45 protein-coding genes and 7 tRNA genes are annotated in these 46,483 nt (G+C 62.9%); 43 read left to right on the forward strand and 9 right to left on the reverse strand.

All coding sequences use genetic code 11. From position 1 onward, the window contains the following. The coding region (locus APH36_RS32315; RefSeq protein ID WP_218187323.1) for a hypothetical protein at positions 1 to 182 on the reverse strand (182 nt) is incomplete at its 3' end. Between APH36_RS32315 and APH36_RS11670 the strand changes: the two genes are divergently transcribed. From APH36_RS11670 to murB, 7 genes are read left to right on the forward strand one after another with little or no spacing between them, the layout of a single operon-like run. After that, the gene (locus APH36_RS11670; protein WP_016391244.1) at positions 136 to 771 is read left to right on the forward strand and encodes a MotA/TolQ/ExbB proton channel family protein; all 636 of its coding nucleotides are present in this window, start codon (positions 136 to 138) and stop codon (positions 769 to 771) included. The two genes, APH36_RS32315 and APH36_RS11670, sit on opposite strands and share 47 nt — an antisense overlap. Continuing rightward, a complete protein-coding gene (locus APH36_RS11675; RefSeq protein WP_060498745.1) occupies positions 768 to 1,202 on the forward strand; it encodes a biopolymer transporter ExbD in 435 nt (144 codons plus the stop codon). The genes APH36_RS11670 and APH36_RS11675 overlap by 4 nt, the downstream gene beginning before the upstream one ends. After that, positions 1,202 to 2,203 carry a tetraacyldisaccharide 4'-kinase gene (gene lpxK, locus APH36_RS11680; protein ID WP_060498746.1) on the forward strand — a complete coding sequence of 334 codons (1,002 nt, stop codon included), beginning with the start codon at positions 1,202 to 1,204 and terminating at the stop codon, positions 2,201 to 2,203. Before APH36_RS11675 ends, lpxK begins: the two co-directional genes overlap by 1 nt. 44 nt (positions 2,204 to 2,247) lie before the next feature. Continuing rightward, the gene (locus APH36_RS11685) at positions 2,248 to 2,433 is read left to right on the forward strand and encodes a Trm112 family protein (protein WP_003247142.1); all 186 of its coding nucleotides are present in this window, start codon (positions 2,248 to 2,250) and stop codon (positions 2,431 to 2,433) included. Next, on the forward strand, positions 2,430 to 3,194 hold the full coding sequence (gene kdsB, locus APH36_RS11690) for a 3-deoxy-manno-octulosonate cytidylyltransferase (protein WP_060498747.1): 765 nt from the start codon (positions 2,430 to 2,432) through the stop codon (positions 3,192 to 3,194). The genes APH36_RS11685 and kdsB overlap by 4 nt, the downstream gene beginning before the upstream one ends. After that, positions 3,194 to 3,658, forward strand: a complete 465-nt coding sequence (locus APH36_RS11695; protein WP_060498748.1) for a low molecular weight protein-tyrosine-phosphatase — start codon at positions 3,194 to 3,196, stop codon at positions 3,656 to 3,658. The genes kdsB and APH36_RS11695 overlap by 1 nt, the downstream gene beginning before the upstream one ends. Further along, positions 3,655 to 4,674, forward strand: a complete 1,020-nt coding sequence (gene murB / locus APH36_RS11700; RefSeq protein WP_060498749.1) for a UDP-N-acetylmuramate dehydrogenase — start codon at positions 3,655 to 3,657, stop codon at positions 4,672 to 4,674. The genes APH36_RS11695 and murB overlap by 4 nt, the downstream gene beginning before the upstream one ends. A gap of 122 nt (positions 4,675 to 4,796) precedes the next feature. On the opposite strand, the gene rne is transcribed toward murB, so the two are convergent. Beyond that, positions 4,797 to 8,051, reverse strand: coding sequence for a ribonuclease E (gene rne / locus APH36_RS11705; protein WP_082426374.1), 3,255 nt, complete (start codon positions 8,049 to 8,051; stop codon positions 4,797 to 4,799). Positions 8,052 to 8,847: 796 nt separating this feature from the next. On the opposite strand from rne, the gene rluC reads away from it, so the two are divergent. The 3 genes from rluC to APH36_RS11720 are packed head-to-tail and all read left to right on the forward strand — an operon-like array spanning position 8,848 to position 11,478. Beyond that, positions 8,848 to 9,804, forward strand: a complete 957-nt coding sequence (gene rluC / locus APH36_RS11710) for a 23S rRNA pseudouridine(955/2504/2580) synthase RluC (RefSeq protein WP_025754829.1) — start codon at positions 8,848 to 8,850, stop codon at positions 9,802 to 9,804. A gap of 3 nt (positions 9,805 to 9,807) precedes the next feature. Continuing rightward, positions 9,808 to 10,482, forward strand: a complete 675-nt coding sequence (locus tag APH36_RS11715) for an HAD family hydrolase (RefSeq protein WP_060498751.1) — start codon at positions 9,808 to 9,810, stop codon at positions 10,480 to 10,482. Between the two features lie 6 nt (positions 10,483 to 10,488). Beyond that, on the forward strand, positions 10,489 to 11,478 hold the full coding sequence (locus tag APH36_RS11720) for a S49 family peptidase (RefSeq protein WP_060498752.1): 990 nt from the start codon (positions 10,489 to 10,491) through the stop codon (positions 11,476 to 11,478). A gap of 128 nt (positions 11,479 to 11,606) precedes the next feature. Here the strand turns inward: APH36_RS11720 and APH36_RS11725 are convergent, their stop codons facing one another. Further along, positions 11,607 to 12,185: a nucleoside triphosphate pyrophosphatase gene (locus tag APH36_RS11725; protein ID WP_060498753.1), complete on the reverse strand. Its 579-nt coding sequence runs from the start codon at positions 12,183 to 12,185 to the stop codon at positions 11,607 to 11,609. A gap of 96 nt (positions 12,186 to 12,281) precedes the next feature. On the opposite strand from APH36_RS11725, the gene APH36_RS30705 reads away from it, so the two are divergent. The 16 genes from APH36_RS30705 (at position 12,282) to APH36_RS11805 (ending at position 25,476) form a co-directional block, all read left to right on the forward strand. Next, complete coding sequence (locus tag APH36_RS30705; protein ID WP_012313431.1) at positions 12,282 to 12,809, forward strand: YceD family protein; 528 nt, start codon at positions 12,282 to 12,284, stop codon at positions 12,807 to 12,809. Positions 12,810 to 12,822: 13 nt separating this feature from the next. Next, the gene (rpmF, locus tag APH36_RS11735; RefSeq protein WP_003247154.1) at positions 12,823 to 13,005 is read left to right on the forward strand and encodes a 50S ribosomal protein L32; all 183 of its coding nucleotides are present in this window, start codon (positions 12,823 to 12,825) and stop codon (positions 13,003 to 13,005) included. A gap of 3 nt (positions 13,006 to 13,008) precedes the next feature. Continuing rightward, positions 13,009 to 14,019: a phosphate acyltransferase PlsX gene (plsX, locus tag APH36_RS11740; protein WP_082426375.1), complete on the forward strand. Its 1,011-nt coding sequence runs from the start codon at positions 13,009 to 13,011 to the stop codon at positions 14,017 to 14,019. Between the two features lie 127 nt (positions 14,020 to 14,146). Beyond that, on the forward strand, positions 14,147 to 15,085 hold the full coding sequence (fabD, locus tag APH36_RS11745; protein WP_082426376.1) for an ACP S-malonyltransferase: 939 nt from the start codon (positions 14,147 to 14,149) through the stop codon (positions 15,083 to 15,085). 15 nt (positions 15,086 to 15,100) lie between these two features. Continuing rightward, entirely contained in the window at positions 15,101 to 15,841 is a 741-nt protein-coding gene (gene fabG, locus APH36_RS11750) for a 3-oxoacyl-ACP reductase FabG (RefSeq protein WP_016715140.1), read from the forward strand. Between the two features lie 202 nt (positions 15,842 to 16,043). Next, positions 16,044 to 16,280, forward strand: a complete 237-nt coding sequence (gene acpP, locus APH36_RS11755; RefSeq protein WP_016715141.1) for an acyl carrier protein — start codon at positions 16,044 to 16,046, stop codon at positions 16,278 to 16,280. 187 nt (positions 16,281 to 16,467) lie between these two features. Continuing rightward, the gene (fabF, locus tag APH36_RS11760) at positions 16,468 to 17,712 is read left to right on the forward strand and encodes a beta-ketoacyl-ACP synthase II (protein WP_060498756.1); all 1,245 of its coding nucleotides are present in this window, start codon (positions 16,468 to 16,470) and stop codon (positions 17,710 to 17,712) included. Next, the gene (pabC, locus tag APH36_RS11765) at positions 17,712 to 18,527 is read left to right on the forward strand and encodes an aminodeoxychorismate lyase (RefSeq protein WP_060498757.1); all 816 of its coding nucleotides are present in this window, start codon (positions 17,712 to 17,714) and stop codon (positions 18,525 to 18,527) included. The genes fabF and pabC overlap by 1 nt, the downstream gene beginning before the upstream one ends. A 4-nt stretch (positions 18,528 to 18,531) precedes the next feature. Next, positions 18,532 to 19,722, forward strand: coding sequence for an endolytic transglycosylase MltG (gene mltG, locus APH36_RS11770; protein WP_060498758.1), 1,191 nt, complete (start codon positions 18,532 to 18,534; stop codon positions 19,720 to 19,722). Between the two features lie 9 nt (positions 19,723 to 19,731). Next, positions 19,732 to 20,364 carry a dTMP kinase gene (tmk, locus tag APH36_RS11775; RefSeq protein WP_060498759.1) on the forward strand — a complete coding sequence of 211 codons (633 nt, stop codon included), beginning with the start codon at positions 19,732 to 19,734 and terminating at the stop codon, positions 20,362 to 20,364. Further along, complete coding sequence (locus APH36_RS11780) at positions 20,357 to 21,343, forward strand: DNA polymerase III subunit delta' (RefSeq protein ID WP_060498760.1); 987 nt, start codon at positions 20,357 to 20,359, stop codon at positions 21,341 to 21,343. The genes tmk and APH36_RS11780 overlap by 8 nt, the downstream gene beginning before the upstream one ends. Positions 21,344 to 21,373: 30 nt before the next feature. Beyond that, positions 21,374 to 22,156 (forward strand): TatD family hydrolase, encoded by a 783-nt coding sequence (locus tag APH36_RS11785; protein WP_016715147.1) that lies wholly within the window; start codon positions 21,374 to 21,376, stop codon positions 22,154 to 22,156. A 365-nt stretch (positions 22,157 to 22,521) separates the two neighbouring features. Continuing rightward, positions 22,522 to 23,157 (forward strand): TetR/AcrR family transcriptional regulator, encoded by a 636-nt coding sequence (locus tag APH36_RS11790; RefSeq protein ID WP_003260720.1) that lies wholly within the window; start codon positions 22,522 to 22,524, stop codon positions 23,155 to 23,157. A gap of 107 nt (positions 23,158 to 23,264) precedes the next feature. After that, positions 23,265 to 24,233 carry a GTP 3',8-cyclase MoaA gene (locus APH36_RS11795; RefSeq protein ID WP_060498761.1) on the forward strand — a complete coding sequence of 323 codons (969 nt, stop codon included), beginning with the start codon at positions 23,265 to 23,267 and terminating at the stop codon, positions 24,231 to 24,233. Between the two features lie 66 nt (positions 24,234 to 24,299). Further along, positions 24,300 to 24,905, forward strand: coding sequence for a DUF4823 domain-containing protein (locus APH36_RS11800; RefSeq protein WP_019098587.1), 606 nt, complete (start codon positions 24,300 to 24,302; stop codon positions 24,903 to 24,905). 10 nt (positions 24,906 to 24,915) lie between these two features. After that, positions 24,916 to 25,476, forward strand: a complete 561-nt coding sequence (locus tag APH36_RS11805; protein WP_060498762.1) for a DUF1285 domain-containing protein — start codon at positions 24,916 to 24,918, stop codon at positions 25,474 to 25,476. Positions 25,477 to 25,632: 156 nt separating this feature from the next. On the opposite strand, the gene APH36_RS11810 is transcribed toward APH36_RS11805, so the two are convergent. After that, positions 25,633 to 25,708, reverse strand: a tRNA-Asn gene (locus APH36_RS11810). Positions 25,709 to 25,770: 62 nt separating this feature from the next. Further along, positions 25,771 to 26,967 carry an amino acid aminotransferase gene (locus APH36_RS11815; protein WP_060498763.1) on the reverse strand — a complete coding sequence of 399 codons (1,197 nt, stop codon included), beginning with the start codon at positions 26,965 to 26,967 and terminating at the stop codon, positions 25,771 to 25,773. A gap of 287 nt (positions 26,968 to 27,254) precedes the next feature. Between APH36_RS11815 and uvrB the strand changes: the two genes are divergently transcribed. After that, complete coding sequence (gene uvrB, locus APH36_RS11820; RefSeq protein WP_060498764.1) at positions 27,255 to 29,270, forward strand: excinuclease ABC subunit UvrB; 2,016 nt, start codon at positions 27,255 to 27,257, stop codon at positions 29,268 to 29,270. Between the two features lie 69 nt (positions 29,271 to 29,339). On the opposite strand, the gene APH36_RS11825 is transcribed toward uvrB, so the two are convergent. Continuing rightward, on the reverse strand, positions 29,340 to 30,830 hold the full coding sequence (locus APH36_RS11825; protein ID WP_177337100.1) for an MDR family MFS transporter: 1,491 nt from the start codon (positions 30,828 to 30,830) through the stop codon (positions 29,340 to 29,342). 49 nt (positions 30,831 to 30,879) lie between these two features. Next, positions 30,880 to 31,935, reverse strand: coding sequence for an HlyD family secretion protein (locus tag APH36_RS11830; protein ID WP_060498766.1), 1,056 nt, complete (start codon positions 31,933 to 31,935; stop codon positions 30,880 to 30,882). A 143-nt stretch (positions 31,936 to 32,078) separates the two neighbouring features. Between APH36_RS11830 and gltX the strand changes: the two genes are divergently transcribed. The 12 genes from gltX (at position 32,079) to APH36_RS11890 (ending at position 38,331) form a co-directional block, all read left to right on the forward strand. Then, complete coding sequence (gene gltX / locus APH36_RS11835) at positions 32,079 to 33,560, forward strand: glutamate--tRNA ligase (RefSeq protein ID WP_060498767.1); 1,482 nt, start codon at positions 32,079 to 32,081, stop codon at positions 33,558 to 33,560. A gap of 289 nt (positions 33,561 to 33,849) precedes the next feature. Beyond that, positions 33,850 to 33,925: transfer RNA gene (locus APH36_RS11840), tRNA-Ala, on the forward strand. 72 nt (positions 33,926 to 33,997) lie between these two features. Continuing rightward, positions 33,998 to 34,073 (forward strand) — tRNA-Glu (locus tag APH36_RS11845). A gap of 53 nt (positions 34,074 to 34,126) precedes the next feature. Beyond that, a tRNA-Ala gene (locus APH36_RS11850) sits at positions 34,127 to 34,202 on the forward strand. A gap of 42 nt (positions 34,203 to 34,244) precedes the next feature. Then, positions 34,245 to 34,320, forward strand: a tRNA-Glu gene (locus APH36_RS11855). A gap of 62 nt (positions 34,321 to 34,382) precedes the next feature. Next, positions 34,383 to 34,458, forward strand: a tRNA-Ala gene (locus APH36_RS11860). A 42-nt stretch (positions 34,459 to 34,500) separates the two neighbouring features. After that, positions 34,501 to 34,576, forward strand: a tRNA-Glu gene (locus tag APH36_RS11865). Between the two features lie 172 nt (positions 34,577 to 34,748). Beyond that, the gene (locus APH36_RS11870) at positions 34,749 to 35,288 is read left to right on the forward strand and encodes a TetR/AcrR family transcriptional regulator (protein ID WP_016715158.1); all 540 of its coding nucleotides are present in this window, start codon (positions 34,749 to 34,751) and stop codon (positions 35,286 to 35,288) included. Positions 35,289 to 35,303: 15 nt separating this feature from the next. Then, positions 35,304 to 36,137, forward strand: coding sequence for an alpha/beta hydrolase (locus APH36_RS11875; RefSeq protein ID WP_060498768.1), 834 nt, complete (start codon positions 35,304 to 35,306; stop codon positions 36,135 to 36,137). Positions 36,138 to 36,206: 69 nt separating this feature from the next. Continuing rightward, positions 36,207 to 36,641, forward strand: coding sequence for a thioesterase family protein (locus APH36_RS11880; RefSeq protein ID WP_015269427.1), 435 nt, complete (start codon positions 36,207 to 36,209; stop codon positions 36,639 to 36,641). A gap of 51 nt (positions 36,642 to 36,692) precedes the next feature. Next, positions 36,693 to 37,664 carry a tRNA-dihydrouridine synthase gene (locus APH36_RS11885; RefSeq protein ID WP_060498769.1) on the forward strand — a complete coding sequence of 324 codons (972 nt, stop codon included), beginning with the start codon at positions 36,693 to 36,695 and terminating at the stop codon, positions 37,662 to 37,664. A gap of 223 nt (positions 37,665 to 37,887) precedes the next feature. Continuing rightward, positions 37,888 to 38,331, forward strand: coding sequence for an Hsp20 family protein (locus APH36_RS11890; RefSeq protein WP_060498770.1), 444 nt, complete (start codon positions 37,888 to 37,890; stop codon positions 38,329 to 38,331). Between the two features lie 57 nt (positions 38,332 to 38,388). On the opposite strand, the gene APH36_RS11895 is transcribed toward APH36_RS11890, so the two are convergent. After that, complete coding sequence (locus APH36_RS11895; protein ID WP_060498771.1) at positions 38,389 to 41,685, reverse strand: PAS domain S-box protein; 3,297 nt, start codon at positions 41,683 to 41,685, stop codon at positions 38,389 to 38,391. 62 nt (positions 41,686 to 41,747) lie between these two features. Next, positions 41,748 to 42,623 (reverse strand): LysR family transcriptional regulator, encoded by an 876-nt coding sequence (locus tag APH36_RS11900; RefSeq protein WP_060498777.1) that lies wholly within the window; start codon positions 42,621 to 42,623, stop codon positions 41,748 to 41,750. 130 nt (positions 42,624 to 42,753) lie between these two features. On the opposite strand from APH36_RS11900, the gene leuC reads away from it, so the two are divergent. The 4 genes from leuC to leuB all read left to right on the forward strand — a co-directional run. After that, entirely contained in the window at positions 42,754 to 44,187 is a 1,434-nt protein-coding gene (gene leuC / locus APH36_RS11905) for a 3-isopropylmalate dehydratase large subunit (protein ID WP_060498772.1), read from the forward strand. Then, positions 44,184 to 44,828: a 3-isopropylmalate dehydratase small subunit gene (leuD, locus tag APH36_RS11910; RefSeq protein WP_060498773.1), complete on the forward strand. Its 645-nt coding sequence runs from the start codon at positions 44,184 to 44,186 to the stop codon at positions 44,826 to 44,828. The genes leuC and leuD overlap by 4 nt, the downstream gene beginning before the upstream one ends. Before the next feature lie 87 nt (positions 44,829 to 44,915). Continuing rightward, positions 44,916 to 45,680: a class I SAM-dependent methyltransferase gene (locus APH36_RS11915; RefSeq protein WP_060498774.1), complete on the forward strand. Its 765-nt coding sequence runs from the start codon at positions 44,916 to 44,918 to the stop codon at positions 45,678 to 45,680. A gap of 54 nt (positions 45,681 to 45,734) precedes the next feature. Beyond that, positions 45,735 to 46,483 (forward strand): 3-isopropylmalate dehydrogenase (leuB, locus tag APH36_RS11920; protein WP_060498775.1); only part of this gene is annotated, 749 nt, incomplete at its 3' end.

Genomic DNA, 46,483 nt, shown 5'->3' on the forward strand with positions numbered 1-46,483 from the left:
CGCTCGATCTCATAGGCGCTGAACATGCAATGGCAAGCACCTGTCAGCCCCAACCCCAATTCCCTGACCTCCGGCAGATGAGCCCTCGCCGCGCCTATGGTAGAGTGGCGGCCTTTTTCCGAAGGGGCGTTTACTGTGTGGGAATTGGTCAAGTCCGGTGGTTGGATGATGCTGCCGATCATTCTGAGTTCCATCGCTGCCATGGCTATCGTCGTCGAGCGCCTGTGGACCCTGCGGGCCAGTCGCGTCACCCCGCCGCACCTGCTGGGCCAGGTGTGGATGTGGATCAAGGACAAGCAACTGACCAGTGACAAGCTCAAGGCCCTGCGCGCCGATTCGCCGCTGGGCGAAATCCTCGCCGCTGGCCTGGCCAACTCGCGCCATGGCCGCGAAATCATGAAAGAGTGCATCGAGGAAGCCGCCTCGCGCGTCATCCACGAACTGGAGCGCTACATCAGCACCCTCGGCACCATTGCCGCCATGGCCCCGCTGTTGGGCCTGCTGGGCACCGTGCTGGGCATGATCGACATCTTCAGTGCCTTCATGGGCTCGCAGATGACCGCCAACGCGGCCGTACTGGCCGGGGGGATCTCCAAGGCCCTGGTGACCACCGCTGCAGGCCTGATGGTCGGTATCCCGGCCGTGTTCTTCCACCGTTTCCTGCTGCGCCGCATCGATGAACTGGTGGTCGGCATGGAGCAGGAAGCGATCAAACTGGTGGAAGTGATCCAGGGCGACCGTGAAGTGGAAGTGGCCGGAGGCAAGGCGTGAAGTTCCGGCGCAATCGCCAGCGGGAGAACGTCGACATCAACCTGGCGTCGCTGATCGACGTGGTGTTCGTCCTGCTGCTGTTCTTCGTGGTTACTACCACCTTTACCCGCGAGACCCAGCTGCGTGTCGAGCTGCCCGAGGCTGCCAGCGCCGAGCAGGCGCCGGCCGATCAGGGCAAGTTGGTGGAAATCACCATCAGCGCCGAGGGCGTGTATTCAGTGAACAATCATCTGCTGCCTAAGAGCGACCTGGCCACCTTGAGCGAAGCCATCGAGCGTGAATCGGGCGGCGACAACAAGCTGCCGCTGGCCATCAGGGCCGACGGCAGGACCCCGCACCAGGCTGTGGTCACTGCAATGGATGCCGCCGGCAAGCTCGGTTTCAGCCAGTTGCGCATGACCACTGTCGAGGCGGCCCAGGGTACGCCCTGATGGCTTTCGCCGACCGTTTGCTTACTGCCTGGTACGCAGGGCATCCGGCCCTGGCGTTGCTGCGCCCGCTAGAGGCGCTGTATCGCCGCGTGGTCACACGTAAACGGGCGCGTTTTCTCAGCGGTGAAAGTGCCAGCTACCGGGCGCCGGTGCCGGTTATCGTGGTGGGCAACATCACCGTCGGTGGCACCGGCAAGACGCCGATGATTCTCTGGCTGATCGAACACTGCCGCCAGCAGGGGCTGAAGGTGGGTGTGGTCAGCCGTGGCTATGGCGCCAAGCCGCCGCAGTTGCCTTGGCGCGTGCAGGCCGATCAAGCTGCCGAGCAGGCCGGTGATGAGCCGCTGCTGATCGTGCAGCGCACTGGCGTGCCACTGATGATCGACCCCGACCGTTCCCGCGCCGTGCAGGCGTTGTTGGCCAGCGAACCGCTCGACCTGATCCTGTGCGACGATGGCATGCAGCACTACCGCCTTGCCCGTGATCTGGAACTGGTACTGATCGATGCCGCACGGGGCCTGGGCAATCGCCGTTGCCTGCCGGCCGGCCCCTTGCGCGAGCCCGCAGAACGCCTGAACGACGCCGACGCAGTGCTGTTCAATGGTGCCAGCACAGACCGCGCCGAAGGTTTTGGCTTTTGCCTGCAACCGTCCGCGCTGGTCAACCTGCGCAGTGGCGAACGCCGGGCGCTTGATCACTTCCCCGCCGGCCAGCGTCTGCACGCTGTAGCCGGTATCGGTAACCCGCAACGTTTCTTCAATACCCTGCTGGGGCTAAACTGGCAGCCGGTGCCGCACCCCTTCGCCGACCATGCGCAGTTCAGCGCCCAGAGCCTGGCGTTCAGCCCGCCGCTGCCGTTGGTCATGACCGAGAAGGATGCGGTGAAATGCCGGGCCTTCGCCGCTGACGACTGGTGGTACCTGGCCGTCGAAGCGCAGCCCACCTCGGCGTTCAGCGCCTGGTTCGACAGCCAGCTGCAGCGCCTGCTGCGCAAGCCCTGAGCCCGTTTTCAATTTCCGGCCGACTGGCCTAAAGGAAGCCTCCAATGGACACCAAACTGCTCGATATCCTGGCCTGCCCGATCACCAAGGGCCCGCTCAAGCTCAGCGCCGACAAGACCGAGCTGATCAGCAAGGGCGCCGGTCTGGCCTACCCGATCCGCGACGGCATCCCGGTCATGCTGGAAAGCGAGGCGCGCACCCTGACCGACGACGAGCGTCTGGACAAATGAGCCTGGACTTCACGGTAGTGATTCCCGCCCGGCTGCGCTCCACGCGCCTGCCGGGCAAGCCGCTGCTGGCGATCGCCGGCAAGCCGATGGTGCAGCATGTGTGGGAGCAGGCGCGTAAAAGCGCCGCCAGCCGTGTGGTCATCGCCACCGACGACGCCAGCATCCTCGAAGCGTGCCAAGGCTTTGGTGCTGAAGTGCTGATGACCCGCGCCGACCACGAGTCGGGCACTGACCGCCTGGCCGAAGTGGCCGCACAGCTGGGCCTGGCGGCTGACGCCATCGTGGTCAACGTGCAGGGCGACGAGCCGCTGATTCCGCCGGTCATCATCGACCAGGTGGCCGCCAACCTGGCGGCGCATCCAGAGGCTGGCATCGCCACACTGGCCGAGCCGATCCATGAGCCGGAAACCGTGTTCAACCCCAACGCGGTCAAGGTGGTCAGTGACAAGAACGGCCTGGCTCTGACCTTCAGTCGTGCACCGCTGCCCTGGGCTCGCGATGCCTTTTCCAAGGACCGCACTGTGCTGCCGGAGAGCGTGCCGTATCGCCGCCACATCGGCATGTACGCCTACCGCGTTGGCTTCCTGCAGGACTTCGTCGGCTGGGGGCCATGCTGGCTCGAACAGACCGAAGCGCTGGAGCAGCTGCGTGCTCTGTGGCATGGCGTGCGCATTCATGTCGAGGACGCCATCGAGGCGCCCGCCGTGGGTGTGGATACCCCTGAAGACCTGGAGCGCGTACGGCGCTTGCTGGAGGCCTGATGCGCGTTCTGTTCGTGTGCCTGGGCAACATCTGCCGTTCGCCCACTGCCGAAGGCGTGCTGCGCCATCAATTGCAGGCCGCCGGGCTGGCCGACAAGGTGCGGGTGGCGTCAGCCGGCACGGGGGACTGGCATGTGGGCAGGGCGCCTGACAGCCGTACCTGCAAGGCGGCGCTGGCGCGTGGTTACGACCTTTCGCAGCAGCGTGCCCAGCAGGTCAAGGCGGCGCACTTTGCCGAATATGACCTGGTCTTGGCGATGGATGAGAGCAACCTGCGCGACCTGCGCGCCCTGCGCCCGCACAACGCAGTGGGCGAGCTTGACTTGTTCCTGCGCCGCTATGGTGCTGCGCTGGATGAAGTGCCAGACCCGTATTACGGCGGCGCAGACGGCTTCGAACAGGTGCTGGACCTGGTCGAGGCGGCGTGCCAGGCGCTGGTGCTGGAAATCAAGGGGCGGCTATGACAGTGCTGTGGCAGGAGCAGGTATCGCTCAAGCCGTACAACACCTTCGGCATCGATGTGAAGGCCCGCTATTTCAGCCAGGCGCAGGATGACCAGCAGGTACGTCAGGCGCTGAGCCAGGCGCATCAGCAGGGCCTGCCGGTGCTGGTGATCGGCGGCGGCAGCAACCTGCTGCTGACCCGTGACATCGATGCACTGGTGCTGCACATGGCCAGCCGTGGCCGTCGTGTGCTCAGCGACGATGGCGAACGTATCGTGGTCGAGGCCGAGGCGGGTGAGCCTTGGCACCCGTTCGTGCAGTGGACGCTGGCGCAGGGCTATTGCGGGCTTGAAAACCTCAGCCTGATCCCTGGCACCGTGGGCGCCGCGCCGATGCAGAACGTGGGCGCCTATGGGGTAGAGATCAAGGACGTGTTTGCCGGCCTGACGGCGCTGGACCGCGAGACAGGTGAGCTGCGTGAGTTTGGTTTGGCGGACTGTGCTTTCGGTTATCGCGACAGCGTATTCAAGCGCAACCCTGGCCGCTGGTTGATCTTGCGTGTGCGCTTCGCCTTGAGCCATCGCCTGCAGGCCCATCTCGATTACGGCCCGGTGCGCCAGCGGCTGACGGAGCAGGGCGCGACCGAGCCGACTGCCCAGGCGATCAGTGATGCCATTTGCAGCATTCGCCGCGAGAAGCTGCCAGACCCTGCGGAGTTGGGTAATGCCGGGAGCTTCTTCAAGAACCCGGTGGTGTCGGCCGCGCAGGTCGAGCGTATTCGTGCGCATTACCCTGGCGTGGTGGCTTATCCTCAGGCCGAAGGCCAGGTGAAGCTGGCGGCGGGCTGGTTGATCGAGCAGGCGGGCTGGAAGGGGCATCGCGAGGGTGATGCCGGTGTTCATCGCTTGCAGTCGCTGGTGTTGGTCAACTACGGCCAGGCGAGCGGGGCGCAGATGCATGCGCTGGCTCAACGCATCCAGGCCGACATCCTGGAGCGGTTCGGGGTTAAGCTGGAGATGGAGCCTAACCTGTATTGACGCACTGCCAGTGCTGGGCCTTTCGCGGCTAAAGCCGCGAAAGGCCGGTACAGGCAAAACACAAGGCCAAGAAAAAGCCCCGCCAGTTCGCACTGGCGGGGCTTTTTCTTCAGCCTTGGCTATCAACCGTGATGAGGCTTGTGCTCATCGGCGGCTTCCAGGGCTGGCTCTTCGCTTGCGGCAGCCGCTTCCTGTGCAGCTTTGGCGGCAGCCTCGGCCTCACGCTTGCGGCGGCGCACTTCACGCGGGTCGTTCGGCGCACGGCCGTTGGCCAGCATGACAGTGGCAGGCTCTACCGCTACCGGGGCTTCGACCGGTGCCGGCTCGACCACAACTTCCGGCTGGGCCTCAACAACCGCTGCGGGCTGCTCGACAACCGGAACGGCTTCGACCACGGCCGGGGCCTCCACTGGCGCCTCGGCAACCACGACCGGCTCGGCGACAGGGGCTGCCTCAACGGCTGGCTGCGGGGCGACTTCGACCACTGGCGCGGCAGTGACTTCGGCCACGACCACCGGCTCGCTGACAGGCTGCTCGACCACTGGGGCCACGGCAACTTCCTCGGCCTTGGCGACCGCTTTGGCCTGTTCCACTTTTTCAGCCTGTTCAGCCGGCTGGGCGGCTTCGCTGTTGTCGGTCTCTGCAGCGACGGCAACTTCAGCGGTAGCACGCTCGGCCTGCTGGTTGGCCTGGGCCTCGGCGTCGGCGCTGATGTTGCTGCTGGCGACAGCGGCAGTTACCGCCAGGCCAGCGGCCAGTTCGGCACCCAGCTCGGTGGCTTGGTGCTGTTGTGGCTGCTCTTCGCTGCCTTCTTCTTCGCCGTCGATCAGCTCGCCATTGGCGTTGCGCTGACGCTCGCGACGGTTGCTGCGACGACGCTGGCCACGGGAGCGGCGGCGCGGGCGCTCGCCATCGGTGCCTTCCTGCTCGTCTTGCAGCAGTTCTTCGTTTGGCAGTTGCTCTTCGGCCAGTTCGGCAGCCTGCTCAGCTGCTTCTTCGGCTGCCCGTGGCTGACGCTCTTCGCGTGGTGGGCGTGGAGCACGCTCCTCGCGTGGGGCACGCTCTTCACGCGGTGCACGTTCTTCGCGTGGGGCGCGCTCATCACGCGGCGCACGTTCTTCACGCGGTGCACGTTCTTCGCGTGGGGCGCGCTCTTCACGCGGCGCACGTTCTTCACGCGGTGCACGTTCTTCACGTGGCGCGCGCTCTTCACGGGCTACACGTTCTTCGCGTGGCTGACGCTCTTCACGTTCGGCTGGCGGAGTGGCATCCAGCGGCTCGCGCAGTTCGCGCACGCGCTCTTCGCCACGGTTGCTGCGGCGGTCTTCGCGCGGCTGGCGTGGGGCGCGTTCTTCACGCGGTGCACGCTCTTCGCGTGGGGTGCGTTCTTCACGCGGTGCACGCTCTTCGCGTGGGGTGCGTTCTTCACGTGGCGCACGCTCTTCGCGCGGAGCGCGTTCCTCGCGTGGCTGGCGTTCTTCGCGTGGCGCGCGCTCGGCACGCTCTTCGCGCGGCTTGCGCTCTTCGTCGCGACGGCCGTTGCGGTTGCGGCTTTGCTGGCGGCCGTTGCGGCGCTCTTCGTTGCGCGGGCTGCGTTCGGCAGCCGGTTTTTCGGCGGCGGTAGTCACGACCGGTGCGGCAGCAGGCTCGTCTTTGCCGGCGAACAGGCTGACCAGCGACTTCACCAGGCCCTTGAACAGGCTTGGCTCCGGAGCGCTCGGGGCAGGGGCGACCGGTGCGGCAGGCTGCTGCTCTTCAGCGGCGGCGGGTACTGGCGCATTGGCGCGGGCCGGGGCGGTCTTCACTGCAGCTTCCTGGCGTACCAGGGTGCGGGTGGCGGTCGGCTGCGGCGCTTCTTCGGCTTCGGAGGCGGCGATTTCGTAGCTGGACTGGTTGTTCAGCACTTCCGGGTTGTCGTCGCGCAGGCGCTGGACTTCGAAGTGCGGGGTTTCGAGGTGGTCGTTCGGCAGGATGATGATGCGTGCACGGGTGCGCAGTTCGATCTTGGTGATCGAGTTGCGCTTCTCGTTGAGCAGGAACGCGGCTACCGGGATCGGGACCTGGGCGCGGACTTCGGCGGTGCGGTCCTTCAGGGCTTCTTCTTCGATCAGGCGCAGGATCGCCAGCGACAGTGACTCGACGTCACGGATGATGCCGGTGCCGGAGCAGCGCGGGCAGACGATGCCGCTGCTTTCGCCCAGCGACGGGCGCAGGCGCTGACGGGACATTTCCAGCAGGCCGAAGCGCGAAATGCGGCCAACCTGCACGCGGGCGCGGTCGGCTTCCAGGCATTCGCGAACGCGCTCTTCCACGGCGCGCTGGTTCTTCGCCGGGGTCATGTCGATGAAGTCGATGACGATCAGGCCGCCGATGTCACGCAGGCGCAGCTGGCGGGCGATTTCTTCGGCCGCTTCCAGGTTGGTCTGCAGGGCGGTTTCTTCGATGTCGCTGCCTTTGGTGGCGCGCGCCGAGTTGATGTCGATGGACACTAGGGCTTCGGTCGGGTCGATCACGATCGAACCACCGGACGGCAGGTCAACCACGCGCTGGAACGCGGTTTCGATCTGGCTTTCGATCTGGAAGCGGTTGAACAGCGGCACGCTGTCTTCGTACAGCTTCACTTTGCTGGCGTACTGCGGCATCACCTGGCGGATGAAGGTCAGGGCTTCTTCCTGGGCGTCGATGCTGTCGATCAGCACTTCACCGATGTCCTGGCGCAGGTAGTCGCGGATGGCGCGGATGATGACGTTGCTTTCCTGGTAGATCAGGAACGGCGCGGCGCGGTCCAGGGACGCTTCCTTGATGGCGGTCCACAGTTGCAGCAGGTAGTCGAGGTCCCACTGCATCTCTTCGCTGCTGCGGCCGAGGCCGGCAGTGCGCACGATCAGGCCCATGTCGCCCGGCACGGTCAGGCCGTTCAGGGCTTCGCGCAGTTCGTTGCGCTCTTCGCCTTCGATGCGGCGGGAGATGCCTCCGGCACGCGGGTTGTTGGGCATCAGTACCAGATAGCGGCCGGCCAGGCTGATGAAGGTGGTGAGGGCGGCGCCTTTGTTGCCGCGCTCTTCCTTCTCGACCTGGACGATGACTTCCTGGCCTTCGCTGAGCACTTCCTTGATGTTGACGCGGCCTTCGGGGGCCTTCTTGAAGTATTCGCGGGAGATTTCTTTCAGCGGCAGGAAGCCGTGACGTTCGGAGCCGAAGTCGACGAAGGCGGCTTCGAGGCTGGGTTCGATGCGGGTGATCTTGCCTTTGTAGATGTTGGCCTTTTTCTGCTCGCGCGCACCGGACTCGATGTCCAGGTCGTAGAGACGTTGGCCGTCCACCAGGGCTACACGCAACTCTTCGGGTTGAGTCGCGTTAATCAGCATTCTTTTCATGTTGTACCGTCGGTTTCCGGGCTGCCGGAAACGGCGTTCGGCACACACGACGTCTCATGGTCGGTGCCAAGGTGCGCAAAGGGTGGCCGGGCCACCCCCGTGTCGAGCGACGTTCGGCACCAGCCGGTTACCCAGCCTGCCGTTGTCGCGACGACGCGTCCTGTTTGCTGCGGTGCCAACAAGGCCCCGGTGGCTTCGAATAGGAATCCGAATCAACCAAGCGGGCCTTGTGCACTCAGTCAGGAGGAGGAATCAACCGTCAGCCGTGGACGCCCGGGGGCATCTGTTCAGGACCTTATCCGCTCGCCAGCCGTCAGTGGGCTGGTGGCCGGACGCGGTGCTACACGGTCCGAGGGCTGTGCATCTCCACCCTGCACGTATCCCTGATAATTCGGGTGCTGCCGCGCGCTGAATCCGCAACGGGTTGCATTTTTCGCCACTGCAGGTACTGCACTGGCGCCATTCATGTCCAAGGCAGGTATTTCCGAAGCATTCGCCGTGCGTTGCGTGGAAGCGACGGGGCGGGCAGAGGTGCAGCGAAAAGAATCGGGTAAGCAGGTGAAACACCGCACTTGTCGTTTTTTTTCGGTCTTCTCTACACAGCGCTGGTGGCGATTCCAGGCAATTCGGTAAACTGGCGAAAACCCCGTAGGACGGCCTCGCGTCCTGGAGAATTGCGTTGGTCAGGGCCGGCAAAGAGCCTGGTGCCGCTGGCCTGCCGCTTTTGGCGGCGTTCGCGACTATAGCAGCAATGATTAAGTGCTTCAATTCCATAAAAAATTGTTATGATCCCGCCATGACGACCAATACCCCTCCGACTTCCGGCGTTCAGCTGATCGAAGTCGCGCCGGAGCTTGCCGGCCAACGCATCGACAACTTCCTCATCACGGCCCTTAAGGGCGTGCCCAAAACCTTGGTCTACCGCATCCTGCGCAAGGGTGAAGTGCGGGTGAACAAGGGGCGTGTCAAGCCGGAGTACAAGATCCAGGCTGGCGACATCGTGCGGGTGCCGCCCGTCCGCCTGCCGGAGCGCGACGAGCCGGCGCCGGTGGCCCAGGGCCTGCTGCAGCGCCTGGAGGCCGCCATTGTCTACGAAGACAAGGCGCTGATCGTGATGAACAAACCGGCTGGCATTGCCGTGCACGGCGGCAGCGGCCTGAGCTTTGGCGTGATCGAGGCGCTGCGCCAACTGCGCCCGGACGCCAAGGAGCTGGAGCTGGTGCATCGCCTGGACCGCGACACCTCCGGCCTGCTGATGATCGCCAAAAAACGCAGCATGCTGCGCCACCTGCATGCCGCACTGCGCGGTGACGGTGTCGACAAACGCTACATGGCGCTGGTGCGCGGCCACTGGCCCACCTCGAAGAAACAGGTCAATGCGCCCTTGCTCAAGAGCAACCTGCGCTCCGGCGAGCGCATGGTCGAAGTGAACGAAGAGGGCAAGGAGGCGCTGACCCTGTTCCGCGTGCTGCGCCGCTTTGGCGAGTTCGCCACCATTGTCGAGGCGCGCCCGATCACCGGCCGCACCCACCAGATCCGCGTGCACACCTTGCATGCCGGGCACATGATTGCCGGCGACAGCAAGTACGGTGACGAAGACTTCAGTCGCGAAATCCGCGAGCTGGGTGGCAAGCGCCTGTTCCTGCACGCCTACGCGCTGACCGTGCCCCTGCCGGACGGTGGTGAGCTCAAGCTTGAAGCGCCCGTGGATGAAGTGTGGGCGAAAACCGTTGAGCGTCTGAGTGCGTCCTGATCTATGAAAAAAGGCTATGAGCTACTGATCTTCGACTGGGACGGCACGTTGGCCGATTCCATCGGGCGCATCGTTGAGGCCATGAACGCCGCTGCCGATCGTGCCGGCGAGGCGCAAAGCAGTGACGAGGCGGTCAAGGGGATCATCGGCCTGGCCTTGGGCGAGGCGATTCATACCCTGTACCCGCACCTGGCACCTGAGCAGGTCGAAACCTTCCGTCAGCACTATGCCGATATCTACATGGCGCTGGACCAGCAGCCTTCGCCGTTGTTCGACGGCGTTGTCGAGTCGCTGGACGCCTTCCGTGCCGAGGGTTACCGCCTGGCGGTGGCTACCGGCAAGGCGCGTCGCGGCCTGGACCGGGTGCTCAAGGCCAACGGTTGGGAGGCGTTCTTCGATATCACTCGCGCCGCCGACGAAACCCGTGGCAAGCCGCATCCTTTGATGCTTGAGGAAATCCTCGGTCATTGCGGCGTCGAACCCGAGCGTGCGCTGATGGTCGGAGATTCGGCGTTCGACCTGCAGATGGCCAGCAATGCCGGTATGCATTCGGTGGCGGTGGGCTATGGTGCCATGTCGCTGCAGGCGCTGGCCGAATTCGGCCCGCAGGTGTGCATCGACCACTTTTCCCAGCTGCGCGAGTGGCTGGCTGGTTCCGCAATTCCACTTCCAAGGTAGGTAAACATGGCAGACGAATGGAAAGCCCCCGAGGCCGAGCCCGAGGCGCGTGAAGAGCGCAAAAGCTGGAAGCTGCTGGAGAAGACCCTGCTGGCCAGCGTGCAGGAGCAGCGTCGGTCGCGGCGCTGGGGTATCTTCTTCAAGCTGCTGACCTTCGTCTACCTGTTCGGCATCCTGGCGTTGTTCACACCGCTTATGGACATGGACAAGGCCGCGTCTCGCAGTGTCAGTCATACCGCGCTGGTCGAGGTGCGCGGGGTGATTGCCGACCAGGAAGCCGCCAGTGCCGATAATATCGTCAAGAGCCTGCGCGAGGCGTTCAAGGACAGCAAGACCAAGGCTGTGGTAATGCGCATCAACAGCCCGGGTGGCAGCCCGGTGCAGGCTGGTTACGTGTATGACGAAATCCGCCGCTTGCGTGCTGATTACCCGGCTATCAAGCTGTATGCGGTCATTGCGGATCTTGGTGCTTCCGGTGCCTATTACATCGCCAGTGCGGCGGATGAAATCTATGCCGATAAAGCCAGCCTAGTCGGTTCCATTGGTGTGACGGCGGCCGGCTATGGGTTTGTCGGTACCATGGAGAAGCTGGGCGTGGAGCGGCGTTCTTACACGTCGGGTGAGCATAAGGCGTTTCTTGACCCGTTCTCACCGGAAAAGCCTGATGAAACCCGGTTCTGGCAGGGCGTGCTGGACACCACGCACAACCAGTTCATTGCTATGGTCAGGCAGGGCCGTGGCGAGCGTCTGAAGGACAAAGAGCATCCGGAGCTGTTCAGCGGCCTGATCTGGTCGGGTGAGCAGGCCAAGGCGCTGGGGTTGGTGGACGGGCTGGGCAGTGCCAGCTATGTGGCGCGTGAGGTCGTTGGTGAGAAAGAGTTGGTGGACTTCACTGTTCAGGAGTCGCCGTTCGACCGCTTCTCCAAGCGCGTAGGGGCTAGCGTGGCTGAGCACCTGGCGATGTGGATGGGGTTCCAGGGGCCGCAGTTGCGCTGAGTGCCTGTTCCGGCCCTATCGCCATCGCGGCAAGCCAGCTCCCACCTCGATCGTGTTGCTTTCAGGGGTTGTGCGGTACCTGTGGGAGCTGGCTTGGCTGCGATGGGCCGCAGAGCGGCCCTAAAATCTCAAGGGATAACTACCCCTTCTTTGGTCAGCATATCCACCAGCCGAATCAGTGGCAGCCCGATCAGGCTCGTTGCATCGCACCCGTGGGTGCTCTGGAACAGGCTCACCCCCAATCCTTCTGCTTTGAAGCTCCCTGCGCAATCCAGCGGCTGTTCCGCCGCAACATAGCGCTCCACGCGCTCACGGCTCAATTCGCGCATCGTTACGGTAAACGGCACGCAATCCACCTGGCATTGCCCGGTGGCGCTGTTCAGTAGTGCCAGTCCGGTCAAAAAGCTCACCTGCTGCCCGCTGCATTCCAGCAATTGCTCGCAGGCCCGCTCGAAGGTGTGTGGCTTGCCCAGCACTTGTTCGCCCAGCACGGCCACCTGGTCCGAGCCGATAATCAGGTGCCCCGGGTGGCTGCCCGCCAGGGCCTCGGCCTTTTGCCTGGCCAGGCGGCGAACCAGTTCTACCGCCGGCTCATCAGTCAGGCGCTGCTCGTCTATATCGGGGCTTGCCCAGGTGAAGGGCAGGCGCAGGCGTGCGAGCAGTTCGCGGCGATAGGCAGAGCTGGAAGCCAGTAGCAAAGGAAGCATGGTAGACTCCTGAATCAGTTGAACAAATTCTATCACGCACGATGCCGCCTAATTTCCTTTGACAGGGGCGGGGGGCATCCCTATTATGCTGCGCCTATGTTGAATGACCCGATTCCACCTCACGTTGACCCGCGCAAATTAGCCGATCGTGGCGTAACCCTTAACGGTTCGCTGCAACTCGCTGATTTGGAAAGACTCTGCGACCCGCTTTCCGACAATGTCGGTACGGTGCAGGCGAAGTTCGATTTTGAACGAGATGAACAGCACGTGGTGGTTATCCACAGCGAGCTGGACGTCGAGGTCAAGATGGTTTGCCAGCGTTGTCTTGAGCTGGTCACCCTGCCGATCCACAGCGAATGTACTTACGCCGTGGTGAAGGAGGGTGCGAATACCCAGTCGTTGCCGAAAGGCTATGACGTGCTGGAACTGGGCGAAGATCCTTTGGATCTGCAGGCATTGATCGAGGAGGAGCTTCTGCTCGCCTTGCCAATCGTGCCTGCTCATCATCCGGAAGAATGCCAGCAGCCGGCGGGCGCAGACGAGCCCGAATCGAGCAAGGACGAGGTATCGCGGTCCAACCCGTTCAGTGTTTTGGCGCAGTTAAAGCGTGACCCAAACGTTTAGGAGTTAATCAATTATGGCTGTTCAGCAGAACAAAAAATCCCGCTCTGCCCGTGACATGCGCCGTTCGCACGACGCCCTGTCGGAAAACGCGCTGTCGGTAGAGAAAACCACCGGTGAAGTTCACCTGCGCCACCACGTTTCGCCAGAAGGCGTATACCGTGGTCGCAAAGTGGTCGACAAGGGCGCTGACGAGTAATCCTTGTCCGCTCAGATCATCGCGATCGACGCAATGGGCGGGGACTTCGGTCCCCGCAGCATTGTCCAGGCTAGCATTGCCTGCCTTTCTGCTACCCCCTCGCTGCACCTGACCCTCGTCGGTCAACCCTCCCTTCTGGAAGATCTTGTCAGCGGCCTTGCGGCTGCGGATCGCGCGCGCCTGCAGATTGTCGCCGCCAGTGAGGTGGTCGGCATGGATGAGCGGCCCTCCCAGGCATTGCGGGGCAAGCCGGATTCGTCGATGCGTATCGCCCTCGAACTGGTGCGTGACGGCAAGGCCCAGGCCTGCGTCAGTGCCGGCAATACCGGCGCGCTGATGGCGCTGTCCCGTTTCGTGCTCAAGACCTTGCCAGGTATCGACCGGCCCGCCATGGTGGCGGCGATTCCGACTCAGGCGGGTTACTGCCAGTTGCTCGACCTGGGTGCCAATGTCGATTGCAGTGCCGAAAACCTCTACCAGTTTGCCGTGATGGGCTCGGTGGCTGCTCAGGCCCTGGGTGTGCATCGCCCACGGGTGGCGCTGCTGAACATCGGCACCGAGGACATCAAGGGCAATCAGCAGGTCAAGCTGGCTGCCAGCCTGTTGCAGAATGCCCGTGGGCTTAACTACGTGGGCTTTGTCGAAGGTGACGGGCTGTATCGTGGTGAGGCCGATGTGGTGGTGTGCGATGGGTTTGTCGGCAATATCCTGCTCAAGTCCAGCGAGGGGTTGGCGACGATGATTGCAGCGCGCATCGAGCAGTTGTTCAAGGGCGGCGTGTTGTCGCGGGCGGCCGGGGCGGTGGCCATACCGCTGCTCAAGCGTCTGCAGGCCGACCTGGCGCCGGCGCGGCACAATGGTGCCAGTTTTCTGGGGTTGCAGGGCATTGTCATCAAGAGCCATGGCTCGGCGGGCGTGCAGGGCTTCCAGAGTGCCATCCAGCGGGCGTTGATCGAGATACAGGAAAACCTGCCGCAGCGCTTGCATGGGCGCCTCGAAGACCTGTTGCCTTAGGCATTTTGCCCATGAAGTGCTTAAATGTGACCGCTTGGTCTGTGTATCCATCCAAGTTTTCAGATTCCGCGCCTGGCCCAGGGCCTGGCGCACCCTATCCGACGACAAGATCATAAGGGCTTGTTCAATGTCTGCATCTCTCGCATTCGTCTTTCCCGGTCAAGGTTCCCAGTCGCTGGGCATGCTCGCCGAGCTCGGCGCCGAGAAGCCAGTGATCATCGAAACCTTCAAAGAAGCGTCCGAAGCACTGGGTTACGACCTGTGGAAGCTGGTCCAGGAAGGCCCTGAAGAGCAACTCAACCAGACCGACAAGACCCAGCCGGCCATCCTCACCGCGTCCATCGCGCTGTGGCGCCTGTGGCTGGAAGAGGGCGGCGCGCAGCCAGCCTTCGTTTCCGGCCACAGCCTGGGCGAATACAGCGCCCTGGTCGCTGCGGGCAGTATCACCCTGAAAGACGCTGTTCGCCTGGTCGAGCGCCGCGGTCAGCTGATGCAGGAGGCCGTACCGGCGGGGCATGGTGCCATGGCTGCCATCCTCGGCCTGGACGACGCTGTAGTCGTTGAAATCTGCGGCGAAGCCGCTGAAGACCAAGTGGTCAGCGCCGTCAACTTCAACTCGCCGGGCCAGGTGGTCATCGCTGGCAATAAAGCTGCCGTGGATCGCGCCATGGAGCTGTGCAAGGCCAAGGGCGCCAAGCGTGCCCTGCCGTTGGCGGTCAGCGTGCCGTCGCACTGTGCCCTGATGAAGCCGGCGGCCGAGCGCTTTGCCGAGGCGGTCAACGCCATCGAGTGGAAGGCCCCGCAAATTCCAGTGGTGCAGAACGTCACGGCTGCTGTTGCTGCCGACCTCGATGCACTCAAGCACGACCTGCTGGCGCAGCTTTACCAGCCTGTGCGTTGGGTGGAGTGTGTGCAGACCCTGGCCGCCAACGGTGCGGTCAACCTGGTCGAGTGTGGCCCGGGCAAGGTCCTGGCTGGCCTGAACAAGCGTTGCGCCGATGGCGTGACCACTTACAACCTCAACACCCCTGATGCCGTTGCCGCCACCCGCGCGGCACTGGCCTGATTTGGAGAAGCTTGCATGAGCCTGCAAGGTAAAGTTGCACTGGTCACCGGCGCCAGCCGTGGCATTGGCCAGGCCATCGCCCTCGAGCTGGGCCGCCAGGGCGCGACCGTGATCGGCACCGCCACTTCGGCGTCCGGCGCCGAGCGCATCGCTGCCACCCTGAAAGAGCACGGCATCACCGGTACCGGCATGGAGCTGAACGTGACCAGCGCCGAGTCCGTTGAAGCGGTACTGGCCGCCATCGGTGAGCAGTTCGGCGCACCGGCCATTTTGGTCAACAACGCCGGCATCACCCGCGACAACCTGATGCTGCGCATGAAAGACGACGAGTGGTTCGACGTGATCGACACCAACCTGAACAGCCTCTACCGTCTGTCCAAGGGCGTGCTGCGTGGCATGACCAAGGCACGTTGGGGCCGTATCATCAGCATCGGCTCGGTTGTGGGTGCCATGGGTAACGCCGGTCAGGCCAACTATGCGGCCGCCAAGGCTGGCCTGGAAGGCTTCAGCCGCGCCCTGGCGCGTGAAGTGGGCTCGCGTGGCATCACCGTCAACTCGGTGACCCCGGGCTTCATCGACACCGACATGACCCGCGAGCTGCCAGAAGCGCAGCGCGAAGCCCTGCAGACCCAGATTCCGCTGGGCCGCCTGGGCCAGGCCGACGAAATCGCCAAGGTGGTTTCGTTCCTGGCATCCGACGGCGCTGGCTACGTGACCGGCGCTACCGTGCCGGTCAACGGCGGGATGTACATGTAACACTGCAACTCAATGTGACGGATTTCGTAAAAAAAGAGTCATACTGCGAGCCTAAAATCCGTTATAAAGCTGCAACCAGATTCCAGGCAGCGGGTGGGGTGGCTAGCTTGAAGGTGCGTTTCGCTTGAAAAGCGAACGTCTTTCTATAAAATTAGCCACCGGCCAGCTGCCTGACATATATCCATTAGGAGTAAACCTAGGTATGAGCAACATCGAAGAACGCGTCAAGAAAATCGTCGCCGAGCAACTGGGCGTCAAGGAAGAAGAAGTGACTCTCGAGAAGTCCTTCGTTGATGACCTGGGTGCCGATTCGCTTGACACCGTTGAGCTGGTGATGGCTCTGGAAGAGGAATTCGAGACCGAAATCCCTGACGAAGAAGCCGAGAAGATCACTACCGTTCAAGCTGCTGTAGACTACGTCAAAGCCCACCAGGCCTAAGACGCGTTAGTCGACGCTTCTTGTCGGGGAAAACCGCACTGCCTTCGCTGGCGTGCGGTTTTTTCTTTGCGAGCGCCCCGCATTTTCAAGGCTGCTTCGTTCACCGCGCACCAAGAGCCTGTTGCCATTCCATTCCTGCGCTTGAATGCAATGGCAAGAGACTCTGTTACTAGAAAAGGAGAGTACTGTGTCGCGTAGACGCGTCGTGGTCACCGGTATGGGTATGCTGTCGCCACTGGGTACCGATGTACCGAGCACCTGGCAGGGCATTCTGGCTGGCCGCAGTGGCATTGGTCCGATCGAACACACGGACCTGTCTGCCTACTCCACCCGTTTTGGCGGCTCGGTGAAAGGCTTCGAAGTCGAGCAATACCTGTCGGCCAAAGAGGCCCGCAAGCTCGACCTGTTCATCCAGTACGGCCTGGCGGCCGGTTTCCAGGCGGTGCGTAATGCCGGCCTGGAGGTCACCGACGCCAATCGCGAGCGTATTGGCGTGGCCATGGGCTCGGGTATCGGTGGCCTGACCAACATCGAAGAAACCAGCCGCACCCTGCACGACTCGGGGCCGCGCCGCATTTCGCCGTTCTTCGTGCCGGGCTCGATCATCAACATGATCTCCGGGTTCCTGTCGATCCACCTGGGTCTGCAAGGGCCGAACTACGCCATTGCCACCGCCTGCACCACCGGCACCCATTGCATCGGCATGGCCGCACGCAATATCGCCTACGGTGAGGCCGACGTGATGATCGCCGGTGGCGCCGAAATGGCCGCTTGCGGCCTGGGCATGGGCGGTTTCGGTGCTTCGCGCGCGCTGTCCACCCGCAACGACGAGCCAAGCCGGGCCAGCCGCCCGTGGGACAAGGGCCGTGACGGCTTCGTGTTGTCCGACGGTGCCGGTGCCTTGGTGCTCGAAGAGCTGGAGCACGCCCAGGCGCGTGGTGCGACCATCTATGCCGAGCTGGTTGGCTTTGGCATGAGTGGCGACGCCTACCACATGACCTCGCCGCCCGACACGGGCGAAGGCGCTGCCCGTTGCATGGCCAACGCCCTGCGCGATGCCGGCATCAAGCCGGAAGAAGTCAGCTACATCAACGCCCACGGCACTTCGACCCCTGCGGGCGACGTGGCCGAAGTGGCTGCGATCAAGCGCGTGTTCGGTGAGCATGCCTACAAACTGGCGGTCAGCTCGACCAAGTCGATGACCGGTCACCTGCTGGGTGCTGCCGGCGCGGTGGAGGCGATCTTCAGCGTGCTGGCCATCAACAGCCAGATGGCGCCGCCCACCATCAACCTGGACGAGCCAGACGAAGGTTGCGACCTTGACTTTGTGCCGCACCTGGCGCGCAGCATGCCGATCGACGTGGTGTTGTCCAACTCGTTCGGCTTTGGCGGCACCAACGGCTCGCTGGTGTTCCGCCGGTTCGCCGGTTGATGCACAGCTGGATCGATGGCCAGCCGGCGGCTGCACTCAACTTGCAGAACCGTGGCCTGGCCTACGGCGATGGCCTGTTCGAGACCATTGCTGTGCGCGGCGGTCGCCCCAGCTTGCTGGACGGCCACCTCGCACGCCTGGCGCTGGGTTGCCAGCGCTTGGCGATCAACGCCGACCTGGCGCTGGTGCGCGACGAACTGCTGCGCTATGCCAGCCAGCTCGGTGAAGGCGTAGCCAAACTTATCCTCACCCGTGGCGACAGCCAGCGTGGCTATGCCCCGGTAGCCGGTGCCGCGCCACGGCGCATCCTGCAGGGCAGTCCGTTGCCCGGCTATCCCCTTGAGCATGCCGAGCAAGGCGTGCGGTTGTTCGCTTGCCAGACCCGGCTTGGGGAACAACCGCTGCTGGCCGGGCTCAAACACCTCAACCGCCTGGAGCAGGTGCTGGCCCGTGCTGAATGGCAGGACAGCGAACACGCCGAAGGCCTGATGCGTGACGGGGAGGGCAGGGTAATCGAAGGGGTATACAGCAATCTGTTCCTGGTGCGCGACGGCGTGCTGCTTACCGCCGACCTCAGCCGTTGTGGTGTGGCCGGTGTGATGCGTGCGGCGTTGCTGGAGCAGGCCGTACTGCTGGGCATCCCGGCGCAGGTCTGTGACTTGCCGTTCGAGGCGCTGGAGCACGCAGATGAAGTATTTGTTTGCAATAGCGTTTACGGCATTTGGCCCGTGCGTGGCGTAGCCGCGCTAAACTGGTCGCCTGGCCCGCTCACCCGTAAACTGCAGGCCGTTGCCCGTACGTTACTGGAAACCTGAATTCGTGAGACGTAAATTCCTGCTGCTGCTGGAAATGGGCTTGATCCTCGCCGGCCTGGCGCTTGGCTGGTCGGCCTGGAAGGTCAACGCCGTCCTGGAGCAGCCCCTGCACGTCACGCAGGAGCGCCTGCTCGATGTGCCCAATGGCACCACCCCCAACCGCATGTTCTACCGCATGCAGAGCGAAGGATTGCTCGACGACGCCGTGTGGCTGCGCTTGTACTGGCGCTTCAACATGGCTGGCACCCCCCTGCACACTGGCGAGTACCGCCTTACCCCGGGCATGACCGTCGAGCAGCTGTTCGATGCCTGGCGACGGGCTGATGTGGTGCAGTACAACCTCACGCTGGTCGAAGGCTGGACCTTCCGCCAGGTACGCTCGGCCGTGGCCAAGCATGAAAAGATCAAGCACACCCTGGACGGCCTGTCGGACTCCGAGGTAATGGAGAAGCTCGGCCATACCGGCGTGTTCCCGGAAGGGCGCTTCTTCCCGGACACCTACCGCTTTGTGCGCGGCATGAGCGATGTCGAGTTGCTGCAGCAGGCCTACATGCGTCTGGACGAAGTGCTGGCCAAGGAATGGGCCGAGCGCACCACCGACCTGCCATACCGCGACCCGTACCAGGCGCTGATCATGGCTTCGCTGGTGGAAAAGGAAACCGGTATCCCCCAGGAACGTGGGCAGATAGCCGGCGTGTTCGTGCGGCGCCTGCGCCTGGGCATGATGCTGCAGACCGACCCGACGGTGATCTACGGCATGGGTGAGCGCTACAACGGCAAGATTACCCGCGCCGACCTGCGCGAACCGACGCCCTACAACACCTATACCATCACCGGGTTGCCGCCGACCCCGATTGCCATGGTCGGTCGCGAAGCGATTCATGCGGCGCTCAACCCGTCGAACGGTACCAGCCTGTACTTCGTCGCCCGTGGCGACGGTAGCCACGTGTTCTCCGACGACCTCGATGACCACAACTCGGCGGTGCGCGAGTTCCAGCTCAAGCGCCGTGCAGACTACCGCTCCAGCCCTGCCCCGCAGCAAGAGGCACAACCGGCTGCTGAAGACGCCCAGCCCGAGGTGCCTGCGCCGGATGAGCCGGCAGCGCAGCCGGCACCCGATGAGCCCCCTGTGCAGGACGCCCCTGCCGGTGGCGCGCAAGCGGCCGAACGGCCGACGCCTGACGAACAACATTAAGGACTGCCTGTGAGCGGCTTGTTTATTACGCTGGAAGGCCCCGAAGGCGCGGGCAAGAGCACCAATCGTGACTACCTGGCCGCGCGCCTGCGCGAGCAGGGCCTGGATGTGGTATTGACCCGGGAGCCTGGCGGTACGCCCCTGGCCGAAAAAGTGCGCGAACTGTTGCTGGCTCCCAGCGATGAAACCATGGCAGCTGACACCGAGCTGCTGCTGGTATTTGCTGCGCGCGCCCAGCACCTGGCACAGGTCATTCGTCCGGCATTGGCCCGCGGGGCCGTCGTGTTGTGTGACCGCTTCACGGACGCCACCTATGCCTATCAAGGGGGTGGCCGTGGCTTGTCTGTCGAGCGTATCGCTGCCCTGGAGCAATTTGTTCAGGGCGACCTGCGCCCGGACCTTACCCTGGTGTTCGACCTGCCGGTCGAAGTAGGCCTTGCCCGCGCCGCCGCCCGCGGTCGCCTGGACCGTTTCGAGCAGGAAGGCCAGGCCTTCTTCGAAGCCGTGCGCCAGGCGTATCTGCAGCGCGCCCAGCGCGAGCCGCAGCGTTACAGCCTGCTGGACGCCGCGCAATCCCTTGAGGCTGTGCAGCGGGCCATTGACGTGCTGCTGCCCCGCATCGTGGAGCGTTGCCGTGGCTGAGGCCTACCCTTGGCAGCAGGCCCTCTGGCAGCAACTGGCCGGCCGAAGCCAACACGCCCATGCCTATCTGTTGCATGGGCCACAGGGTATCGGCAAACGGGCTTTGGCAGAGCGGCTGATGGCCCGTCTGCTGTGTCAGCAGCCTCAAGGGCTGAACGCCTGCGGTGGGTGCAAGTCTTGCCTGCTGCTCAAAGCGGGTAGCCACCCGGACAACTTCGTCCTTGAACCTGAAGAGGCCGATAAGCCGATCAAGGTCGACCAGGTGCGCGAGCTGGTAGCCTTCGTGGTGCAGACGGCCCAGCTGGGCGGGCGCAAGGTCGTCTTGATCGAACCGGTGGAGGCGATGAACGTAAATGCCTCCAACGCACTGCTCAAAAGCCTTGAAGAGCCCTCTGGCGATACCGTGTTGCTGTTGGTCACGCACCAGCCTAGCCGCCTGCTGCCCACCATCAAGAGCCGCTGTCAGCAGGTCGCCTGCCCGCAGCCCGGCGTGGCCCAGAGCCAGGCGTGGCTGGCCGAAGCGTTGCCCGACAGTGACCAGGCCGAACGTGACGAGCTGCTGACGTTGGCGGCCGGTTCGCCATTGATGGCAATCAGCCTGCAGGCCCAAGGCGTGCGAGAGCAGCGTGCGCTGGTTACCGACGGGGTGAAGAAGCTGCTCAAACAGCAGCAATCGCCCAGTCAGTTGGCCGATGCCTGGAACGGTGTACCATTGTTGTTGCTGTTCGACTGGTTTTGCGATTGGTCGCACCTGATCCTGCGCTACCAGTTGACCCAGGACGAGGAAGGTTTAGGCTTGGCCGATATGCGCAAGGTGGTGCAATACCTGGCGCAGAAGAGCCGCCAGGCCAAGGTGCTCGAGGTGCAGGCGTGGATCCTGGAGCAGCGCCAGAAGGTGCTGGGCAAGGCCAACCTCAACCGTGCCCTGTTGCTAGAGTCGCTGCTGGCTCACTGGCTGCAATTGCCGGGCGCCCGCTGACTTCCCATTTTTCATGTGTGCTGTTATCCCATGCTCGTAGATTCCCATTGCCACCTCGACCGTCTTGACCTGAGCGCCCATCAGGGCTCCCTCGATGCTGCCTTGCAGGCGGCACGTGAACGTGGGGTGGGGCACTTCCTCTGTATCGGTGTCAGTGCCGAGAACGCCGGCGCGGTGAAAGCCCTGAGCGAGCAATATGCCGATGTTGATTGCTCGGTAGGTGTGCACCCGCTGGACCTGGCGCCGGGTGAAACCCCTGCGCTGGAGTGGCTGCTGCGCGAACTGGCTCACCCGCATGTGGTGGCGATTGGCGAAACCGGGCTGGATTATCACTATGAGCCCGAAGCTGCCGAACTGCAGCAGGCCTCGTTCCGCCTGCACCTGGAAGCCTCGCGGCAGACTGGCAAGCCGGTGATCGTACACACCCGGGCGGCACGCGCCGATACCCTGGCGTTGTTACGCGAGGCGAACCTGCCACAGGCCGGCGTGCTGCATTGCTTTACCGAAGACTGGGACATGGCCAGGGCGGCGCTGGATTTGGGGTATTACATTTCCCTGTCTGGCATCGTGACGTTCCGCAATGCCGAAGCCCTGCGCGAAGTGGCGCGGCAGGTGCCGGTCGATCGGCTGCTGGTGGAAACCGATTCGCCGTACCTGGCGCCGATTCCGCACCGGGGCAAGCCGAATTTGCCGCAGTATGTGCGCGAGGTGGCGGAGTATGTGGCCTCGTTGCGGGGGGCCAGTTATGAGCAACTGGCGGAGCAAACCACGGCGAACTTCAAGCGGTTGTTCCCGTTGGCGCGAGTGCGCTGATCGCTCGAACTCTATCCCCTGGCCAGCCCACCCTGCGGGGCGCGCAAAAAAAACCCGGGTTCTGGGGGGGGAATCCGGGTTAAGACCATTAGGAGTAAAACAAAGGTACGCGGTCCCTGAGCACCTTTATCGGCGCGCCACTTGGGGGGGATGCGCCGCGCCAACACTTCAAGTATTGGTCAGGTTTGGCGCAGTGCCAGTGCATATTGGTCGTTTTTTAAACAGATTTGGAATACGCCGAGGTTCCATTCCTCCCGCAGCGCATGGCCATATGCATCGTGAAACACAGACATGCTTGGATGATCCGTGCAATTTCCCGCAAGTTAGGCATAATAAACCGCTTCGATTGTCATCCAGTCCTTCCCATGCAGAAAGAACCTCGTAAGGTCCGTGAGTTTCGCCGTCGCGAACAGGAAATCCTCGACACCGCGCTCAAGCTGTTTCTCGAACAGGGTGAAGACAGCGTCACCGTCGAGATGATCGCCGACGCCGTGGGCATCGGCAAAGGCACGATCTACAAGCACTTCAAGTCCAAGGCGGAGATCTACCTGCGCCTGATGCTCGACTATGAGCGTGACCTGAACGCGCTGTTGCACTCGGCCGACGTCGACCGCGACAAGGAAGCCCTGTCGCGTGCCTACTTCGAGTTCCGCATGCGCGACCCGCAACGTTACCGGCTGTTCGACCGCCTGGAAGAAAAGGTGGTCAAGGGCAATCAGGTGCCGGAAATGGTCGAGCAACTGCACAGCATTCGGGCCTCCAACTTCGACCGCCTGACCCAGTTGATCAAAGGCCGCATCAGCGAAGGCAAGCTTGAAGACGTACCGCCCTATTTCCACTACTGCGCCGCCTGGGCACTGGTGCATGGCGCCGTGGCGCTGTACCACTCGCCGTTCTGGAGCAATGTGCTTGAGGATCAGGAAGGCTTCTTCCAGTTCCTGATGGACATTGGCGTGCGCATGGGTAACAAGCGCAAGCGCGACCCGGAACCCTCGAACTGAAGCGCAGCTTCGTTCGCTGCTGGTACTCGGTATGAAGCGGGGGCTTGCAAAAACCTGATTTATGAGTCAGGTTTTGCCAGCCCTCATCATCCATGCCGGAGTCATTCATGATTGTCGATCGTCAAGGCAGGCGTTTCCGCAACCTGCGCGTCAGCCTGACGGCTGCCTGCAATTACGCCTGCACCTACTGCGTACCAGACGGCAAGCGTCTGGTGGCGGCGCAGGACGAATTGTCGGCGGATGCCCTGGCCCGTGGCGTGGCCTACTTGATCGAAGCGGCCGGTATCGAGCGGCTGCGCATCACGGGCGGTGAGCCGCTGGTCAGCCCACGCCTGGATGCCTTTCTGGCCGCTGTGGCCAAACTAAGCCTCGATGATATTTCGTTGACCACCAATGGCCAGCTGTTGGCGCGCAAGTTGCCTCAGTTGCAGGCAGCTGGCATCCGCCGCCTGAATGTTTCACTCGACACCCTTGACCCTCAAGCCTTCCGCCGCATTGCGCGGGGTGGTGACCTGGCCAATGTGCTGGCAGGCATGGAACAGGCCAGTGCGATGGGGATGCGCATCAAGGTGAACATGGTGCCGATGCGCGGGCAGAACCTCGACCAGGTAGTGCCGCTACTGGATTACTGCCTTGAACGCGGCTTTGAGCTTCGCTTCATAGAGCTCATGCGCATGGGCCACCTGGCGCGTGACCGTAATACCTTCCTGCAACAGTTCGTCGGCCTTGACCTACTGCTCTCGCTGATTGGCAGCAGGCACACCTATACCCAGGTCGATGCGCCATTGGATGCCACGGCTTTGCGTTATGAAATACCAGGACGTGGGCACTTCGGCGTCATTGCCAACGAAAGCCTGCCGTTCTGCCGCACCTGCTCGCGTTTGCGCTTGTCCTCGACAGGCTGGTTGCATGGCTGCCTTTCGTCCAGCAATCGCCACTTCGTCGGCGATCTGCTGGATAAGCCACGCCATCAGGCATTGCCGGCCCTGCAGCGCTTGCTGGTCAAGGCCTTGGCTGACAAGCAAGAGCAAGCGTTTTCCGGGGATGTGATGGTGATGAAAGTGATCGGCGGCTGAAGCTGGCGCAAAAGCTGCATCCGCCGGCTATTCGCCGGTTTTTCGTCACCGGCCACTGGAGGAAAGATGCGTAGCCTGGTCTTGCTGCTGGCGCTGATGGCGCTGGGCGGTTGCATGAATGTCAGCGATATGGGCGAGGGCGTTCGTTATCACATGAGCGATGCCGGTCTGCTGGACCACAGTGATACCCGTCGCACCCTGTCGATCCGTCTGCAGCCCGATTCGTTCATCTTTATCGGTCAAGGCGCGTTCGTGCCACCAGGCAAGGGGCCGGTGCCACGGCAGAACGTGGTGGCCGAGCAGGCCTTCAAGAGCTTCGTCGAATATTTCCCGCTGGTGCGCCGCGCCCAAGGCCCGCTGGGCCTGGAAGAAGCCGTTGCCCAGGCGCGTTCGGTAGGTGCGGACTACGTGTTGTACACCCGCTTCGCCCGTACCGACGACCGTATCGGCAATGGCGACGAATGGTATGACGAACAGGCGGTCGACCGCTTGGGTTGGGACAGTGGCGTGGTGCAGATGATGCTGATCGAAACCAATACCCGCTACCTGATCGATACCGCACGCATCAAGAGCCGTGGCGGTTTGTTGACGTTCCACGACAATACTCCCGAGGATTTGCTTGGCGCCCCGATGCGCGAGTACGCTCGTAGCCTTCTGGGCATGAGCGAATGAGGCAGGCGTGATGAGCGATTCCGGCAAGGCCAATGATCTTCTGGCGCAGATCCCCAAGGCCAAGGGATTGCCGCCGGTGCATCTGTGGAACCCGGACTTCTGCGGCGACATCGACATGCGGATCGCTCGCGATGGCACCTGGTACTACCTGGGTACGCCGATCGGGCGCAAACCGATGGTGCGGCTGTTCTCCACCATCATCCGCCGCGATGGCGATGACTACTTCTTGGTTACCCCGGTAGAGAAGGTTGGCATCCGCGTGGATGACGCGCCGTTCGTGGCGGTGGCGCTGGAGGTGCTGGGGGAGGGCGAACAGCAGGTGCTGCGCTTTACCAGCAATGTCGAGGACCAGGTGGATGCTGGGCCGGACAGCCCGCTGCGTGTGGTGATCGACCCGGTGACGCAGGAACCGTCGCCCTATGTGCTGATGCGCAGCAACCTTGAAGCGTTGATTCATCGCAACGTGTTCTACCAGCTGGTGGAGCTGGCGGTGCCGCGTGTGATCGAGGGCGAGGAGTGGTTGGGTGTCTGGAGCCAGTGCGAGTTCTACCCGATTGGCCGTAGTAGCTGAGATCTCTGGGGCTGGAAGGCGCATGTCTTGAGCTTTGTGCCGCCCAGCAGATCGAGCGCCGCACGGGCGGCGCTCGATCCACCAGGCGGAGACATACTTCCGCCGAACAACAAAAAAGCCCCCGGTTGCTTGCGCAACGGGGGGCTTTTCAGTGTTTGGCTCCGCGACCTGGACTCGAACCAGGGACCCAATGATTAACAGTCATTTGCTCTACCGACTGAGCTATCGCGGAATCTGCGCGTATCTTACTGATTGCCAACAGGATGTCAAGCTACCCCTTGGCAAAACAATGAGTTACAGCACTTCCACGATAGCCTTGGTGACCACGTGGATGTTGCTCTGGTTCAGCGCGGCCACTGCGACGCGGCCTGTGTCCAAGGCGTAGATGCCAAAGTCGTTCTTCAGGCGGGCAACCTGTTCAACGGTCAGGCCCGAGTAGGAGAACATGCCAACCTGACGACCAACGAAGCTGAAATCGCGGTTGGCGCCATACTCGGCCAGCAGCGAAACCATCTGCTTGCGCATGCCGTGGATACGCTCGCGCATTTCGGCCAGTTCGGTTTCCCACATCTGGCGCAGTTCGGCGCTGTTCAGCACGGTGGCCACGATGGTGGCGCCGTGGGTTGGCGGGTTGGAGTAGGTGGTGCGGATCACGCGCTTGACCTGCGACAGCACGCGGGTGCTCTCGTCCTTGGACGCGGTGACGATCGACAGTGCACCCACGCGCTCGCCGTACAGCGAGAACGATTTGGAGAACGAGCTGGAAACGAAGAACTCCAGGCCCGACTCGGCGAACAGGCGCACGGCAAAGGCGTCTTCGGCGATGCCGTCACCAAAGCCCTGGTAGGCCATGTCGAGGAACGGTACGTGGCCTTTGGCCTTGACCACTTCCAGGACGTTTTTCCAGTCATCCAGGCTCAGGTCGACGCCGGTCGGGTTGTGGCAGCAGGCGTGCAGCACCACGATCGAGCCGGATGGCAGGTTGTTCAGGTCTTCGAGCATGCCGGCGCGGTTGACGTCGTGGGTCGGCGCGTCGTAATAGCGGTAGTTCTGCACCGGGAAGCCGGCCGATTCGAACAGGGCGCGGTGGTTTTCCCAGCTTGGGTCGCTGATGGCAACCACGGCGTTCGGCGAGATACGCTTGAGGAAATCGGCGCCAATCTTCAGTGCGCCGGTACCGCCGACGGCCTGCACGGTAACCACGCGGCCAGCGGCCAGCAGTGGCGACTCGGCGCCGAAGATCAGTTTTTGCACAGCCTGGTCGTAGGTGGCGATACCGTCGATCGGCAGGTAGCCGCGCGAGGCGTGCTGGGCGGCACGCTGGGTCTCGGCTTCGATCACGGCGCGCAGCAGCGGAATGCGGCCTTCCTCATTGCAGTACACGCCTACGCCCAGGTTGACCTTGTCGGTACGTGGGTCGGCGTTGAATGCTTCGTTGAGGCCCAGAATAGGGTCGCGGGGTGCCAGCTCGACAGCGGAAAACAGGCTCATTGTTACCTTGGCTCTGATTGGAGAGTGATAGGACGTACACCCTCCAGCCGAATGCACTGAAGCGGTGCACAAACGGGGAGTCAGTATAGTGATACCGACCGGTCACTGCGACACTCTGGCACAGCTTTTCCGGCTATTTGCGCAAATATTTTTCGACCATTGGTCGAATTACCGGGTCCACCGTTACACGCGCTCACAGCTACGCCTTGAAAGCGCCCCCGGGCGGGCGCATTTGGGTATAGACTACTGGCTAAATTTACAGTTGCTGCAGCACCGCGAGGTCCGTCATGTCCGAGTTCCAGCTCGTCACCCGTTTCCAGCCGGCCGGCGACCAGCCCGAGGCCATTCGCCAGATGGTCGAAGGCATCGAGGCGGGGCTGTCGCACCAGACGTTGCTCGGGGTGACCGGGTCGGGCAAGACCTTCAGCATTGCCAATGTCATCCAGCAGGTGCAGCGCCCGACCTTGGTGCTGGCGCCGAACAAGACCCTGGCCGCGCAGCTGTACGGCGAATTCAAGGCGTTTTTCCCCAACAATGCGGTGGAGTATTTCGTTTCCTACTACGACTACTACCAGCCGGAAGCCTATGTGCCGTCTTCGGACACCTTCATCGAGAAGGACGCCTCGATCAACGACCATATCGAGCAGATGCGCCTGTCGGCGACCAAGGCGCTGCTGGAGCGGCGCGATGCGATCATCGTGACCACTGTTTCGTGCATTTATGGTTTGGGTAGCCCCGAGTCCTACCTGAAAATGGTCCTGCACGTAGACCGTGGTGACAAGCTCGACCAGCGCGCATTGCTGCGCCGTCTGGCGGACCTGCAATACACCCGCAACGAAATGGACTTTGCCCGCGCCACGTTCCGCGTGCGCGGTGATGTGATCGACATTTTCCCGGCGGAATCGGACCTTGAAGCCATCCGTATCGAGCTGTTCGATGACGAGGTAGAAAATATCGCCGCCTTTGACCCGCTCACCGGCGAGGTCTTCCGCAAGCTGCCGCGTTTTACCTTCTACCCCAAGAGCCACTACGTCACGCCGCGGGAAACCCTGCTGGAGGCGGTGGAGGGTATCAAGGAAGAGTTGAAAGAACGCCTGGAGTACCTGCACAAGGCCAACAAGCTGGTGGAGGCGCAGCGTCTGGAGCAGCGCACCCGCTTCGACCTGGAGATGATCCTGGAGCTGGGCTACTGCAACGGCATCGAGAACTACTCGCGCTACCTGTCTGGCCGCCCGGCCGGCGCGCCGCCGCCCACCTTGTACGACTATCTGCCGCCGGATGCGCTGCTGGTGATCGACGAATCCCACGTGAGTGTGCCGCAGGTCGGCGCCATGTACAAAGGCGACCGCTCGCGCAAGGAAACCCTGGTCGAATATGGCTTCCGTATGCCCTCGGCGCTGGACAACCGCCCCATGCGTTTCGATGAATGGGAGGACGTCAGCCCGCAAACCATCTTTGTGTCCGCTACCCCTGGCCCCTACGAGGCTGAGCACGCCGGACGCGTGGTGGAGCAGGTGGTGCGCCCGACCGGCCTCGTCGACCCGCAGGTCGAGGTGCGCCCGGCACTGACCCAGGTGGATGACCTGTTGTCGGAAATCCGCAAGCGTGTGGCCCTGAGCGAGCGGGTGCTGGCCACCACGCTGACCAAGCGCATGGCCGAAGACCTGACCGACTACCTGGCCGACCATGACGTGCGGGTGCGCTACCTGCACTCGGACATCGACACCGTGGAGCGGGTGGAAATCATCCGCGACCTGCGGCTGGGTACTTTCGATGTGCTGGTCGGTATCAACCTGCTGCGTGAGGGCCTGGACATGCCGGAGGTGTCGCTGGTGGCGATCCTCGATGCCGACAAGGAAGGGTTCCTGCGTTCCGAGCGCTCACTGATCCAGACCATTGGGCGTGCTGCGCGAAACCTGAATGGCCGGGCAATCCTTTACGCTGATAACGTCACGGGCTCGATGCAGCGAGCGATAGACGAAACCGAGCGCCGCCGCGAGAAGCAAATCGCGTTCAACGAAGCCAACGGCATTGTGCCCAAGGGCGTGGTCAAAGACATTACCGACATCATGGAAGGTGCCACCGTCCCGGGCGCACGCAGCAAGAAACGCAAGGGCATGGCCAAGGCGGCTGAGGAGAGCGCCCGTTATGAAGCCGAACTGCGCACACCGGGCGAGATCACCAAGCGTATCAAGCAACTGGAAGAGAAGATGATGCAGTTTGCCCGCGATCTGGAGTTCGAGGCGGCGGCGCAGTTGCGCGATGAAATTGCTCAGCTGCGCGAGCGGTTGATTACCAGCTGATTTTCTATCAACTGTACTGGCCTCTTCGCGGGTTTACCCGCGAAGAGGCCAGTACAGGCAACAACTAAATCAATGGGCCTCCCCAGCCTTCAACCCCGCCGGCAACTTCCGGGTCAGCAACACCGCCACCATGCTCACCGCCAACCCGATCCCGACAAAGTGGAACGCATCGTTGTATGCCATGATCAACGCCTGCTGGTGGGTAATCTCGCTCAGCTTCCCCAGCGCCGCATTGTCATTCCCCAGCCTTTCGGCCAGTTGCGCCAGCCGCTCTGCCACCTGCGGGTTGCTCGGCACTACCGCCTCCCGCAGGTAATCGAAGTACACCTTGGTCCGCGCATCCAGCAGGGTGGCCAGCAAGGCGATACCAATCGCTCCGCCCAGATTACGTAGGATATTGAACAGGCTCGAAGCCGACCCGGCATCCTGCGGCTGGATGTAGGCCGTGGCAATCAGCGAAATGGTCACCATGATCATCGGTTGGCCCAAGGCGCGGATGATCTGGATATGGTTGAACTGCGGCCCGGCAAAATCCGGGTTGAGCACCCCCGAGCCGAAACTGGCCGCACCGAACAGGCAGAACCCCAGCGCGCACAGCACCTTGGGTGACACCACCTTCATCAATTGCGGCACCAGGGGAATCAGGAACAGCTGCGGTACGCCCATCCACATGATCACTTCACCAATCTGCAAGGCGTTGTAGCCCTGCACCTGCGCCAGGTACAGCGGCAACAGGTAGATCGACCCGTACAGCCCCACGCCCATGCCCAGGCTGGCAATGCTCGACAGGCCGAAATTGCGGTTGCCCAGGATGCGCAGGTTGATCAGCGGGTGTGGCTTGGAAAACTGCAGGATGACGAAGGTGATCAGGCTGACCAGGGCGATGCTGCCCAGGCCCACGATAAGGTGCGATTCCAGCCAGTCCTTGCGGTGGCCTTCCTCCAGAAACACCTGTAGGCAACCCAGCCCCAGGCCCAGGGTGACGATGCCGGCGTAATCGGTGCTTTTCAGCAGTTCCCAGTGCGCTTCCTTCTTTTCCAGCCCGTACAGCAGGCCGGCGATCATCACCAGCCCCGGTGGGATGTTGATGTAGAAGATGTACTCCCAGCCCCAGTTTTCAGTCAGCCAACCACCCAGCGTGGGGCCGATGGAGGGGGCGAAGGTGGCCGTCATGGCAAACATGGCCATGCCTTTGGCGCGGTGGTGCTCAGGCAGTTTGATCAGGGTCAGGGTGAAGGCCAGTGGGATCAGCGCGCCGCCAGTAAAGCCTTGCAGGGCCCGGAACAGGATCATGCTCTCCAGGTTCCAGGCCATCGAGCACAGCAGTGACGACAGCAGGAAGCCTGCGGATACCCACACCGCCAGGCGACGGGCGGACAATAGCTGCACCAGCCAGGCGGTCAGCGGGATCATGATGATTTCCGCCACCAGGTAGGAGGTGGAAATCCATGACCCTTCTTCCAGCGTGGCCGACAGTGCCCCCTGGATGTCTTTGAGCGACGAGTTGGTGATCTGGATGTCGAGCACCGCCATGAAGGCGCCGAGCATCACGCTCATCACTGCGATCCAGTCGCGTCGGGTGGGCTCGGCTGTAGGCCTGAGCAGTTGATCACCGGCCATCGTGGCCTTCGTTTTCGCTGCGCAGGTCGACGGTGGCGGTTACCGACATGCCGGGGCGGATGCGTCCGTGCAGTGGGTTGTCGGCGCGGAAGGTGAGTTTTACCGGGATGCGCTGCACCACCTTGGTGAAGTTGCCGGTGGCGTTGTCGGGCGGCAGCAGGCTGAATTGCGCGCCCGACGCGGCGAACAGGCTGTCGACCCGGCCTTCGATGGGCGTGTCGGGGTAGCTGTCGAACAGCAGTTCAGCGCGCTGGCCGGGCTGCATGTGGCCAATCTGCGTTTCCTTGAAGTTGGCCTGCACCCAGATGTCTTCGTCTGGCACGATCGACAGCAGGTAGGCGCCGGCCTGCACCACCTGCCCATTGCGCGCATTGCGCTGGCCGATGGTGCCACTGATCGGTGCGCGGATCTCGCAGCGGGTCAGGTTCAGCTCAGCCTGGGCCAGGTCGGCGCGGGCATTGGCGATTTGCGCATCGAGGCGTTTGAGGTCGGCGTTCAGCGCGTTGACTTGCTGGCGCTGGCTTTGCAGGTCGGCGCGGGCCTTGTCGACCTGGGAGCCGGCGACGTGGCTGTCTGCCGACAGGGTGGTGACCCGTTCTTCGGATACAAAGCCAGGCTTGCGCAGCTTCTCGGCGCGGCTCAGGTCCAGCCGTGAACGGTCGAAAGTGGCCTGGTTGGCCGCCACCTGGGCCTGGCCGGCAGCAATCAGGCTGCCTTGCTGGGTCAGGCGGCTTTGCGCCTGTGCGTACTCGGCTTCGCGGGTGGCGAGGGCGGCGTGGGCGCGCTCAACCGCCAGCTCGAAGTCGTCGGCTTCCAGGCGCACCAGCAGGTCGCCCTTGTTGACGTGCTGGTTGTCCTCGACCGGCACCGTGTCGATGCGGGCGCTCAGCTGGCTGGAAATGCGCGTGATTTCGCCCTGCACGTAGGCGTTGTCAGTGCTCTCGTAGAAGCGGCCTTTGAAGTACCAGTGGGCCAGGAAGGCGAGGGCGATGAGGGCCACGAGGGTGAAAAAGACCAGCAGGCGGCGTTTGAGTTGGGCGGGCATGGGGACTATCGTTCCAGAAATGTAAATAAATTTAACAGCGCCACAGGGTCTGTCGACAAGTGACGTTCGCGCCATTGCTGGAGCCCGGTGCCTGCCTCCTGCTAACATCCCGCCTTTGTTTCATCTTTCGTTCGAGACCTTCCATGACCACCGTACGCACGCGTATCGCGCCATCGCCTACCGGCGACCCCCATGTCGGCACTGCCTACATCGCCCTGTTCAACTACTGCTTTGCCAAGCAGCACGGCGGTGAGTTCATCCTGCGCATCGAAGACACCGACCAGCTGCGCTCCACGCGCGAGTCGGAACAGCAGATCTTCGACGCCCTGCGCTGGCTCGGCATCGAATGGAACGAAGGCCCGGACGTCGGCGGCCCGCACGGCCCGTACCGGCAGAGCGAGCGTGGCGAGATCTACGCCAAGTACGCCAAGGAACTGGTCGACGCCGGTCACGCCTTCTACTGCTTCTGTACCGCTGAAGAGCTGGACCAGATGCGTGCCGAGCAGCAAGCCCGTGGCGAGACCCCGCGCTACGACGGTCGCGCACTGCTGCTGAGCGCCGAGGAAGTAGAGCGCCGCCTGGCCGCTGGCGAGCCGCATGTGATCCGCATGAAGGTGCCGAGCGAAGGCATGTGCGTGGTCCCGGACATGCTGCGCGGCGATGTTGAAATCCCGTGGGACCGTATGGACATGCAGGTGCTGATGAAGAACGACGGCCTGCCGACGTACTTCCTGGCCAACGTGGTCGACGACCACCTGATGGGCATCACCCACGTGCTGCGTGGCGAAGAGTGGCTGCCGTCGGCGCCCAAGCTGATCAAGCTGTATGAGTACTTCGGCTGGGAACAGCCAAAGCTGTGCTACATGCCGCTGCTGCGTAACCCGGACAAATCCAAGCTGTCCAAGCGCAAGAACCCGACCTCGGTCACCTTCTACGAGCGCATGGGCTTCATGCCCGAGGCGATGCTCAACTACCTGGGCCGCATGGGCTGGTCGATGCCAGACGAGCGCGAGAAGTTCTCGCTGGCTGAAATGGTCGAACACTTCGACCTGTCGCGCATCTCGCTCGGAGGGCCGATCTTCGACATCGAGAAGCTGTCCTGGCTCAACGGCCAGTGGCTGCGCGAGCTGCCGGTCGAGGAATTCGCGGCACGCCTGCAGAAGTGGGCATTCAACAGCGACTACATGATGAAGATCGCCCCGCACGTGCAGGGCCGCGTCGAAACCTTCAGCCAGGTTGCTCCGCTGGGCGGGTTCTTCTTCGAAGGCGCGCTGAAGCTGGATGCCAAGCTGTTCGAAAGCAAGAAGCTGTCGGCCGACCAGGTGCGTCAGGTGATTCAGCTGATCCTGTGGAAGCTCGAAAGCCTGCGTCAGTGGGAAAAAGAGCGCATCACCGGCTGCATCCAGGCCGTGGTCGAGGCGCTGGAGCTGAAGCTGCGTGACGCCATGCCGCTGATGTTCGCCGCCATCACTGGCCAGGCCAGCTCGGTTTCGGTACTGGATGCCATGGAAATCCTTGGCCCGGACCTGACCCGCTACCGCCTGCGCCAGGCCCTGGACTTGCTGGGTGGCGTGTCGAAGAAAGAAAACAAAGAGTGGGAAAAGCTGCTGGCCTCGATCGCCTGACAGTGTTTCCCAGCCTGTAGCTGAAACCTGTGGGAACGGGTTCACCCGCGAATACGATGGCGCTTGCACTGCCGCATTCGCGGTTAAACCCGCTCCCACAGGGTTCGATGCCGAGGTTTTGCTCGGGCAGGGCGGTAAGTGATTGTTATCTGTGAAAATTTTTTTGATTATTTTAAAAAATTAGTTTGACAGCCCTGCAATCCGATCTTAATATGCGCCCCGTCCACAGCGATGAACGAAAACGAAACGCCAGCCACCCAGCCAGCGATTCTGTTCAGAGCGACATTGTGGGGCTATAGCTCAGCTGGGAGAGCGCCTGCATGGCATGCAGGAGGTCAGCGGTTCGATCCCGCTTAGCTCCACCAAATTCCGCTTGGCAGTCAAGGCTGTCGAGCAAGACCGGATCCAGCAACCGGGTCTTGAAGGTAAGAAGGTTCGTCCCCTTCGTCTAGTGGCCTAGGACACCGCCCTTTCACGGCGGTAACAGGGGTTCGAGTCCCCTAGGGGACGCCAGTTTTGCACAAGCGATGTTTCACGATGTCGCTGGGCCGAGAGGCTAGAAATCCGGGGCTATAGCTCAGCTGGGAGAGCGCCTGCATGGCATGCAGGAGGTCAGCGGTTCGATCCCGCTTAGCTCCACCAATTTTGCCGCGGTTCGCGTAAGCGGATCGGCACGAAGGTTACGTCCCCTTCGTCTAGTGGCCTAGGACACCGCCCTTTCACGGCGGTAACAGGGGTTCGAGTCCCCTAGGGGACGCCACTTTTTCCTGCGTTTTGCAGGGCTTAAAAAGGCTCGTCGTGTATTGATGAGTCTTTTGTTTCGGGGCTATAGCTCAGCTGGGAGAGCGCCTGCATGGCATGCAGGAGGTCAGCGGTTCGATCCCGCTTAGCTCCACCATTTCTGCCAGGGTTCACGCAAGTGGATCTTCGCGAAGGTTACGTCCCCTTCGTCTAGTGGCCTAGGACACCGCCCTTTCACGGCGGTAACAGGGGTTCGAGTCCCCTAGGGGACGCCATTTTTACCCGCGTTTTGCGGGACCTTTAAGGCTCATTCGATTATTGAATGGGCCTTTTGTTTTTCTCTCTCCCGAAAAATTCGCAACCGACAGGCGGAAAGAAATTCTGCTTGCCAAAAAATATGATGAGAATAATATTTTGGTCATCATATTTTGTCCGGCGAATGTTCAGATGAGCGACAAGAAGAGCAAAACCCGCGAACGCATCCTGGAAGCCGCACGCAGTGCGCTGATCCAGCACGGCCCGGCCGAGCCCAGCGTTAGCCAGGTAATGGGCGCCGCAGGCCTGACCGTCGGTGGTTTTTATGCCCACTTCGACAGCAAGGACGAGCTGATGCTAGAGGCGTTCCGCCAGCTGTTGGGTGAGCGCCGCGCCTTGCTCGCCCAGATCGACCCCAGTCTCGATGGTGCGGGGCGGCGTGCGCTGGCCAGTGCCTTCTACCTGTCGCGCAAACACCGGGATGCCGAAGTGCACGCCTGCCCGCTGCCTAATTCGCTGGGCGAGATGCAGCGCTTGCCGGAAGTCTTCCGTGAGGTATTGGCCGAACACATCGAGCTGATGACCGCTGCCATGGTCGATCGCCCCGAGGATGCCGACAAAGCCTTGGCCGATCTGGCGTTGATGGTCGGTGGCCTGGCCCTGGCCCGCGCCCTGGGTACCAGCGAGTTGTCAGACCGTATTCTGCGCGCCGCCAAATCGGCGGTGCTTTAACCCTGGAGCATGGCAATGACTACCCTGAGCTGGATTCGTGGTGTCAATGGCACCCTGGGCCGCCTGGCCCCCGAGCATGTCGCGGGCAAGATGCGCCGTGCCTTCATGACACCGCGCAACTTGCCGCCGCGGGATTGGGAGCTGCCCGTGCTGGCCCGTGCCGAGCGCATTACCCTGCGCTTCGGCTTGTCGGCCCTGCGCTGGGGTAATGGGCCGACCGTGCTGCTGATGCACGGCTGGGAAGGGCGCCCGACCCAGTTTGCTGCGTTGATCGAAACCTTGGTCCAGGCCGGGCACACGGTGGTGTCACTGGAGGGGCCGGGGCATGGGCGTTCGCCTGGCGAGCAGGCCAATGTGGTGCTGTTTGCCCGGGCCCTGCTGGAGGCCGCCGCCGAGCTGCCGCCGCTGCGTGCGGTCATTGGCCATTCCATGGGTGGTGCCAGTGTGTTGCTGGCCTTGCAGATGGGGCTGCGTACAGAGGCTGCTGTCAGCATTGCGGCCCCGGCACGGCTGTTGGGTGTGTTGCGTGGTTTTGCCCATCGCCTGGGGCTGCCAGCACGGGCGCGGGCGGCGTTCATTCGGCAGATTGAGCGAGATGTGGGCATGCAGATTGCGCGGTTGGATGTGACGGGTTATCAGCTGGAACTGCCGGGGTTGGTGGTGCATGCCGCTGATGACGCCTTGGTGGCTGCCGATGAGGCTCAGGTTATCCATAAAGCGTGGTTCGACAGCCGCCTGATGCTGCTGGAGGCGGGTGGGCATCAGCGTGTACTGTCCGACCCGCGGCTGGGTGAGGCAGTGCTCGAATTGCTCGCCCGCGCTGCTGCACCGGCGCGTCAAAGCGCCTGACGGGCAGCAGGGCTGGACATTCCCTCACCGGTCACGGCTAAATTCACTTTTTCCGCCAAGGAAGCGAACATGAGCTGGGACCTGGCAACACCCTTCGTCATCGACCTGCGTGTCGGCAGCGAGGATATTGATGGCCTCGGCCACGCCAATAACGCGGTGTACGTCACCTGGCTGGAGCGCTGCGCCTGGCGCCACTCCCAGCGCCTGGGCCTGGACCTGGCCGAATACCGTCGGCTAGACCGCGCCATGGCGGTAGTGCGTCACGAAATCGACTACCTGGCCGCTGCCTACGAGGACGATGAACTGCAACTGGCCACCTGGATCATCGATTGGGACCAGCGCCTGCGCATGACCCGCCGTTTCCAGCTCAAGCGCCCGCGTGACGGCGTGACCTTGCTGCGTGCGCAAACCACCTTCGCCTGCATCGAGCTGTCCAGCGGTAAGCCCAAACGCATGCCGGCAGAATTCCTTGACGGTTACGGCCCGGCGCTGATCGGCGCCTGAAACCCCGGCAATTTTTGTTAGACTGCCGGCTTTTTCCGCCGAGACCCCGACATGCAAATTGCCCTGGCCCCCATGGAGGGGCTGGTCGACAACATCCTGCGCGACGTACTGACCCGCGTGGGCGGCATCGACTGGTGCGTCACCGAGTTCATTCGTGTGTGCGACCGCCTGCTGCCGCCTTCTTCGTTCGACAAGCTGGCGCCCGAGCTGCGCCAGGGCGCGCGCACGGCTGCCGGGGTGCCCATGCGTGTGCAGTTGCTGGGTTCGGACCCGGTATGTCTGGCGGAAAACGCCGCGCTGGCCTGCGAGCTGGGCGCGCCGGTGATCGACCTGAACTTTGGCTGCCCGGCCAAGACCGTGAACAAGTCGCGGGGTGGTGCCGTGCTGCTCAAAGAGCCGGAACTGCTGCACGCCATCGTGCGCGAAGTGCGCCGTGCCGTGCCGGCAGATATCCCGGTGACCTCGAAGATGCGCCTGGGCTTCGACAGCCCTGATGGTGCACTGGAGTGTGCCACGGCGCTGGCCGAAGGCGGCTCGGCGCACCTGGTGGTGCATGCACGGACCAAGGTCGAAGGCTACAAACCGCCGGCGCACTGGGAGTGGGTGGCGCGGGTGCAGGATGTGGTGAAGGTGCCGGTGTTCGCCAATGGCGAGATCTGGACTGTCGACGACTGGCGACGTTGCCGGGAGGTCAGTGGTGCCGAAGACATCATGCTGGGCCGTGGGCTGGTGTCGCGACCCGACCTGGGATTGCAGATTGCGGCCGCGCGTGACGGGCGCGACTATCAGCCGATGAGCTGGAACGATTTGCTGCCGTTGCTGCGTGAGTTCTGGCGCCAGGCTCAGCACAAGCTGTCGCCGCGCTATGCGCCGGGGCGGATGAAGCAGTGGATGGCGATGCTGACGCGCAGTTATCCCGAGGCGGTGGTGCTGTTTGCCGAGCTGCGGCGGGAGGATGATTGCGCGCGGATCAGCCGGTTGCTGGGGGTTGAGGCTGCGCCCTTCGAGGCTTGCGTTGCCTGATTCGGCTCTTTCGCGGGCACGCCCGTCCCACAAGTCTTGCGCCGGTCTTGAGGCCTGTGGCGATCCTGTGGGAGCGGGCGTGCCCGCGAAAAGGGCGGCACTGATTTCAGATTTTTTCTATTTTCCCCTTGAAAGCATTTCCCCAGACCATATCTCTTGAGTACGCGATGCCGAAGTCGGGTCGCGTAATGACTTACTTGCTGAATCTCAGGAGTTTATGACCATGACCACCGCTTTCTCTCTCGCACCCCTGTTCCGCCATTCCGTAGGTTTCGACCGTTTCAACGACCTGTTCGAATCTGCGGCACGTAACGAGGCCGGTAGCAGCTACCCGCCCTACAACGTGGAAAAGCATGGCGATGACCACTACCGCATCGTGGTTGCCGCAGCCGGTTTCCAGGAGCAGGACCTCGACCTGCAAGTCGAAAAAGGCGTCCTGACGGTGACCGGTGGCAAGCACGACAATGGCGCCGCTGAAGTGACCTACCTGCACCAGGGTATCGCGCAACGCGCCTTCAAGCTGTCGTTCCGCCTGGCCGACCATATCGAAGTGAAGGCCGCCGGCCTGGCTAATGGCCTGCTCAGCATCGACCTGCTGCGCATCGTGCCTGAAGAAGCCAAGGCCAAGCGCATTCCGATCAATGGCGACAAGCCAGCGCTGAACTGATCGCGCTGCAGTGAAGAAGGGCACCCTCGGGTGCCCTTCTTGCGTTTGCAGGCCGGATCAGTAACCCGCCGGCGCCTCCAGCAACATCTGCCGAAACTCTGGCAACGGCAATGGCCGGCTGTGCAGGTATCCCTGGTACAAGTGGCAGCCCAGCCGTTCGAGGAACTCCAGTTGTTCGGTCAGCTCTACCCCTTCGGCAATCACGGCCAGGTCCAGGCTGCGGGCCATGGCAACGATGGCGCGCACGATTTCCGCGTCGTTGGGGTCGACCGGCGCGTCGCGCACGAAGGTCTGGTCGATCTTCAGCGCATCCACCGGCAGGCGCTTGAGGTAGGTGAGTGAGGAATAACCGGTGCCGAAGTCATCCATGGCAAAGCTCACCCCGAAACGCTTGAGTTCGCGCATTTTGCTGATGGTGTCTTCCAGGTTCTGGATCACGATGCCTTCGGTGATTTCCAGCTTTAGCATGTGCCGAGGCAGGCGATAGTCGTCCAGGCTGCGCAGTACCCGGCCGACAAAATCGTTCTGGCGGAACTGGCGCGGGCTGATGTTCACGCACAGGCTGAAATCATCCGCGTCGATCAGCCCGTCGGTCAGCATGCGTGCGCAAGCATCGCACGCTTCATCGAGGATCCAGCTGCCAACTTCCAGTATCAGGCCGCTTTCCTCCAGCACCTGGATGAACTGCCCGGGTGGTTGCTGACCCAGTTGCGGGTGGTGCCAGCGCAGCAGCACTTCAGCCCCGACGATGCGGTTGTCGCGGGCATCCACCTGGGGCTGGAAGTGCAGGGCCAGTTCACCACGGGCCAAGGCCAGGCGCAGGTCGTTTTCCATGCGCAAGCGCTCGCTGGCGGCCTTCTGCATGGTGGTGTGGAACAGCTGGGTGGTGTTGCGCCCGGAGTCCTTGGCCCGGTACAGGGCAATGTCGGCACGCTTGAGCAAATCGGCCGGGGTAGCGCCGTGGTCAGGGATCAGCGCCACGCCGATACTGGGCGTTACCTGCAGCCGCTGGCCATCCAGCGACATCGGTTCGGCCAGTAGTTCGCGCAGGGTGTCGGCCAGTTCGCGCACTTTTTCCTCGACCTGTTCGCGGCTGCCTTCCAGGCCGCTGAGCAGGACCACGAACTCGTCGCCCCCCAGCCGCGCCACGGTGTCTTCCAGGCGCACGCTGGCCTCCAGGCGGGCGGTGATGATCTTCAGCACCGTGTCGCCCACCGGATGGCCCAGCGAGTCGTTGATGTGCTTGAAGTGGTCGAGGTCGAGGAACAGCAGGGCGCCGCGCAGGTTGTGACGCTTGAGCAGGGCGATCTGCTGGCTCAGGCGGTCCATCAGCAGGGCGCGGTTGGGCAGGTTGGTCAGCGGGTCGTGGTAGGCCAGGTGGCGAATCTGCGCCTGGGCATTCTTCAGCTGGCTGACGTCACGGGCGGTCAGCAGCAGGCAGTCCACCTCGTTGAGGGTGATCGGCTCGACCGAGACTTCCACGGTAAGGATATCGCCGCGCTTGTTGCGCCCGAGCATTTCCCGGTGATGCACGCGGCCGCGCTCGCGTAACTCGGCCAGCAGCGAGCTGCGCTGCTTGTCGTCCGCCCAGATACCGATCTCGTACACCGTGTGGCCGACCACCTCGGCTGCGCTGTAACCCGTCAGGCGGCAGAAGCCATCGTTGATTTCCAGGTAGCGGCCGCTATGGCGTTCGGTGATGGTGATGGCGTCGGGGCTGGAGTGGAAGGCCTTGGCGAACTTCTCCTCGCTGGACTTCAGTGCGGCTTCGGCGCGTTGCTGCTGGGTAATGTCGCGCAGGGTGGTCACGCTGCACGGCTGGTCATCGACGGTGATCAGGCGGCTGGAAATCACGCACGTCAGGGGGGCGCCATTGCGGTGGTTGACCACCACGGCGACGTTGCTCAGGGCCTGTTCGCGGATCACCCGCTCGATGCGTTGCGCACGCTCGATGGACTCGGCCCACAGGCCGATTTCCTCTGCGGTGCGGCCAAGCACCTGCTCGCTGCCCCAACCGAAGGTCTGGGTGAACGCCGGGTTGATCTCGATGAACTGACCGGTGTCCTGGCGAGTGACGCAGATCGGGTCGGGGCTGACCTGGAACAGGCTGGCGAACTTCTCTTCCGAGGCGCTCAGGCGCTGCTCGCGCTCCACCTGGTCGGTGATGTCGAGCAGGGTGCCGGCCATGCGCAGCGGGTTGCCTTGTTCGTCGCGGTACAGGCGTGCGCGGCTTTCGATATAGCGCGAAATGCCGTTTTCCAGTTGCACCCGGTAAGTGATCTGGTAGTTGCCGGCGGGCCCTTCGCGCAGGCTGCGGTAGGCCTGGCGCATCGAGTTGCGCTCCTGCTCCGGTACCCCCTCGAAAAAAGCATCGAACGATTCATGAAAGGGGATGGGCGGTAGGCCGTGCAACTGCGCGGCCCGGGCGGAGCCGTAGAGCATGCCGCTGGGGATATGCCAGTCCCAGGTGCCCAGCTGCGCCGAATCCAGGGCCAGGTCCAGGCGCTCCTGGCTGTCCTTCAGGGCCTGCTCGGCGCGCTTGCGCTCGGTGGTGTCGACGAAGGTGCTGATCAGAAAGGTCACGCCTTCCAGTTCGATGCCCTGGGTGCAGAGGATGCCGTCATGCACCTTGCCGCTGGTGGCGCGGAACTGCACCTCCATGATCAACGGGCCGCCGTTGGCACGGGTCGACTCCATCACCTGGTGGCGTTGTTCGGGGTTGACCCACAGGCCCAGCTCCAGGCTGGTCTTGCCGATCACCTGGCTGCCAGGCCAGCCGAACATGTCTTCGAAGTGCTGGTTGACCTCGAAAATCATGCCGTCGTGGCGGCGGGTGAGCAAAATGGCGTTGGGGCTGAGGTGGAACAGCGTGGCGAAGCGCTTTTCCGAATTGATCAGGGCGGTTTCCCGCTCGCGCTGGCGGGTGATTTCGCGGATTACCCCGATCATCTGCGGCCGGCCATGCGGGTCGTGGGTCAGGCTGCCGTTGATCTCCAGCCAGTGCAGGCTGCCGTCCGGCCAGCGGATGCGATGACGCATGGCCTGTTCCACCGGCTCGCCGTTGAACACCGCCTGGAACACCTGGCGCGTGCGGGCGCGGTCTTCTTCGGGCAGCAGGTCGAGGTAGTCGACATCGGCAGGCAGTGGGCGCTGCGGGTCGAAGCCGAACAGGGCCTGGGTGCCCCGTGACCAGCTGACACGGCCGCTTTCAATATCCCACAGCCATGCCCCCAACCGGGCGCCGTTCAGCGCGGCCAGCAGTTGTGGGGCGTTCTGCCAGGCCTGTTCGGACTCCTGGGGGTCGGCCGCAGAAATACGCGGCAGGCGCAAAAAGCGGTTTGCTGATTTGGGCATCGGTACCAGACCTTTGGCGTATGACGCGTCCTTGGATTCGGAAATACCTGGCTGACGGCCGGTCAGGCGGACCCTGCGTGGCTGTCGAGCAGGGCCATGAATGCCCTGGCCGCGTTCGATAGCGTACGCTCGGTGTGCAAAATGTAGCCTAGCTGGCGCGACAGCTGTATGCCGGGCAAAGCGATGGGTGCAACCTGTTCGTCGAGCATGGTGCGCGGCAGCACGCTCCAGGCCAGGCCGATCGACACCATCATCTTGATGGTTTCCAGGTAGTTGGTGCTCATGGCGATGTTCGGCGTGAGGCCCTGGCTTTCGAACAGGCGCTGGACGATGTGGTGGGTAAAGGTGTTGCCGCCGGGGAAAACCGCCGGGTGACGGGCCACATCGGCCAGGCCGACCGCATTGTTGGCTAGCGGGTGCTCGGGGGCGGCGACAAAATCCAGGGCGTCGTCCCACACGGGCACCGCCTTGACCAAGTGATGCGGCTCGGGCGCCAGGGTGATCACGGCGATTTCGGCGCGACCATGCAGAATCTCGTCGTAGGCCTGTTCTGAATCGAGAAACTGAATATCCAGCGCCACGGCCGGGTACTGGCGGGTGAACGCCCGTAATAGCGGGGGCAGGCGGTGCAGGCCGATGTGGTGGCTGGTGGCCAGGGTGAGGCGACCGCTCACTTCCCCCGACAAATTGGTCAGCGCACGTCGGGTATCATCAAGGACGTTGAGGATCTGGTAGGCCCGGGGCAGCAGGGCGCGTCCGGCCTCGGTCAGGGTCACCTCGCGGCCCAGGCGGTCGAACAGGCGCACATCCAGCTGCTGCTCCAGCCCGGCGATGCGCTTGCTGATGGCGGGCTGGGTCAGGAACAGGCGTTCAGCCGCCCCGGAGAAGCTGCCGGTTTCGGCAATGGCGATGAAGGCGCTGAGGTTGGCCAGGTCCAAGGGTTGCATTCCTCTTGGTTATGCAAAGGATAAAAATTATGAATTTGAGTTATTCAATCTAACCCCATAGCATCGTCCGTACAAGCCAAGGGGTCTTTGGCATAGAAAGACGCTGATGAGGAACAGTCTGATGGCTGGCAAAACGCTCTACGACAAACTCTGGGAAGCCCATGAGGTCAAGCGCCGTGATGACGGCTCGTCCTTGATCTACATCGACCGCCACATCATTCACGAAGTGACGTCGCCCCAGGCCTTCGAAGGCCTGCGCCTGGCTAACCGCAAACCGTGGCGCATCGACGCCAACATCGCCACGCCCGACCACAACGTGCCGACCACGCCAGAGCGCAAGGGCGGTATCGAGGCCATCGTCGACCAGGTGTCGCGCCTGCAGGTGCAGACCCTCGACGAAAACTGTGACGAATACGGCATCGTCGAATTCAAGATGAACGACGAGCGCCAGGGCATCGTTCACGTCATCAGCCCGGAGCAGGGGGCCACCTTGCCCGGCATGACTGTGGTCTGCGGCGACTCGCACACCTCCACCCACGGCGCTTTCGGTGCCCTGGCCCATGGCATCGGCACCTCCGAGGTCGAGCACGTGCTCGCCACCCAGTGCCTGGTCGCCAAGAAGATGAAGAACATGCTGGTACGCGTGGAAGGCCAATTGCCGGCCGGCGTAACCGCCAAGGACATCGTGCTGGCCGTGATCGGCAAGATCGGCACCGCCGGTGGCAACGGCCACGCCATGGAGTTCGCGGGCAGCGCCATCCGCGGGTTGTCGATGGAAGGCCGCATGACCATCTGCAACATGTCCATCGAAGCCGGTGCCCGTGTGGGCCTGGTGGCGACCGACGCCACCACCGTTGCCTATGTCGAAGGCCGCCCGTACGCGCCGAAGGGCGAGCAATGGAAGCAGGCAGTCGAATCGTGGAAAGACCTGGTGTCGGATGACGACGCCGTGTTCGACACCGTGGTCGAGCTGGATGCCAGCCAGATTAAGCCGCAAGTCAGCTGGGGCACCTCGCCCGAGATGGTGTTGGCCGTAGACCAGCGCGTACCGGACCCGGCCGCCGAAGCCGACCTGGTCAAGCGTGGTTCGATCGAGCGCGCCTTGAAGTACATGGGCCTGACCGCCAACCAGGCGATCACCGACATCCAGCTGGACCGCGTGTTCATCGGCTCGTGCACCAACTCGCGTATCGAAGACCTGCGTGCCGCGGCAGAGATCGCCAAGGGCCGCAAGGTGGCCGCGACCGTCAAGCAAGCCATCGTCGTGCCGGGTTCGGGCCTGGTCAAGGCACAGGCCGAGCGTGAAGGCCTGGACAAGATCTTCCTCGAAGCCGGTTTCGAATGGCGTGAACCAGGCTGCTCGATGTGCCTGGCGATGAACCCTGACCGCCTGGAGAGCGGCGAGCATTGCGCGTCCACCTCCAACCGCAACTTCGAAGGCCGTCAGGGCGCCGGTGGCCGTACCCACCTGGTCAGCCCGGCCATGGCCGCCGCTGCTGCGGTAACCGGCCACTTCATCGATGTCCGCGAGTTGATCCAAGGGAGCGCAGCATGAAAGCCTTTACCCAGCACACTGGCCTCGTCGCGCCGTTGGACCGTGCCAACGTCGACACCGACCAGATCATCCCCAAGCAGTTTTTGAAGTCGATCAAGCGCACCGGCTTTGGCCCTAACCTGTTCGACGAATGGCGTTACCTGGACGTGGGCCAGCCCTACCAGGACAACAGCAAGCGCCCGGTGAACCAGGAGTTCGTGCTCAACCACGAACGCTACCAAGGTGCCAGCGTGCTGCTGGCGCGGGAAAACTTCGGTTGCGGCTCCAGCCGTGAGCACGCCCCTTGGGCGTTGGACGAGTACGGTTTCCGCAGCATCATCGCGCCGAGTTTTGCCGACATCTTCTTCAACAACAGCTTTAAGAACGGCTTGCTGCCGATCATCCTCAGCGATGAAGAAGTGGACGAGTTGTTCAAGCAGGTCGAAGCCAAACCGGGCTACCAGCTGACCATCGACCTGCAAGCGCAGGCGGTGACCCGGCCGGACGGCAAGGTGCTGCACTTCGAGATCGATGCGTTCCGCAAGCACTGCCTGCTCAACGGCCTGGACGACATCGGCCTGACCCTGCAGGACAGCGATGCGATCAAGGCCTTCGAAGGCAAGCACCGTGCCGGGCAGCCTTGGCTGTTCCGGGATGCCTGATTATTGGTAGATGGCAGTACCGGCCTCTTCGCGGGCTTGCCCGCGAAAGGGCCGGAACAGGCGAAACAAATCCAAAAGGATTGAGACATGACCAGCACCAACCATACCGACGTGGTCCAACGCCAGTTCGGCGAACAGGCCAGCGCCTACCTCAGCAGTGCCGTGCATGCCCAGGGCAGTGAATTCGCCCTGCTGCAGGCCGAGCTGGCAGGGCAGGGCAATGCCCGCGTGCTGGACCTGGGCTGTGGTGCCGGTCATGTCAGTTTTCACGTTGCCCCGCTGGTGAGCGAAGTGGTCGCCTACGACCTGTCGCAATCCATGCTTGACGTGGTCGCCAGCGCCGCCGCCGAGCGCGGCCTGGCCAATATCACCACCGAGCGCGGTGCCGCCGAACGCCTGCCGTTCGCCGATGCCTCGTTCGAATTCGTCTTCAGCCGCTACTCGGCCCACCACTGGAGCGACCTGGGCCTGGCCCTGCGCGAGGTGCGCCGGGTACTAAAGCCGGGTGGCGTGGCAGCGTTCATTGATGTGATGTCACCGGGCAGCCCGCTGCTCGACACCTACCTGCAAACGGTCGAAGTGCTGCGCGACACCAGCCATGTGCGTGACTACTCCGCCGCCGAATGGCAGCGTCAGGTCAGCGAGGCTGGCCTGCATGTGCGCAGTCACACCCGCCAGCCCTTGCGCCTGGAGTTCGGCAGCTGGGTGGAGCGCATGCGCACTCCCGAGCCAATGCGCGTGGCCATCCGCCAATTGCAGCAAGCCATGGGCGAAGAAGTACGGCAGTATTACCAGATCGAGGCCGATGGCTCGTTCAGCACCGATGTGCTGGTGCTGTGGGCCGAGCGTTAAGCACTTTTCGGTGGGGCCCGTTTGGTCGCACCGCGTGAATGGATAGAGGAAAGCATGAGCAAGCAGATTCTGATTCTCCCAGGTGACGGTATCGGCCCGGAAATCATGGCCGAAGCGGTCAAGGTGCTGGAGCTGGCCAACGACAAGTTCCAGCTTGGCTTCAGCCTGGAGCACGACGTGATCGGTGGCGCCGCCATCGACAAGCACGGCGTGCCGCTGGCCGACGAAACCCTGGAGCGTGCGCGCAAGGCCGATGCCGTGCTGCTGGGCGCCGTGGGCGGGCCGAAGTGGGATAAGATCGAGCGCGACATCCGCCCGGAGCGTGGCCTGCTGAAAATCCGTTCGCAGCTGGGCCTGTTCGCCAACCTGCGCCCGGCCATCCTCTACCCGCAACTGGCCGATGCCTCGTCGCTGAAGCCGGAAATCGTCTCGGGCCTGGACATCCTCATCGTCCGTGAGCTGACCGGCGGCATCTACTTCGGTGCCCCGCGTGGCCAGCGCGAGCTGGAAGGTGGCGAGCGCCAGGCCTACGACACCCTGCCGTACAGCGAAAGCGAAGTGCGCCGCATTGCCCGTGTCGGCTTCGACATGGCCCGCGTGCGTGGCAAGAAGCTGTGCTCGGTAGACAAAGCCAACGTACTGGCTTCCAGCCAGCTGTGGCGTGAAGTGGTCGAAGACGTGGCCAAGGACTACCCGGATGTGGAACTGAGCCACATGTACGTCGACAACGCCGCCATGCAACTGGTGCGTGCACCCAAGCAGTTCGACGTGATGGTGACCGACAACATGTTCGGTGACATTCT

This window comes from Pseudomonas sp. NBRC 111133 (assembly GCF_001320605.1).
Classification (GTDB): Bacteria; Pseudomonadota; Gammaproteobacteria; order Pseudomonadales; family Pseudomonadaceae; genus Aquipseudomonas; species Aquipseudomonas monteilii.

Bases quoted from the DNA above. Each gene is read 5' to 3' on its own strand.
- pabC (WP_060498757.1), top strand. From the start codon at position 17,712: ATGCACAGCTGGATCGATGGCCAGCCGGCGGCTGCACTCAACTTGCAG.
- APH36_RS11815 (WP_060498763.1), bottom strand. From the start codon at position 26,967: ATGAGCCTGTTTTCCGCTGTCGAGCTGGCACCCCGCGACCCTATTCTG.
- APH36_RS11805 (WP_060498762.1), top strand. From the start codon at position 24,916: ATGAGCGATTCCGGCAAGGCCAATGATCTTCTGGCGCAGATCCCCAAG.
- APH36_RS11880 (WP_015269427.1), top strand. From the start codon at position 36,207: ATGAGCTGGGACCTGGCAACACCCTTCGTCATCGACCTGCGTGTCGGC.
- APH36_RS11800 (WP_019098587.1), top strand. From the start codon at position 24,300: ATGCGTAGCCTGGTCTTGCTGCTGGCGCTGATGGCGCTGGGCGGTTGC.
- lpxK (WP_060498746.1), top strand. From the start codon at position 1,202: ATGGCTTTCGCCGACCGTTTGCTTACTGCCTGGTACGCAGGGCATCCG.
- APH36_RS11885 (WP_060498769.1), top strand. From the start codon at position 36,693: ATGCAAATTGCCCTGGCCCCCATGGAGGGGCTGGTCGACAACATCCTG.
- leuC (WP_060498772.1), top strand. From the start codon at position 42,754: ATGGCTGGCAAAACGCTCTACGACAAACTCTGGGAAGCCCATGAGGTC.
- APH36_RS11795 (WP_060498761.1), top strand. From the start codon at position 23,265: ATGATTGTCGATCGTCAAGGCAGGCGTTTCCGCAACCTGCGCGTCAGC.
- APH36_RS11790 (WP_003260720.1), top strand. From the start codon at position 22,522: ATGCAGAAAGAACCTCGTAAGGTCCGTGAGTTTCGCCGTCGCGAACAG.
- gltX (WP_060498767.1), top strand. From the start codon at position 32,079: ATGACCACCGTACGCACGCGTATCGCGCCATCGCCTACCGGCGACCCC.
- kdsB (WP_060498747.1), top strand. From the start codon at position 2,430: ATGAGCCTGGACTTCACGGTAGTGATTCCCGCCCGGCTGCGCTCCACG.
- APH36_RS11830 (WP_060498766.1), bottom strand. From the start codon at position 31,935: ATGCCCGCCCAACTCAAACGCCGCCTGCTGGTCTTTTTCACCCTCGTG.
- fabD (WP_082426376.1), top strand. From the start codon at position 14,147: ATGTCTGCATCTCTCGCATTCGTCTTTCCCGGTCAAGGTTCCCAGTCG.
- murB (WP_060498749.1), top strand. From the start codon at position 3,655: ATGACAGTGCTGTGGCAGGAGCAGGTATCGCTCAAGCCGTACAACACC.
- APH36_RS11895 (WP_060498771.1), bottom strand. From the start codon at position 41,685: ATGCCCAAATCAGCAAACCGCTTTTTGCGCCTGCCGCGTATTTCTGCG.
- leuD (WP_060498773.1), top strand. From the start codon at position 44,184: ATGAAAGCCTTTACCCAGCACACTGGCCTCGTCGCGCCGTTGGACCGT.
- APH36_RS11785 (WP_016715147.1), top strand. From the start codon at position 21,374: ATGCTCGTAGATTCCCATTGCCACCTCGACCGTCTTGACCTGAGCGCC.
- APH36_RS11915 (WP_060498774.1), top strand. From the start codon at position 44,916: ATGACCAGCACCAACCATACCGACGTGGTCCAACGCCAGTTCGGCGAA.
- APH36_RS11685 (WP_003247142.1), top strand. From the start codon at position 2,248: ATGGACACCAAACTGCTCGATATCCTGGCCTGCCCGATCACCAAGGGC.
- acpP (WP_016715141.1), top strand. From the start codon at position 16,044: ATGAGCAACATCGAAGAACGCGTCAAGAAAATCGTCGCCGAGCAACTG.
- APH36_RS11715 (WP_060498751.1), top strand. From the start codon at position 9,808: ATGAAAAAAGGCTATGAGCTACTGATCTTCGACTGGGACGGCACGTTG.
- APH36_RS11725 (WP_060498753.1), bottom strand. From the start codon at position 12,185: ATGCTTCCTTTGCTACTGGCTTCCAGCTCTGCCTATCGCCGCGAACTG.
- APH36_RS11720 (WP_060498752.1), top strand. From the start codon at position 10,489: ATGGCAGACGAATGGAAAGCCCCCGAGGCCGAGCCCGAGGCGCGTGAA.
- APH36_RS11870 (WP_016715158.1), top strand. From the start codon at position 34,749: ATGAGCGACAAGAAGAGCAAAACCCGCGAACGCATCCTGGAAGCCGCA.
- APH36_RS11695 (WP_060498748.1), top strand. From the start codon at position 3,194: ATGCGCGTTCTGTTCGTGTGCCTGGGCAACATCTGCCGTTCGCCCACT.
- APH36_RS30705 (WP_012313431.1), top strand. From the start codon at position 12,282: ATGTTGAATGACCCGATTCCACCTCACGTTGACCCGCGCAAATTAGCC.
- APH36_RS11875 (WP_060498768.1), top strand. From the start codon at position 35,304: ATGACTACCCTGAGCTGGATTCGTGGTGTCAATGGCACCCTGGGCCGC.
- uvrB (WP_060498764.1), top strand. From the start codon at position 27,255: ATGTCCGAGTTCCAGCTCGTCACCCGTTTCCAGCCGGCCGGCGACCAG.
- APH36_RS11890 (WP_060498770.1), top strand. From the start codon at position 37,888: ATGACCACCGCTTTCTCTCTCGCACCCCTGTTCCGCCATTCCGTAGGT.
- rluC (WP_025754829.1), top strand. From the start codon at position 8,848: ATGACGACCAATACCCCTCCGACTTCCGGCGTTCAGCTGATCGAAGTC.
- fabG (WP_016715140.1), top strand. From the start codon at position 15,101: ATGAGCCTGCAAGGTAAAGTTGCACTGGTCACCGGCGCCAGCCGTGGC.
- rne (WP_082426374.1), bottom strand. From the start codon at position 8,051: ATGAAAAGAATGCTGATTAACGCGACTCAACCCGAAGAGTTGCGTGTA.
- rpmF (WP_003247154.1), top strand. From the start codon at position 12,823: ATGGCTGTTCAGCAGAACAAAAAATCCCGCTCTGCCCGTGACATGCGC.